This is a genomic window from Rhizobium sp. IY2 (assembly GCF_047532935.1).
Classification (GTDB): Bacteria; Pseudomonadota; Alphaproteobacteria; order Rhizobiales; family Rhizobiaceae; genus Rhizobium; species Rhizobium anhuiense.
In genome coordinates this window covers 280403-336774 of the sequence record NZ_JBLKNU010000003.1, presented here as the reverse complement: position 1 = coordinate 336774, position 56372 = coordinate 280403, and the positions used below count along the sequence as shown (strand labels likewise).

Sequence of the window (56372 nt, the reverse complement as noted above, 5' to 3'; positions counted from 1 at the left end):
GGCGGATCCGCTCCTCGTCGCCCTTCATCGCGAAAGCCGTGACGGCGATGACGGGAATCACATGCAGCTCGTCGTCTTCCTTCAGCCATTTGGTGACTTCGAGGCCGGAGACCTCGGGAAGCTGAATGTCCATGAGGATGAGATCGGGGCGATGCTTGCGCGCCAGATCCAGCGCCTCCATGCCGTTTCGGGTCTGGATCGTGGTATAACCGGACGCCTCGATGAGGTCGCGAAAGAGCTTCATGTTGAGCTCGTTATCTTCTACAATCATCACCTGTTTGGGCATGACAAGCTGTCCCTACGTCCGTTCGCGCAGCGGTTCGTCCCATGAGAAAGGCACATGCGGACAAAAGCTGCGTGAAACCGATAGCGCACGCTACCGGTATTTGGTTGAAGAAAAGGTAACTTACCCCGCGAAATGCAAAGCAACTTCAAGACATCGAAACAACTGGCAGCCGACCCGCACGAGACGGCGATTGCCGTGCTCGGCTGGCTTGCCGGCGATCCCGACATGTTCGGCCGCTTTCTCGCCCTGACGGGTGTGGCGCCCGGCCAGGTGCGCAACGCCGTCAACGATCCGGGATTTCTCGCCGGCATGATGGATTTCCTGATGAACCACGAACCGACGGCCTTGGCCTTCTGCGCGGCAAGCGGCATAAGCCCGGAGACGGTGACCGCCGCCTGGCGGCATTTCTCTTCGCCGGGCCTCGATTCCGGAGAATACTGACCGTGACCTCCGGGGAATTCGACATCTCGCATATTCGCCTCGGCGAACGGCCGCTGATCGTCTGCGACGTCGACGACGTCGTGCTGCAGTTCATCGGTCCCTTCCGGCTTTTCCTCGAGAGCCAGGGGCATGCGTTTCTGCCGCGATCGTTCCGGCTTCACGGCAACATCGTCTCGCAGGCGGATGGCACGGAGATCGAGGATCAGCAGGTCAGTCGGCTGATCGAGGAGTTCTTCGAAGCGCAGGAGCAGTGGCAGACGCCGCTCGATCGCGTCGTCGAAACGCTCGACCGGCTTTCCGAAGAGGCCGATGTGCTTTTCCTGACGGCCATGCAGCCGCGGTTCCAGGACCAGCGCCGTCGCCTGCTCGACAGGATGGGCCTGCTTTTTCCGCTGCTTGCCACCGAACAGCCCAAGGGGCCGATCGTTCACGCCTTGCATGCCAGCCGCTCCCTTCCCGTCGTCTTCATCGATGATATGGCGCGCAATCTGCATTCCGTCAGGGATCACGTCGCCGATTGCCTGCTCATTCATCTGATGCCGAACTCACCTGTCCATCGTTTCGCACCGGCGGCCGCCGATGACATTACCCGCGCTACGGACTGGACGCATGTGGCCGAACTCATCGAGGCGCATTTTCTGTCCGGCGCGGTCACTCGCGCAGTTCCAGCCGCATGAGCGGACGGCCGTCCTTGCGCCGCGCCACCGTTTCGAAACCGGCGGCATCAAAGATCGCCGTCGAACCGATGCAGAGCGTCACGGATTTCGACTGCTTCACATGATCGATCGGGCAGGCTTCGAGCAGCCGCGCTCCCTGGCGCCGGGCATGATCAATCGCGGCGGCGAGCAGGCGATGGCTCATTCCCTTGCCGCGCAGTTTGGCCAGCAGGAAAAAGCAACTGACGGCCCAGATGGACGGATCATGCGCATCGTCTTCCTCCAGCGGCCGCGAGACGGTGCGCGGCGAATTGAACTGTGGCACGTCATGACGCGGCCCGACCTGCACCCAGGCGACCGGCGTGCCGTCGGCATAACAGAGGATGCCCGGCGGCGGGCCTGCCTTGATCCGCTCCCGGATATGCGCCTTGCACTCGTCGGGCGCCATCTCGGTCCTGATCGCATGCGGCAGGCGCAGCGCAACGCACCAGCAGTTATAGAAGGCACCCTGCGGCCCGAACAGGATTTCGAAGTCGTCCCAGCGCTCTGAGGTGACCGGCTCGAAACGAAGGTCGTTATCCAAAGGCAAAGCTCCCGCGTCTCTTGTGACTCGGAAGCTTAAGGCGTAATGTCCCGGCGTTCAATCTTTGTTCTCATCATGACGCCTGCGCCTGACAAGACACCCGGCTTTTGTCGCGACTGCCTTGCCGAGCAGAAGGGCGAGGCGCGCCGCTGCGTTTCCTGCGGCAGCCCCCGTCTCGTACGCCATCGTGAACTCTACGCATTGACGCTTGCGCATATCGATTGCGACGCTTTCTACGCAGCGGTGGAGAAACGCGACAATCCGGAACTTGCCGACAAGCCCGTCATCATCGGCGGCGGCAAACGCGGCGTGGTGTCCACCGCTTGTTATATCGCCCGCATCCACGGCGTGCGGTCGGCCATGCCGATGTTCAAGGCGCTGGAGGCGTGCCCGCAGGCGATCGTCATCCGCCCCGACATGGAAAAATATGTCCGGGTCGGGCGGCAGGTGCGGACCATGATGCAGGATCTGACGCCGCTGGTGCAGCCGCTGTCGATCGACGAGGCCTTTCTGGAGCTTGGCGGCACCGAGAGGCTGCATCACGATCCGCCGGCGCGCACGCTCGCCAAATTCGCCCGCCGCGTCGAAAAGGAAATCGGCATCACCGTTTCGGTCGGGCTTTCCTACTGCAAATTTCTCGCCAAGGTCGCCTCCGACCTGCAGAAGCCGCGCGGCTTTTCCGTCATCGGCCGTGAGGAAGCGGTCGAATTCCTGGCGCCGCGTCCGGTCACCACGATCTGGGGCGTCGGCAAGGCTTTTGCGGCGACGCTGGAAGCGGACGGCATCCGCACCATCGGCCAGTTGCAGCAGATGGAGGAGAACGACCTGATGCGCCGCTATGGCAGCATCGGCCAGCGGCTCGCACGGCTATCGCGCGGCATCGACGACCGCGAGGTGCATCTCAACGATGCGGCCAAAAGCGTTTCGTCCGAGACTACCTTTTTCGACGACATCTCGCGTTATGAGGAGCTGGTGCCGATTCTGCGCAACCTCTCCGAAAAGGTCTCCTGGCGGCTGAAGAAAAGCGGCATTGCCGGCCAGACCGTGGTGCTGAAGATGAAGAGCGCCGATTTCAAATCGCGCACCCGCAACCGCAAGCTCGAAGACCCGACCCAGCTTGCCGACAAGATCTTCCGCACTGGGCTCGAGCTTCTCGAAAAAGAGACCGACGGCACGAAGTTCCGACTGCTCGGCATCGGCGTCACCGATCTCGGCGACGCCGCCCGCGCAGATCCGCCCGACCTCATCGACCAGCAATCGGGCCGGCGAGCGGCCGCCGAAGCGGCGATGGACAAGCTGCGCGACAAGTTCGGCACGAAGACGGTCGAGACCGGCTACACCTTCGGCAGCGGCAAGCGCGATCACTAGCGCGTGAGGGCAACATCAAGCCCGGCCTATAAAATCTTCCTTAAACTTCGTCCCATAATCTGCCGGGCAGTATTGCGTATGGTTGGGTATCATGTTCTCGCGTCTCGTCTTCGGCCTCGGCTTGCTGTCGGCCACCGCACTCGTGCACCCTGCTCTCGCTGCGGATGCGCGCACGCTGCAGATCATCGTCTCGAAGGACAAGCAGTCGCTTGCGGTATATGATGGCACCGAGGTCGTCGCGACCTCGAAGGTCTCGACCGGCAAGGACGGCCACACGACGCCGAGCGGCATCTTCTCGGTGCTCGAAAAGCAAAAATACCACGAATCCAATCTCTATTCCAACGCCCCGATGCCGTTCATGCAAAGGCTGACCTGGTCCGGCATCGCGCTGCATGAATCGAATTCCGTGCCGCGTTATCCAGCCTCGCATGGCTGCGTGCGCATGCCCGGCGCCTTCGCCAAAATGCTCTATGGGATGACCGACCCTGGTGTTCCGGTCATCATCAGCGACGGCGAAGTCGTGCCGCAGCCGATCGACCATCCCACCCTTTTCCATCCGGATACACCGGCGCCGATGCCGCTGCTTTCGGATGTCGAACTGCGGCCTTCCATGCCCGACAGCCCCGAAAAACCGGTGCAGGTGGCAATGAACGACACGGCTGCGATGCCGATGCCGGCAATACAGCCGGCCGCAACACCCGAACCCGAGCCGCCGTCCGAGCCGATCAGCATGCTCGTCACGCGCCGGACGCTGCGCGAGACGGTGATCGACATCCAGACCCTGCTCAACCAGCTCGGCTTTTCCGCCGGCGATCCGGACGGCTTGCTCGGTCCGTCGACCGTGCAGGCGATCAGGGATTTCAGGGCCCTGCGGCCGGCGGAATTTGCCGGCGACAGGAGCCTGGTCTCCGACACGCTCCTCAAGGAAGTTTATGCCGCAACCGGCAAGGGTCAGCCGCCGAACGGCGTCATCATGGTGCGGCAGGCCTTCAAGCCGATCTTCGAAGCGCCGGTGACGATCGCCGATCCGGGCTTGGCGCTCGGCACACATTTCTTCACGCTGCATGCTGTCGATGAAAAGGCCGGTACGGCGAACTGGCTCGGCATTACGCTAGAGAACAATCTCTCCCGCGAGACGATGAAGCGGCTCGGCATCACCAATCAGGAAAGCTCGATCGTCACAGGCAGGCCGATCGCCCGTTCGCTCAGCCGCATCACGATCCCCGACGAGACCCGCCGCAGGATCGATGCGCTGATCGCGCCCGGCTCGACGCTGACGATCTCCGATACCGGCCTCGGCCGGGAGACCGGCGAAGGCACGGATTTCATCACGATCACCCGCGGGTGACGCGGGGCTGATCAAACCAGTTCGACGTCGACGACGCCGGGGGCGGCGCGAAGGGCGGCGGCGATCTCAGGGGTGATGCGGTATTTCTCCGGCAGCGCCACCTCCACCTCGCGTTTGCCCTCCTCCTTGATGACGATGAAGGAAACGAGGCCGTCGCCCTTGGCGTTCAAGTGGCCGGCGACCATCCTGAGCGGCCCGGAATCCCTGACATAGACGCGCAGCGCCTTCTGCATCTGCAGCGACTTTTCCTCCAGCGACTGGATCGTCTGGATGCGCAGGCCGATGCCCTCCGGCCGCTCCTCGCCGGTGGCCGTCAGCACGAAGGATTTTCCGGATTCGAGCACGTCGCGATACTGGTTCAGCATTTCCGAAAACAGCACCGCTTCGAACTGACCGGAAGAATCCGAAAAGACGATGATGCCCATCTTGTTGCCGGTGCGGGTCTTGCGCTCCTGCTTGGAGATGACGGTGCCGGCAAGCCGGGCATTGGCCGCGCCCTGTTTGATCGCTTGGGAAAATTCGGCAAAGGTCTGCACCCGCATCTTCTGCAGGATGTTGTTGTAGGAATCGAGCGGGTGGGCCGTGAGATAGAAGCCCAACACCTGGAATTCCTTCAGCAGCCGCTCCGAGGGGAGCCAGGGCGAGAACGGCGGCAGCGAGATTTTCTCCGGTCCCGTGGTCAGCGTGCTGCCGAAAATGTCCGACTGGCCGCTCAGCTTGTTCTCTTGGGCGCGCTGGGCATAACCGAGGATGCGGTCGAGGCCGGCGGCTAGCTGGGCGCGGTCCATATCGAAACAATCGAAGGCGCCGGCATAGATCAGGCTTTCGAGCACGCGGCGATTGACCTGGCGCGGATCGATGCGCAGGCAGAAATCCTCGATGCTGGCGAAGGGCTTATCGCCACGCACCGCGACGATATGGTCGACGGCGGATTCGCCGACGCCTTTGAGGGCGGCGAGCGCGTAGTAGATGCGGTTGTCGCCGGTTTCGAAATGGCGGAAGGAGGTCTGCACCGAGGGTGCGATCACCTCGATGCCAAGGCGCTTGGCATCCTGGCGGAAATCATTGACCTTTTCCGTATTGGACATGTCGAGCGTCATCGAGGCGGCGAGGAATTCGACCGGATAATGCGCCTTCATGTAGGCCGTCTGGTAGGAGACGATGGCGTAGGCGGCGGCATGCGACTTGTTGAAGCCGTAATTGGCGAACTTCGCCAGCAGTTCGAAGATATTGTCGGCCTGCGGCTTCGACACACCGTTCTTGACGGCGCCGACGACGAAGCGCTCGCGCTGCTGGTCCATCTCGGCCTTGATCTTCTTGCCCATGGCGCGGCGCAGAAGGTCGGCTTCACCCAGCGAATAACCGGACAGGACCTGGGCGATCTGCATCACCTGCTCCTGGTAGACGATGACGCCTTGCGTTTCCTTGAGCAGGTGGTCGATCATCGGATGGATCGATTCCAGCTCTTCGTCACCGTGCTTGCGGGCATTGTAGGTCGGGATGTTCTCCATCGGGCCCGGACGATAGAGCGCCACCAGCGCGATGATGTCCTCGATGCAGTCCGGCTTCATGCCGATCAGCGCCTTGCGCATGCCGGCACTTTCCACCTGGAACACGCCGACCGTTTCACCGCGCGACAGCATCTCGTAGGTCTTCTTGTCGTCGAGAGGAATGGCCGCGAGATCGACCTTGATGCCGAGCTTGGCGACGAAATCGACAGCGACCTTCAGCACCGTCAGCGTCTTCAGACCGAGGAAGTCGAACTTGACCAGGCCGGCCTGCTCGACCCATTTCATGTTGAACTGGGTGACCGGCATATCGGAGCGCGGATCGCGATACATCGGCACCAGCTTGGAAAGCGGGCGGTCGCCGATGACGATGCCGGCGGCATGGGTCGAGGCGTGGCGGTAAAGTCCCTCGATCTTCTGGGCGATATCGAGCAGGCGCGCGACAACCGGTTCCTTAGCCGCCTCCTCCTGCAGCTTCGGCTCCTCTTCGATCGCTTTGGACAGCGGGGTCGGATTGGCCGGGTTGTTCGGCACCAGTTTGCAGATCTTGTCGACCTGGCCGTAAGGCATTTCCAGCACGCGGCCGACGTCGCGAAGGGCGGCGCGCGCCTGCAGCGAACCGAAGGTGATGATCTGCGCCACCTGCTCGCGGCCATACTTGGCCTGGACGTAGCGGATCACCTCTTCGCGGCGGTCCTGGCAGAAGTCGATGTCGAAGTCCGGCATCGAGACGCGTTCGGGATTGAGGAAGCGCTCGAAGAGCAGCGAAAAACGCAAGGGATCGACGTCGGTGATCGTCAAGGCATAGGCGACCAGCGAACCGGCGCCCGAGCCGCGGCCGGGACCGACGGGAATGTCATGCTGCTTGGCCCATTTGATGAAGTCGGCAACGATCAGGAAGTAGCCGGGAAACCGCATGCGTTCGATAACGCTGAGCTCGAAATCCAGCCGCTCGCGATAATCCTTCTCCTCGTAACCCGGCGACATGCCGAGCGTGGCCAGCCGCATGTCCAGCCCTTCGACCGCCTGGCGGCGCAGCTCGCTCGCCTCGGCGCGTTCGGCCTCCTCGGCATCGTCGGTCGCACCGGTGAAGCGCGGCAGGATCGGCTTTCTGGTCTTCAGCACGAAGGAGCAGCGCCTGGCGATCTCGATGGTATTTTCCAGCGCTTCCGGCAGGTCTGCGAAGAGCTTGGCCATCTCGGCCCGGCTCTTCAGATAGTGATCGGGCGTCAGGCGAAAGCGGCTGTCGTCGGAGACGATGGCGTTGTGCGCGACCGCCATCAGCGCATCATGGGCGTCGTAATCGTCGCGCGTCGGAAAGAAGGCCTCGTTGGTCGCAACCAGCGGCAGGTCGTGGGCATAGGCAAGCCCGACAATCTTCTGCTCGTGCCGCTTGTCGTAGGTGCCGTGGCGCTGCAGCTCGACATAGAGCCTGTCGCCGAAGAGACGCTTCAGCAAGAGCAGTCGGGCCTCCGCCTGGGCGGGATGTCCTTCCCTGATCGCCATGTCGACCGGGCCGGTCGGGGCGCCGGTCAATGCGATCAGCCCTTCCGTGCCGGCCTCTTCCAACCAGGAGGCTTTGATATGAACGGCCTGGTTGCTTTCGCCGCCGAGATAGGCCCGGCTGACGAGATCGACGAGCCGTTCGTAGCCGGCATCGGTCGCGGCGAGAAGAACGATCGACGGCAGCTTGACCAGGGCTTGCTGGCCGCCGCGCTTTTCCGTTTCCAACCCATCTCCCATGTCGATCGAGACCTGACAGCCGATGATCGGCTGCAGGCCCTCGTCCATCGCCTTCTGGGAGAATTCGAGGGCGACGAACAGATTGTTGGTGTCGGTGATCGCAATCGCCGGCTGGCTGTCGCCGGTCGCCTTGTAGAGGATCTTCTTCAGCGGCAGAGCGCCCTCGAGAAGCGAATAGGCGGAATGGACCCTCAGGTGGATGAAACCCGGCGTGCCGCCGGTCGCCTCACCCGTTGAACCCTTTGCCGTATCCGCCATGACATGCCTTCCCAATCACCCGAATGAATCGGACGCATTGTCGGCATAGAGGGCGATGATGTCCAGAAGAAGTCCCGCCTCCGGACCGCATGATTGCCATGCGGTCCCCTGAAAACTTTAGATCGCCATCACGATGAGCGAGAAGCTGGCAACGAACATTGCGATGGAGGTAAATGCTGCGATATCACGGATCATGTCAGTCATCGGGCTCTCCTTTACTCGTTATGTTTTCAATTTGTTCCATGTATGTTCCGTTGTCAACAGGAATCTTTTCCTTCTTTCTTGCGTGTGGAAAATCCCGGATGCGCGCGGCGAATCGCACGAACTGGCACTTGTTGTGATCTGGGGCCGCCATGCCCTTGCCCCGCCCCCACAGACCAGACATCGTGTTCGGGCGGCCGCCTTCCCCTCAAAGTGATGCGCTTACTCCACCAGAAGTTCTCTTTTTGTTCTTTACATGTCGCGACCTATTTGCCAGCATCGGGCCGAAGGGAGAACGACATGCTCGACATTGCGATGCTGAATGAATTCATCGTGGAGGCGAAGGCTGCGACCTATGTCGGGGGCGGCGTGCCGCGCGCGCCGTGCCGGCCGGGTTCCCACGATATCGGTTACGAACGCGGTGACTGGCGCTATCTCGACAGCTATTTCGGCGGCACCGATTTCGCCGGGCAGGAAGTGGTGTGGTTTGCCGGAGAGCCCGCCTGGGCGATGAATTATTTCGGCTGCGTCATTGCGCCTGAGCTCATCGACGGCACAGCAGCCGGAGCGGTGATCAAGGCTGCACTTTCGGCGATGTATCGAGAGGGCCGGTTTCTGGACGGCATGGAATTCGATCATCCGTTCGGCCGCTATATCGATAGCAGCGAAGGCGGCTGCGCGCGGTTCACCGGCCATGAATGCATCATGGTCGACGGCCGGAAGGCCTATGCGCTCGATTATCGCGGCGGGCTGGTCATCCCCTGAGCACAGCCTCAGAAATCAACGATCTTGCCGTCGGAGATCGTGACGCGCCGATCCATGCGGCGGGCAAGCTCGTGATTGTGGGTGGCGATCAGGGCGGCAAGGCCGGACTGGCGCACCAGCGCTTCCAGCGCGTCGAAGACGTAGCTTGCCGTTTCCGGGTCGAGATTGCCGGTCGGCTCATCGGCAAGAAGCAGGGTCGGCGCATTGGCGACGGCGCGGGCGATCGCAACGCGCTGCTGCTCGCCGCCGGAAAGCTCGCCCGGGCGGTGCGAACCACGATGCCCGATGCGCATATAATCGAGAAGCTGGCCGGCCCGCTCTCCGGCTTCCTTCCAGGAAAGCCCGGCGATCAGCTGCGGCATCATGATGTTTTCGAGCGCCGAGAATTCCGGCAGCAGGTGGTGGAACTGGTAGACGAAGCCGATTTCGCTGCGGCGGATCGCGGTACGTTTATCGTCGCTCAGGCCGTCACAGGCATGGCCATTGATGTTGACTTCACCGCCGTCCGGATGCTCCAGGAGGCCGGCGACATGCAGCAGCGTCGATTTGCCGGTGCCGGAAGGGGCGACGAGAGCGACGATTTCGCCTTTCGATATCGAAAAATCTGCGCCCTTCAGGATCGGGAGCAGCGTATCGCCCTGCCCGTAATGGCGCTCGACGCCGGTAAGCTTGAGAACGACGTTGCGTTTCATGAAGGCGGCATTCCTTATTCGTAGCGCAGGGCCTGCACCGGATCGAGCTTTGAGGCACGCCAGGCGGGGAAAATGGTCGCAATGAAGGACAGCGTCAGCGCCATGACGACGATCGAGATCGTTTCGCTGAGATCCATTTCGGCCGGCAGCTGGCTGAGGAAATAGACCTGCGGATTGAAGAGTACGGTGCCTGATATCCAGGAGAAGAACTGGCGGACAGATTCGATGTTGACGCAGACGAGAACGCCGAGCAGAACGCCGGCAATAGTGCCGACGATGCCGATCGCTGCCCCGGTCATGAAGAAGATGCGCATGATCGCACCGGCGGTGGCGCCCATGGTGCGCAGAATGGCGATATCGCTGCCCTTGTCCTTCACCAGCATGATGAGGCCGGAAATGATATTCAGCGCCGCGACAAGCACGATCAGCGTCAAGATCATGAACATGACGTTGCGCTCGACCTGGAGTGCGGAGAAGAAGGTCTGGTTGCGCTGGCGCCAGTCGGTAATGGCGATCTGGCGGCCGGCCGCCTCCTCCACCTTGGGCCTGAGATCGTCGATATCGTCCGGATTGTCGACGAAGAGCTCGATCGACTGCACCAGCCCCTCGGCGTTGAAATAGAGCTGCGCTTCCTCGAGCGGCATGAAGATGATCGAGGAGTCATATTCCGACATGCCGATCTCGAAGAGGCCTGAGATCTTGTAGGATTTGATGCGCGGGCTAACGCCCATCGGCGTGATGTCACCATCTGGCGACGTCAGCGTAATGAGATCGCCGACGCGCAGACCGAGCTGGTCGGCCATGCGGGTGCCGATCAGCACACCGTCGCCGGAGGCATAGCCTACCATATCGCCGGATTTGATGTTGTCGGAGATCGTCTTGAGCTTGGTCAGGTCGTCGGCGCGGGCGCCGCGCACCAGCGCGCCGGTGCTGCCGCCGGCCTGGGCGGAAGCGAGCACCTGGCCCTCCACCAAGGGCAGCGCCATCTTGACGCCGGGTACGGCGGCGAGCTTGCCGCTGAGCGCGGGATAATCGGTGAAGGGGCCGTCGACCGGCTGGACGATCATGTGGCCGTTAATGCCGAGAATGCGCGAAACGAGCTCGGTGCGGAAGCCGTTCATAACGGCCATGACGATGATCAACGTCGCAACGCCCAGCATGATGCCGACGAAGGAGAAGCCGGCGATCACCGAGATGAAGGCCTCCTTGCGGCGGGCGCGCAGATAACGCCACGCCACGAGGCGTTCGAAGGTGGAAAATGGCTTGCCAGCCGGACCCAAGCCGGATTTTGAACTCCGGTCCACTGCTGCCTCTGCCATTTCGCCTCCGTTTCCTTAAGCCACGAACCGGTTGATCGCCGCTTCGATGGTCATCGTTTCGCGGGCGCCGGTCTTGCGGTCCTTCACTTCAACTTCGCCGTTGGCGACCGCGCGCGGGCCGGCGATGATCTGGACGGGCACGCCGATCAGGTCGGCGGTCGCGAATTTCGTGCCGGCCCGATCGTCGGTATCGTCGTAGAGCACATCCTTGCCGGCCTTGCTCAGCGCGGCATAGATCAGCTCGCAGGTATCGTCGCAGGCCTGATCACCCGCCTTCATGTTGATCACCACAACATCGAAGGGCGCGACCGATGCCGGCCAGATGATTCCATTGTCGTCATGCGATGCTTCGATGATGGCGGGAACAAGGCGTGTCGGCCCGATACCGTAGGAACCCATGTGGACGAAGTGCTCCTTGCCGTCCGGTCCCTGCACTTTTGCGCCCATCGGCTCGGAATATCTGGTGCCGAAATAGAAGATGTGGCCGACCTCGATACCACGCGCCGAAAGCCGGTCGCCTTCGGGAACGGCGTTGAAAGCCGCCTCATCGTGCATTTCCGAGGTCGCCGCATAGAGCGAGGTCCACTTGTCGAAGATCGCCTGCAGGCCCTCGACGCTGTCGAAATCGATGTGTTCGCCGGGAATATCGAAGCCGACGAAGTCCTTGTGGCAAAAGACTTCGGATTCGCCGGTATCGGCGAGGATGATGAACTCATGGCTGAGATTGCCGCCGATCGGGCCGGTGTCGGCGCGCATCGGAATGGCGCGCAGGCCCAACCGATCGAAGGTTCTGAGATAGGCGGCGAACATCTTGTTGTAGGAATGCTCCGCCCCTTCGCGCGTCAGATCGAAGGAATAGGCGTCCTTCATCATGAATTCGCGCGAGCGCATGGTGCCGAAGCGCGGACGGATCTCGTCGCGGAATTTCAGCTGGATGTGATAGAGATTGAGCGGCAGGTCCTTGTAGGATTTGACGGAAGAGCGGAAAATATCCGTTACCATCTCCTCGTTGGTGGGGCCGTAAAGCATCGGCCGATCCTGGCGGTCCTTGATGCGCAGCATCTCCTTGCCGTAGGCGTCATAGCGGCCGCTTTCCTGCCAGAGTTCGGCCGATTGCAGCGTCGGCATCGACAGCTCGATGGCGCCCGCGCGGTTCTGCTCGTCGCGGATAATGGCGTTGACCTTGTCGAGCACGCGCTTGCCGAGCGGCAGCCAGGAATAGATGCCCTGCGACTGCTGACGGATCATGCCGGCGCGCAGCATCAGCCGGTGGGAGACGATTTCCGCCTCCTTGGGATTTTCCTTGAGGATGGGCATGAAAAAGCGGGACAGACGCATGGCGGATTCCGGAGCAGTTGAGATCCCGCAGCAAGCGGAATCGAAGGCAATTGTTGACGTGGGAGCGTTCATAGCCGCTTCGCGGCAGGAAGGAAACCCGCAACGGATGTTGGCAACCTCCCGGAAGCGCATGTTCGCACCCGCAAAATGAACGGGCCAGAAAAAGCGCGTGTTTATAAGGACTTGAACGAAAATCTTGTCAACAGAAAAATTTTGCTAGAGTGTAGCAAAAATGCAAAAAAAGCTGATGACAAAGCCCAATGTTTGAGCTAGCTTTAGCTCACAAAACAGGCAGGAAGGATAAATTCTTGCCGAATTCGCGGTCAAGTCTTGGGAGGATCAGATCTTAGGCGCGCTCGTCGCAGCCCCGGCAACGGTTACAGATCACGCGATACTTAAAACAAGGCTTCTAGCCTTGTTTTTTTTTGGCTTTTCGGCTTTTCACCTCATCCACGAAACCCGCAGCTTCCGTAGGGGATGACCCTCATTCCGTTACGTCAGCTCTGTGCCGCAACAGCATGACGCCGGTATGACGAAATTCGCTTTTCCATAGATTTGCATATGCTCAAAGTTTGAGCAAAAGCCACGCTTCAATAGAAGCTGGGACCGAGTTGCGGCAGGGCGTCGAAGCCCCAACCGAAATAGGTGTCGCAAACGTACCAGAGGCCGTAGATCACAGCCGAAATCAGCGTCGTCAGCGAAAAGACGAAAGCGGCGCGAAACCGGGCGGGCGCACTCGGAACGGTGCCGAGCACGACATCATTGTCTTCCGCCTGGGTGCGCAGGCCGATCGGCAGAACGGCGAAAAGCGTCATCCACCAGATGATGAAGTAGACGGCAAATCCCTGAAGAAAGATCTCGAGCATTATCGGTCCCGTTGATGTCGCGCTGATATCGCGTCCTTATACGGCGGAATGGCGACCAACTCAAAGCGAGCGAAGCGTTTAGTCGCCTTCGGGTCACTCTGCCGCAGCAGGGGTCAGGCCTGTTCAAGTTCGATCAGCGTGCCAAAGAAATCCTTGGGATGCAGAAAGAGCACCGGCTTGCCATGCGCGCCGGTCTTCGGCTTGATATCGCCGAGCACTCTGGCACCCGCCTCGACCAGCCGGTCACGGGCGAGAAGAATATCGTCCACTTCGTAGCAGATGTGGTGCATGCCGCCGGACGGGTTCTTTTCGAGGAAGGCTGCGATCGGCGAAGCGTCACCCAGCGGCTGCAACAATTCGACCTTGGTGTTCGGCAGTTCGACGAAGACGACGGTGACGCCGTGCTCCGGCAGAGCCTGCGGCTGCGATACCGCAGCCCCCAGCGTGTCGCGATAGGCGGCCGTCGCCACTGCCAGATCGGGAACGGCGATGGCGATATGGTTGACCCGGCCGAGCATGATCAGACCTTGGTGACGAAGGCGGTGACGACGGGCTTCTTACCCCAGGCGTGATTGGCGGCCGAGCGGATGGCGCGGCGCACGGCCTCCTGCAGCATGTCGATATCCTTGCGGCGGGCGCGCGGAATGCTTTCAATGGCGCTGACCGCCGCGTCGAACAGCGTATCTTCCATCTCCTCGCCCTCGTCGTCATAGACCGGCAGGCCGATCGACACGAGATCGGGATCGCCGACGATGTCATAGCGGGCGTCGAGCACGACGTTGACGGCGACATGGCCGACATAGGAGAGCTTCTTGCGCTCGCCGATGCCCATCTCGTCGAAATCGCCGATCAGCGTGCCGTCCTTATAAATGCGGCCATGTGGCGCTTCGCCAATCACCTCGACGGGACCGGGCGCCAGTCGCAGGATATCGCCGTTGCGCACGCGCGGCACGATCGCGATCCCGGATTGCTCGGCCAATTCCTTGTGCGCCGTCAGATGCGTCGCCTCGCCATGCACCGGCACGACGATCTTCGGCCGCGTCCACTCATACATCCGCTGCAACTCGTTGCGGCGGGGATGGCCGGACACGTGGACCAGCGCCTCGGTATCGGTGATGATGTGCACGCCCTGCTCGACGAGGCCGTTCTTGATATCCTGGATCGCCTTCTCGTTGCCGGGAATGGCGCGCGAGGAAAAGACGACGATATCGCCTGCCGCAAAGGCCACATTGCGCATTTCGTCGCGGGAGAGCTTGGCAAGGGCTGCCCGTGCCTCGCCCTGGCTGCCGGTCAGGATGACGACGACCTTGTCGCGCGGGATATAGCCGTATTCCTCCTCGGAGATGAAGGGCTTCACGCCTTCCATCAGGCCGATATCCTGGGCGACATCGACGACGCGCTTCAGCGAGCTGCCGAGCAGCAGCACTTCGCGGCCGGCCGCCTCGGCGGCCTCGGCAACGGTACGGATGCGCCCGACATTCGACGAGAAGGTGGTGATCGCCACCCTGCCCTCGGCATTCTCGATGATCTTGCGCAGGCTTTCGGACACATCCTTCTCGGAGGGCGAAACACCGTCGCGCAGCGCATTGGTGGAATCGCACATCAGCGCCAGCACGCCCTCGTCGCCGAGCTGGCGGAAACGTGTCTCGTCGGTCAGCGGCCCGAGCGAAGGCTCGTGGTCGATCTTCCAGTCGCCGGTATGGATGACATTGCCGACCGGCGTGCGGATCATGAGCGACATCGGTTCGGGGATCGAATGGTTGACGGCCACGCCTTCGATGCTGAAGGGGCCGACATTGATCGTATCGCCCGCCTTGAACGGCGTCACCGGCACTTCGCCGATCGTCGCCTTCTCGAAATTGCGCTTGGCTTCGAGCAGACCTGCAGTAAAGCCCGACGCATAGACCGGCACATTGAGGCCGGGCCAGAGATCGGCCAGCGCGCCGTAATGGTCTTCATGCGCGTGGGTGATGATGATCGCCTTGAGGTTCTTCCGCTCGCTGGCGAGGAAGCGGATATCGGGCAGCACGAGGTCGACGCCCGGCAGGTCGGGGCCGGGAAAGGTGACGCCGCAATCGACCATGATCCACTGGCGGTGCTCGGGCGGGCCGTAGCCATAAAGAGCGAGATTCATGCCAATCTCGCCAACGCCGCCCAGAGGCAGGAATACCAGTTCGTCCTGTTTCGCCATAATTTTCGTTTGTTCCGCTATCCAAAAAACACATCACCGGCGGCAATGGGCACTATCCTGCCAGCGCCGGTATCGAGCATCAACAAGCCATTATCATCAATTCCGGCGAATTGTCCGGAAATCGATCGGTCCGGCAAATTCACCGTAATCTTTTCGCCGATGCCGCAGGCGATGGCGCGCCAGAGCGCCGTGATCTCGCCGATGCCGCGGCCCTCGTCCCATAGATCAAGCACTTCAGCCATTGCGGCGAAGAGATGGGCGAAGAGTTCCTCCGGAGAGGCCGCACTTCCCTGCTGACGCAGGCAGGTGACGGGGTAGAGCGGATTATCCGGCATCACCGAGACATTGATGCCGATGCCGACAATCAGCGCGTAACGGCCGTCCGGCAGCCTCTCGCCTTCGACGAGGATGCCGCAGGTCTTCTTTCGGCCGATAAGAATATCGTTCGGCCATTTGACCTCGAGCGGCTCGGCGCCCGGAGGCAGCACCATGCGGATCGCCTGGTGTACGGCAACGGCAACGGCCAGCGGCAGGGAGCTCAGGCGCTCCATCGGCGCCGGGTCGATCAGCAGAAGCGAAGCGTAGAGATTGCCGCGTTCGGAAACCCAGAGCCTGCCGCGGCGGCCGCGGCCGCCGGTCTGCCTTTCGGCGGTCACCCAGAGATTACCGCCGTCGCCCGCCCGGGCCCGGGCAAGGCATTCGCTGTTGGTGGACGATGTCTCCGACAGAGCCTCGTGCCTGAAATCGCCGAGCGATATCCGGCGCCGCCCGTCGGGAGCCATCAAAAGAGCGTCGCGGCGGCAAGCTCTGCCGCACCGCCGATCGGACCGCCGATGAGGACATAGACGGTGACGAACAGGCCGGAGAGACCGAAGACCAGACGCAGCGCACCGGAGACGCGGGCGAATTCGCCGGTCGCTTCATCGAACCACATCAGCTTGATGACCCGCAGATAATAGTACGCGCCGACGACCGAGGCGAGAACGCCGATGATGGCGAGCGCATAGAGCTTGGCTTCGATGGCGGCGACAAAGACGAAGTACTTGGCGAAGAAGCCGGCGAGCGGCGGGATACCGGCGAGCGAGAACATCAGCGCCGTCAGCACCACGGCCATGAACGGGTTCGTTGTGGAAAGGCCGGCGAGATCGTCGACATTCTCGACGACGGTGCCGTCCTTGCGGCGCATCGACATGATGATCGCGAAGGTGCCGAGCGTCATGACCATGTAGATGACCATGTAAAGCATGACACCGGTGACGCCGGTCTGGTTACCGGCGGCAAGGCCGACCAGCGCATAACCCATGTGACCGATCGAGGAATAGGCCATCAGTCGCTTGATGTTCTTCTGGCCGATGGCGGCAAACGAGCCGAGCAGCATCGAGGCGATCGAGATGAAGACGACGACCTGCTGCCAGTCCGCCAGAACCGGCTGGAAGGCGGTGATGACGATGCGGGTCATCATCGCCATGGCGGCAACCTTGGGGGCTGCGGCAAGGAAGGCGGTCACCGGCGTCGGCGCGCCTTCATACACGTCGGGCGTCCACATGTGGAAGGGAACGGCCGAAATCTTGAAGGCGATGCCGGCGAGGATGAAGACCAGGCCGAAGATGAGGCCGAGCGAACGCGCACCCTCGACCGACAACGCCTGGGCGATCTCGGAGAAGTGGGTGTGGCCGGTGAAGCCATAGACCAGCGACATGCCGTAGAGCAGCATGCCGGAGGACAGCGCGCCGAGGACGAAATATTTCAGCCCTGCTTCGGTCGACTTCAGGCTGTCACGGTTGATCGCGGCGACGACATAGAGCGCCAGCGACTGCAGTTCCAGCGCCAGATAGAGCGAGATCAGGTCGTTGGCCGAGATCATCAGCAGGATGCCGAGGGTCGCAAGCACCAGCAGGACCGGGAACTCGAATTTGTCGAGCTGGTTTTCGCGGGCGTGACCGATCGTCATGAACAGAGCCACCAGCGAACCGATCAGCGCCACCAGCTTCATGAAGCGGGAGAAGCCGTCGGCCATGTAGACGCCGCCATAAGCAAGGCCTTCTGCGGGCACGAAGAGCAGCCACAGGCCCGAGGCCAGGAGCAGGACGATGGCGAGGCCGGTGACGACAAGGCCCGACCGCTCGCCTGTGAAGACGCCGACCATCAACAGGACAAGGGCGCCGACCGCGAGGATGAGCTCCGGCGCGGAAAGATGCAGACTGAGGAGAATTGTTTCAGCGGTCATGTCCAATAAGTCCCGTCATCATTTCATAGACAGCGCAACATTCTGCGCTGCGTGCACGGCGGCCGTGTAGTTGTTGACCAGCAGATCCACCGAGGCGGCCGTCGCATCGAAGACCGGAGCCGGGTAAACGCCGAAGAAGATGGTCAGCGCGACCAGCGGGTAGAGGATCAGCTGCTCGCGCGGCGACAGATCGAGCAGCGCCCTCAGCTTTTCCTTCTCCAGCGCGCCGAAGATCACCCGGCGATATAGCCAGAGCGCGTAAGCGGCCGAGAGGATGACGCCGGTGGCGGCGAAGAGCGCGACCCAGGTGTTGACCCGGAAGACGCCCATCAGCGTCAGGAATTCGCCGATGAAGCCCGACGTGCCGGGAAGCCCGACATTGGCCATGGTGAAGACCATCATCGCGACGGCATATTTCGGCATGTTGTTGACGAGGCCGCCATAGGCGTTGATCTCGCGGGTGTGCGTGCGGTCGTAGACGACGCCGACGCAGAGGAAGAGCGCGCCGGAGACGATGCCGTGCGACAGCATCTGGAAGATCGAGCCCTGAACGCCCTGCATGTTGGCCGCAAAGATGCCCATGGTCACGTAGCCCATATGGGCCACGGAGGAATAGGCGATCAGCTTCTTGATGTCGTCCTGCATCATCGCCACCAGCGAGGTATAGATGATGGCAATCACCGACATGGCGAAGACGAGCGGCGCGAAATAATCGGAGGCGACCGGGAACATGCCGAGCGAGAAGCGGATAAGACCGTAGCCGCCGAGCTTCAGGAGCACGCCGGCCAGAATCACCGAGCCTGCCGTCGGCGCCTGAACGTGGGCATCGGGAAGCCAGGTATGGACCGGCCACATCGGCATCTTCACCGCGAAGGAGGCGAAGAAGGCAAGCCATAACCAGGTCTGCAGCGCCGGCGGGAATTTGTAGGCGAGCAGCGCGGTGATGTCGGTCGTGCCGGCCTGCCAATACATCGCCATGATGGCGAGCAGCATCAGCACCGAGCCGAGCAGCGTATAGAGGAAGAACTTGTAGCTCGCATAGACGCGGTCCTTGCCGCCCCACACGCCGATGATCAGGAACATCGGAATGAGGCCCGCTTCGAAGAAGACGTAGAACAGCACGATATCGAGTGAGACGAAGACGCCGACCATCATCGTTTCCAGGATGAGGAAGGCGATCATATATTCCTTCAGTCGCTTCTCGATCGAGAGCCAGCTCGCCAGCACGCAGAAGGGCATGAGGAAGGTCGACAGGATGACGAACAGCATCGAGATGCCGTCGACGCCGACGTGGTAGCCGATGCCGGTGCCGAGCCAGTTATGCTTCTCGACCATCTGGAAGCCCGGATTCGCGTTGTCGAAGCCGGTCCAGATCAGGAGCGAGACGACGAAGGTGAAGACGGTGGTGATCAGCGAGATCCACAGCACGTTCTTCCGGCCGGTTTCGCTCTCGCCGTTCATCAATAGCAGGAGCACCACGCCGACGAGCGGCAGGAAGGTGACCGTTGAAAGAATAGGCCAATCGGTCATCAGAAGGAACTCCCGAGCATCATCCAGGTAACGAGCGCCGCAATGCCGATCAGCATGGCAAAGGCGTAGTGATAGAGGTAACCGGTCTGCAGGCGGACGACGCGGTCGGTGACGGCGACGACGCGGGCGGCGACGCCGTTCGGGCCGTAGGTGTCGATGACGCCGACATCACCCTTCTTCCACAGGAAGCGGCCGAGCGCCTTGGCGGTGCGGACGAAGAGGAAGTCGTAGAGCTCGTCGAAATACCACTTGTTCAACAGGAACTGGTAGAGCACGCGATGCTGCTGCGCCAGGATGCGCGGCGTCTGCGGCGAGCGGATATACATGTACCAAGCCGTGACGAAGCCGAGCACCATGGCGATGAACGGGCTCAAAGCCACGAGCGCCGGCACATGGTGGAACTCTTCGACCAGTTCGTTCTCAGCGCCAGTAAAGAGCGCGCCCTTCCAGAACTCGGCATATTCCTCGCCATAGAACCGGCCTTCGAAGATTACGCCCGCAAGCACCGCGCCGAGCGCGAGGATATAGAGCGGCACCAGCATGACCTGCGGCGATTCGTGAACGTGGTGCATGACCTCGTGCGAAGCGCGCGGCTTGCCGAAGAAGGTCATGAAGATCAGGCGCCAGGAATAGAAGCTGGTGAACAGAGCCGCGATGACCAGCAGCGAGAAGGCAAAGCCCGCGACCGGCGAATGCGATGCATAGGTCGCCTCGATGATCACGTCCTTGGAAAAGAAGCCGGCAAGACCGAACGGCGTGAAGGGAATGCCGACACCGGTGATCGCCAGCGTGCCGATGATCATGAGGCCGGCTGTAACTTTGATGTGCGGCCACAGGCCACCCATGTAGCGCATGTCCTGCTCGCCATCGACGGCGTGGATGACCGAGCCGGCGCAGAGGAAGAGCAGCGCCTTGAAGAAGGCATGGGTGAAGAGATGGAAGATCGCCGCGCCATAGGCCCCTACCCCGAGCGCCACGAACATGTAGCCGAGCTGCGAGCAGGTGGAATAGGCGATGACGCGCTTGATGTCGTTCTGCACCAGGCCGACGGTGGCCGCGAAGAAGGCGGTGATCGCGCCGATCACGGTGACGACGACGAGCGCATCCGGCGACAGTTCGAACAGCGGCGACATGCGGGCGACGAGGAAGACGCCGGCGGTGACCATGGTGGCGGCATGGATGAGGGCCGAGACCGGAGTCGGGCCTTCCATGGCATCAGGCAGCCAGGTGTGCAGCAGGAACTGCGCCGACTTGCCCATCGCGCCCATGAACAGCAGCAGGCAGATGCCGGTCAGCGCATGCGCCTTGTCGAGCTGCATGCCGAAGAGGTTGAGGATCACCTCGCCCGCCTCGCCGCCGCCTTCATGCGGGGCGAAGTTCGAGGCATTGGCGAAGATTGTGTCGAAATTGATCGAGCCGAACAGCACGAAGACGCCGGCAATGCCAAGCACGAAGCCGAAGTCGCCGACGCGGTTGACGATGAAGGCCTTCATCGCCGCAGCGGTTGCCGACGGCTTCTTGAACCAGAAGCCGATCAGCAGATAGGAGGCGAGACCGACGCCTTCCCAGCCGAAGAACATCTGGGCAAGGTTGTCGGCGGTCACCAGCATCAGCATGGCGAAGGTGAAGAGCGAGAGATAGGCAAAGAAGCGCGGGCGATGGGGATCGGTGTGCATGTAACCGATCGAATAGACATGCACCAGCGTCGAGACCGTGTTGACGACGATCAGCATGACCGAGGTCAGCGTATCCACGCGCAGCGACCAGGAGACGTCGATGCCGCCGGACTGGATCCAGCGCAGCACCTCGACCTTGATCGGGCCGCCTTCGGCGTGGCCCATGCCGACCGTGAAGAAGACGATCCAGGACAGGATGGCGGCGATGATCATCAGGCCGCTGGTGACATATTCCGAAGCCTTGGCGCCGATGGCGCGGCCGAAGAGGCCGGCGACGATCGCACCGATCAAGGGAAGAAAGACGATAGCCTTATAGAGGAACATGAGCCACTCAGCCCTTCATCATATTGACGTCTTCGACCGCGATCGAGCCGCGGTTGCGGTAGAAGACAACGAGAATTGCAAGACCGATCGCCGCTTCGGCTGCCGCGACCGTCAGGATGAACAGCGCGAAGACCTGGCCGACGATGTCGTTCAGGAAGGAGGAGAAGGCGACCATGTTGATGTTGACGGCAAGCAGGATCAGTTCGATCGACATCAGGATGACGATGACGTTCTTCCGGTTGAGGAAGATGCCGAAGACGCCGAGCGTGAAGAGGATGGCGCTGACCGTCAGGTAGTGGGAAAGTCCGATGACCATGTTCTTTGTTCCTTGACCTGCCTTTAGACGCCCTGCCCGGGCTTGACCGACACCACCTCGACGGCGGTGGCGGGCGTGCGGGCAACCTGCCGGGGGATATTCTGCCGCTTGATGTTGGTGCGGTGCCTGAGCGTCAGCACGATCGCGCCGATCATGGCCACCAGCAGCACCAGACCGGCGATCTGGAAGAAATAGACGTAGTTGGTGTAGAGCACGTCGCCGAGGGCGGCCGTATTGGTGCGCTCCGTCAATGCCGGTATCGGCATGGCGACCGACTTGGCGATCTCAGGCGAAATCACGCTGCCGCCGATGACGACGATCAGCTCGGCCGCCAGGATCACCCCGATCAGCCCGCCGATCGGCGCATATTCGAGAACGCCGGCCCTCAGTTCGGTGAAGTCGATATCGAGCATCATCACCACGAAGAGGAAGAGCACGGCGACGGCGCCGACATAGACGACCAGCAGGATCATCGCCAGGAATTCGGCACCGAGCAGCAGGAAGAGGCCGGCTGCGTTGAAGAACACCAGGATCAGGAACAGAACCGAGTGAACCGGGTTCTTCGCCCAGATGACCATGAACGCCGACGCCACCGCGACAAAGGCGAAAAGATAGAAAAATAGAGCCTGCAGACCCATGTTGGTGCCTTTTTCATCTTCCCCCGGGCAGCCGGGAGTTTCCCTGCCCGATAGAGCTTTGCGCGGCGAGAACCGGCAAGGCTCCTGTGCATATTGACCGCGCTCGGAGCAACTGCTCCATCGCGGCATTTCAAATCTCAATCAGCGGTACGGCGAGTCGATCGCGATGTTGCGGGCGATTTCGCGCTCCCACCGGTCTCCGTTGTCCAGAAGCCGCGCCTTGTCGAAATAGAGTTCTTCGCGGGTTTCCGTCGCAAATTCGAAATTCGGGCCTTCGACGATCGCGTCGACCGGGCAGGCTTCCTGGCAGAAGCCGCAATAGATGCACTTCACCATGTCGATGTCGTAACGCACCGTGCGGCGCGTGCCGTCATTGCGGCGGGGACCCGCCTCGATGGTGATCGCCTGGGCAGGACAGATCGCCTCGCAGAGCTTGCAGGCGATGCAGCGTTCCTCGCCGTTCGGATAACGGCGCAGCGCATGCTCGCCGCGGAAGCGCGGGGAGACCGGACCCTTCTCGAAGGGATAGTTGATCGTCGCCTTCTGGCGGAAGAAATAGCGCATCGACAAGAAGAACGCGCCGACGAATTCCTTGAGAAACAGCGAGCTGATGGAGCCGGACAAGCTTGCCATCTTCAACCTCCAATTTTGCCGGAAACGAGAGCGGACATGATCATGCCCAACCCGTCAGTTTCAGCACGAATGCAACGATGACGACCATGGCGAGCGACAGGGGCAGGAAGACTTTCCAGCCGAGGCGCATGAGCTGGTCGTAGCGGTAACGCGGAACGAAAGCCTTGACCATCGCGAACATGAAGAACACGAAGCAGGCCTTCAGCATAAACCAGATGATGCCCGGCACCCAATTGATGAGCCAGAAATCGACCGGCGGCAGCCAGCCACCGAGGAAAAGGATGGTCGTCAGCGAGCACATCAGGACGACGGCCGCATATTCGCCGAGCATGAACATCATGTATGGCGAGGAGCCGTATTCGACCATGAAGCCGGCGACAAGTTCCGATTCGGCTTCCGGAAGGTCGAAGGGCGGACGGTTCGTCTCGGCGAGCGCCGAAATGAAGAAGATGATGAACATCGGGAAGAGCGACAGCCAGTGCCAGTCGAGGAACGACGACGGCAGGCCGAGCATGGTGCCGAGGCCGGTATGCTGGGCATTGACGATATCGGTCAGGTTCAGCGAGCCGACGCAGAGAAGCACGGTGACGATGACGAAGCCGATCGAGACTTCATAGGACACCATCTGTGCCGCCGAGCGCAGCGCGCCGAGGAAGGGATACTTCGAGTTCGAAGCCCAGCCGCCCATGATGATGCCGTAAACCTCGAGCGAGGAGATGGCGAAAATATAGAGGATGCCGACATTGATGTTGGCGATCACCCATCCTTCGGCGAGCGGCACCACCGCCCAGGTGGACAGCGCCAGAAGCACCGTCACCAGCGGGGCCAGCAGGAACACCGCCTTGTTGGCGCCGGCCGGAATGATCGGCTCCTTGAAGACGAACTTCAGAAGGTCGGCGAAGGACTGGAACAGGCCGAAGGGACCGACGACGTTCGGGCCGCGGCGCAGCTGCACGGCCGCCCAGATCTTGCGGTCGGCGAGCAGCACATAGGCGATGAAGACGAGCAGGCAGACCAGAAGCAGCAGCGATTGACCGATCATGATGATCGCCGGCCAGACATAGGTCGAAAAGAAAGAATCCATAGTCCCCTGCCCTTACTCTGCCGCGACTTTGAAGTTGTTGCGGGCCAATGCCGAGCACTCCGCCATGACAGCCGAGGCGCGCGCTATCGGGTTCGTCAAATAGAAGTCTTTGACCGGCGACGCAAACCCGGATTTGTTCATCTTGCCGGCTTTTTTCGCAACTGCGGCAATTTGGGCGCTATCGCTTTCGGCGATCTCGTCGATGGCGGCGAAATGCGGGAAAGCGGCATAGAGCCGGACGCGCAGTTCACTCAGCGAATCGAAGGGAAGCTTCTTGCCGAGCACGTCAGACAGGGCGCGGATGATCGCCCAGTCTTCGCGGGCATCCCCCGGCGCAAAGCCGGCGCGGTTGCCCATCTGGACGCGGCCCTCGGTGTTGACCCAGGTGCCGGACTTTTCGGTATAGGCTGCAGCCGGCAGGATGACGTCGGCATGATGCGCGCCGTTGTCGCCATGCGAGCCGATATAGACGGTGAGCCTGGCCTTCTTGGCGGCGAAATCGAGTTCGTCGGCGCCAAGCAGGAAGAGCACGTCCATCGCGCTCAGCATTTCGGCGGCATTGACGCCGGCAGCACCCGGCACGAAGCCGAGGTCGAGGCCGCCGACACGGGAGGCTGCGGTATGGAGGACGGCAAAGCCGTTCCAGCCTTCGACGACTGCGCCGACCGAACCGGCGAGCTTGGCGGCACTGGCGAGAACGCCGGCGCCGTCGGTGCGCGACAGCGCGCCCTGGCCGATGATGATCATCGGCTTGGCGGCGTTCTTCAGCACGTCAGCGAAAGCGTGGTTGCCGTCGATCAGATCCTTCAGCGTGTCGGGACCGCCGCCGAGGTAATCATAGCTGTAGCGCAGCTCGCCCGGCTCGCCGATCACGCCGATCGGGAACTTGCCGCGGCGCCAGCGCTTGCGGATGCGGGCATTGAGGATCGCCGCCTCGAAGCGCGGATTGGCGCCGATGATCAACAGCGCATCGGCCTGGTCGATGCCCGAAATGGTCGGGTTGAACAGGTAGCTTGCGCGGCCGAGCGACGGATCGAGTGCCGCCCCATCCTGGCGACAGTCGAGATTGGTCGAGCCCAGCGACTTCACCAGTTCGGAGAGCGCATACATTTCCTCGACGGAAGCGAGATCGCCCGCGATCGCGCCGATCTTGTCGCCCGAAGTGGCGCTGACGGCGGCCTTGATGGCGCCGAAGGCTTCGGCCCAGGTGGCGGGCTGCAGGCGGCCGTCGCGGCGCACATAGGGCCGATCGAGGCGCTGGGTCTTCAGTCCGTCCCAGATGAAGCGGCTCTTGTCTGAGATCCACTCTTCGTTGATCGCCTCGTTGACGCGCGGCAGGATTCGCATGACTTCGCGGCCACGGGTGTCGACGCGGATCGCCGAACCGACGGCATCCATGACGTCGATCGATTCGGTCTTGTTCAATTCCCACGGGCGCGCGGTGAAGGCGAAGGGCTTGGAGGTGAGCGCGCCGACCGGGCAAAGGTCAACGACGTTGCCCTGCAGCTCGGAGGTCATCGCCTGTTCGAGATAGGTGGTGATCTCGGCATCCTCGCCACGGCCGATCAGGCCGAGTTCGGAAATGCCGGCAACCTCCGTCGTGAAGCGAACGCAGCGCGTGCAGTGGATGCAGCGGTTCATCACCGTCTTGACGAGCGGGCCGATATACTTGTCTTCGACGGCGCGCTTGTCTTCTTGATAGCGCGAGGTGTCGATGCCGAAGGCCATCGCCTGGTCCTGCAGGTCGCATTCGCCGCCCTGGTCGCAGATCGGGCAATCCAGCGGATGGTTGATCAGCAGGAATTCCATCACGCCTTCGCGGGCCTTCTTGACCATCGGGGTGTTGGTGAAGACCTCGGGCAGTTCGCCGTTCGGGCCGCCGCGAATGTCGCGCACGCTCATGGCGCAGGAAGCCTGCGGCTTCGGCGGGCCACCCTTCACCTCGACGAGGCACATGCGGCAATTGCCGGCAACCGACAGGCGCTCGTGGAAGCAGAAGCGCGGAACCTCGGCGCCGGCATCCTCACACGCCTGCAATAGCGTGAAATGATCCGGAACTTCGATCTCGTTGCCGTCAATCTTCAGTTTTGCCATCGTCGCTCAGTCCTGTTTCCCGTTTGCCTGATGACGGCAAACAAACCCATTTTTGCAACATTCTCATTGCCAAGCCGGATCTTTCGTCCTGCCGACACCGGATGTCGCCGAAATTCTCTGTCACGCGTTCCAGACCCGGAACCCGCACCGGCATCGAAAGGCCCCCGCCCGTCCGCCGATCTGCCCATTCTTCCGGCCGATTGACACGGCCGGACAGTTCATTTCTTCCTGCGGCCCCGCCCTGCCAGAACTTTTGCCTGACCGGTCCAGTCGTCACGGCCGATGCGGCCGTTGAAGCCGAGTTCGGCGTCGAGCCGGGCGATTTCCGCGTCGGTCCAGGCGGCAATCTCGGCGAAGCTGCGAATGCCCTTGGCGTTCAGCACCTGCTCCAGCTTCGGGCCGATGCCGGCGATCAGCTTGAGATCGTCGGCCTTGACAGCCCGCGCAGCCGGTTTTGCCTTCACGGCCGGCTTCAGCTGGCCCGGCTTCGTATCGCTGACCGACTTCGTTTGGCCGACAGACTTCGCTTCAGTGACCGGCTTCGCTTCAGTGACCGGCTTCGTCTGGCTGGCCGGGATCGGTTCGCTGACCGGCCTGACGACAGTCAGTGTCGGCCCTGCCTTCTTCCCGGCCGCCGGCTTGGTGAAAGCCTTGACGGCAGGGCGAATATTCTCCGGCTGGATATCGACATCGAGCGCCGGCTCGTCCGGCGGCGTGTCATCGAGAGCGGCCGCGACCTTGCTCGTGGTTTCCAGGGCGCTCTGCCAGGCCCCGAAGAAGGCGCCGGCCATCTGCGTCGAGAAACCGAAGCCGATCGCCGTTGCCGCGGCAAAGGCTGCAGCCGGATGCGCCATCAGCGGATGCACCGGCATCGTCTGTGCATTTTCAAGCATCTCGGCGGCAAGGCGGCCGAAACCGGCCGCGAAATCGGCGACTTCTTCCTTCTTCCCAGCCTTGGATGCATTGTTCGCCATGATTATTCAGCCGCCTCCAGAACCGCGCCGTGATCGAGCGCGCTCGCCGTGTACTGGTCGATGCGCTTTTCGATCTCGGGACGGAAGTTACGGATCAGACCCTGCACCGGCCATGCGGCGGCGTCGCCCAGCGCACAGATGGTGTGGCCTTCGATCTGCTTGGTCACCTGGAACAGCATGTCGATTTCGCGCTTCTGGGCATTGCCCTTGGCCATGCGTTCCATCACCCGCCACATCCAGCCCGTGCCTTCGCGGCACGGCGTGCACTGACCGCAGCTCTCGTGCTTGAAGAAGGCGGAGATGCGGGCGATCGCCTTGATGACGTCGGTAGACTTGTCCATGACGATCGCCGCCGCCGTGCCGAAGGAGGAGCCGACGCCGCGCAAGCCGTCGAAATCCATCGGGCAGTCGATGATGTCCTTGGCAGGAACGATCGGGCAGGATGCGCCGCCCGGAATGACGGCGAGCAGATTGTCCCAGCCGCCGCGAATGCCGCCGGCGTGGCGATCGACCAGCTCGCGGAAGGTGATGCCCATTTCCTCTTCGACCGTGCACGGCTTGTTGACGTGGCCGGAGAGCATGAACAGCTTGGTGCCGACATTGTTCGGGCGGCCGATGGCGGAGAACCAGCCGGCGCCGCGGCGCAGGATCGTCGGCGCGACAGCGATCGATTCGACGTTGTTGACGGTCGTCGGGCAGCCGTAGAGGCCCATATTGGCCGGGAATGGCGGCTTCAGGCGCGGCTGGCCCTTCTTGCCTTCGAGGCTTTCGAGCAGCGCGGTTTCCTCGCCGCAGATATAGGCGCCGGCGCCGTGATGGACGAAGATGTCCATGTCCCAGCCGAGCTTGTTGTTCTTGCCGAGCAGGCCGTAATCATAGCATTCGTCGATCGCCGCCTGCAGCGCCTCGCGCTCTCTTATATATTCGCCGCGCACATAGATGTAGGCCGCATTGGCGCCCATGGCGAAGCTCGCGATGACGCAGCCTTCGATCAGCGTATGCGGATCGTGGCGCATGATGTCGCGGTCCTTGCAGGTACCGGGCTCGGATTCGTCGGCGTTGACGACGAGGTAATGCGGGCGTCCGTCGCTTTCCTTCGGCATGAAGGACCATTTGAGACCCGTGGGGAAGCCGGCGCCGCCGCGACCGCGGAGGCCGGATGCCTTCATCTCGTTGATGATCCAGTCACGGCCCTTTTCGAGGATCTGCTTGGTGCCGTCCCAGTGGCCGCGGCTCATCGCGCCCTTCAGGGACTTGTCCTTGAGGCCGTAGATGTTGGTAAAGATGCGGTCTTTATCTTGTAACATGCTTCACCTCTTACCGCGGCTTCTTGCCGAAGACCTTGATATATTCCGCTTCCCCGCCCTTGGCGAGCGCCTTGGCCTGCTTGACCCAGTCATCGCGCTCGATGCGGCCGCGGAAGTTCAGGTAGCCGTCGACCCATTCGCGTTCGGCCTTCTTCCAGCCCGCGACCTGCGCGAAGCTGAAGATGCCGATTTCGTTCAGCGTCGCCTCGATCTTCGGACCGACGCCCGAGATCATCTTCAGATCATCCGGGGCTGCGGGCTTTTCGATGCCGGACGGACGGTTCTTGTCGGTCAGGGAAGGCTTGGCCGACGGGGCGGCTTCGGCCTTGACGGTAGCTTTCGGCGCCGGTTCGGCAGCCGCCGTGCCCGATATCGGCTGCTCTTCGGCGGCCTTGGCGTTCTTCGCAGCTGCCTTCGGTGCGGTTGCCGGCGTCTTCAGCGCTGCATTGGTCTCGGCATCGGTGCTCTTCGGGCGGGCGGCCTCGGAAGGCGGAACCGGCGCGGCATCGACCGGAGCCGACACGGTTTCGGCATCGGCCTTCTTGGCGCGCGTCCTGGCCTTCGGCTCTTCCGTGGTCAGCGAGGTCGGGCCGCCTTCGGGTGCTGAAAATATCCGGTTGATCTGGGTGCCGGGCTTGATGCTGGCGCCGTTGCCGGCGGCAAAGACGTCGATGATCTCTTCGAGACGTTCGGGCGTCAGGTCCTCATAGGTGTCCTTGCCGATCATCACCATCGGCGCGTTGACGCAAGCCCCGAGACATTCGACCTCTTCCCAGGACAGCGTGCCTTCGGCATTGCGCTCGAAGGCATGGGCATGGATCTTGCTCTTGCAGACCGACATCAGCGCTTCCGAGCCGCGCAGCATGCAGGGCGTCGTGCCGCAGACCTGGACATGGGCGCGCGTGCCGACAGGATGCAGCTGGAACTGCGTATAGAAGGTCGCGACCTCGAGCACTCTGATATAGGCCATGTCGAGCATGTCGGCGATCTTTTCGATCGCCGCGCGCGTGACCCAACCGTCCTGCTCCTGCGCCCGCATCAATAGCGGAATGACCGCCGATTGCTGGCGGCCGGCGGGGTATTTCTGGATCGTCTTGTCCGCCCAGACCGCATTCTCATCGCTGAAGGCGAATGCGGCAGGCTGAAATTGATCTTCGGCTAATCGACGAACGGACATTCTTCCTCACGCCTTGTCAGTTTAGGGTTCCACACCGCGAAGCGGTCAAAGACTGCATTTCGCAGGCATAGGCCGACTGGTCTTTCTGCATAAACACTACGAATTTGCCGCCGTTCGGAACGGCAGCCTTGATCTGATAGCCCTTGGACAAAAGCTCGCCCATGGACGATTGCTGCGCCGGCGGCGTCTCTTCCTTATGGCCCAGCGGCGTGCCGAGGCTATCGGCCTCCTGAGCCGAAACTCCGGACGCCGAAAGAAGGAGTGCGACGGCCAGCGGCAGAAGCTGCATCAGCGGTCCACCTCGCCGAAGACGATGTCGAGCGAGCCGAGCACGGCCGCGACGTCGGCAAGCTGATGGCCGCGGCACATGAAGTCCATCGCCTGCAGATGGGCATAACCCGGCGCGCGGATCTTGCAGCGATAAGGCTTGTTGGAGCCGTCGGAGACGAGATAGACGCCGAACTCGCCCTTCGGCGCCTCGACGGCGGCGTACACTTCGCCGGCCGGCACGTGGTAGCCTTCAGTATAGAGCTTGAAGTGGTGGATCAGCGCTTCCATCGAGCGCTTCATCTCGCCGCGCTTCGGCGGTACGACCTTGCCGTCGATCGACGAGAAGGGGCCGGTCTTGGCATCGGACAGCAGGCGATTGACGCATTGCTTCATGATGCGGACCGATTCGCGCATCTCGATCATGCGGATCAGGTAGCGGTCGTAGTTGTCGCCGTTCTTGCCGATCGGAATGTCGAATTCGAGATCGGAATAACATTCATAAGGCTGGGCGCGGCGCAGATCCCAGGCGGCGCCCGAACCGCGCACCATGACGCCGGAAAAGCCCCAGGCCCAGCAGTCTTCCAGCGAGACGACGCCGATATCGACGTTGCGCTGCTTGAAGATGCGGTTGCCGGTGAGCAGGTCGTCGATGTCGTCGAGCGCCTTCAGGAAGGGGTCGCACCAGTCGCCGATATCCTGCACGAGCTGTTCCGGCAGGTCCTGATGGACGCCGCCCGGACGGACATAGGCGGCGTGCATGCGCGAACCGCTGGCGCGCTCGTAAAACACCATCAGCTTTTCACGCTCTTCGAAGCCCCAGAGCGGCGGCGTCAGCGCCCCGACGTCCATGGCCTGCGTGGTGACGTTCAGAAGATGCGAGAGGATGCGGCCGATTTCCGAATAGAGCACGCGGATCAGCTGGCCGCGGATCGGGATCTCGATGCCGAGCAGCTTTTCGACGGCCAGCGCATAGGCATGCTCCTGGTTCATCGGCGCGACATAGTCGAGGCGATCGAAATAGGGCACGGCCTGAAGATAGGTCTTGGTCTCGATCAGCTTCTCGGTGCCGCGATGCAACAGGCCGATATGCGGATCAACCCGCTCCACAATTTCGCCGTCAAGCTCCAGGACAAGACGAAGAACGCCATGCGCCGCCGGATGCTGCGGTCCGAAGTTGATGTTGAAGTTGCGGACGTTATGTTCTGTCATGGCGATGGCTCGCGTTCTCAGATAACCGATGAGTGGCGGCGAAAGCCGCCAGCCGCCTTTAATTTATTGCTTCGCTTTTTCATCACCGGGCAGCACATAGTCGGTGCCTTCCCATGGCGACATGAAGTCGAAGTTGCGGAATTCCTGCTTCAACTCGACCGGCTCGTACACGACGCGTTTCGCGGCGTCGTCGTAACGGACCTCGACGAAACCTGTCGTCGGGAAGTCCTTGCGCAGCGGGTGGCCTTCGAAACCGTAGTCGGTGAGGATGCGGCGCAGGTCCGGGTGACCGGTGAAGAGCACGCCGTACATATCCCAGGTCTCGCGCTCGAACCAGTCGGCGCCGGGATAGACGGCGCAGGCCGAGGGAACTGGCGTATCTTCGTCGGTCGCGACCTTCACGCGGATGCGCAGGTTCTTCTTCGGCGACAGCAGATGATAGACGACATCGAAACGCAGCTCGCGCTGCGGCCAGTCGACGCCGCAAATATCGATCAGGTTGACAAAACCGCATTTGGCGTCGTCGCGCAAAAAGGTCAGCAGCGCGACCAGGTTTTCACCCGTCGTCGTCACCGTCAGCTCGCCATACTTCGTCTGCGATGCGGCGATCAGGTTGCCGCGCGCTTCACCAAGGTAGGACGCAAGCTCAGTCAGGGCTTCACTCATATTGCCTTGTCCTTAACCCTTAGCGTTCGATCGTGCCGGTACGCCGGATCTTCTTCTGCAGCAGAAGCACGCCGTAAAGCAGCGCCTCCGCCGTGGGGGGACAGCCCGGCACGTAGATGTCGATCGGCACGATGCGGTCGCAACCGCGCACTACCGAATAGGAATAGTGATAATAGCCGCCGCCATTGGCGCAGGAGCCCATCGAGATGACGTAGCGCGGCTCGGGCATCTGGTCATAGACCTTGCGCAGCGCCGGCGCCATCTTGTTGGTCAGCGTGCCGGCGACGATCATCACGTCGGACTGGCGCGGCGAGGCGCGTGGCGCAAAGCCGAAGCGCTCGACGTCGTAGCGCGGCATCGACAGCTGCATCATTTCGACGGCGCAGCAGGCAAGACCGAAGGTCATCCACATCAGCGAGCCGGTGCGGGCCCAGTTGATCAGCTCGTCGGTCGAGGTGACGAGGAAGCCCTTGTCGGCGAGCTCATTGTTGATCTCGCCGAAGAAGGCGTCATTGCTGCCGATCGGCTTGCCGGTCGAGGGATCGATGATCCCCTTCGGCTGCTGGGCGACGAGGGGCTGATTGCTCACAGGGGCTACTCCCATTCCAGGGCTCCCTTCTTCCATTCATAGATAAAGCCGATGGTCAGCACGAGAAGGAAGACCATCATGGACCAGAAGCCGAACCAGCCGATGGCGCCGAAGGAAACGGCCCAGGGGAAGAGGAAGGCGACTTCGAGGTCGAAGATGATGAAGAGGATCGACACGAGGTAGAAGCGGATGTCGAACTTCATGCGGGCGTCGTCGAACGCGTTGAAGCCGCATTCGTAAGCCGAGAGCTTTTCCGAATCAGGCGCTTTGAAAGCCACGGCGAACGGCGCAATGAGCAGCGCCAGGCCGATAACGAGCGCGATAGCGATGAAGATAGCGATCGGAATATAAGAACTGAGCAGTTCAGTCATCATGTTCATCCCTGCTTGCCGGAGGCGCCAGGCGCGCATTTGGGCAAATGCCCGGCAAGCGAACGTGCGTTGCAACAAGCCGTGGTTAGCGCAGCCGACGCCCCGGCGCAAGAGATTTACAGAGGCAATTCGACGCGTCGCGCGCGGACATTATCAAGCAGATGCAACGATGTCGCGACAAATCCACGCAAGCCGCCTGAAGCTGCATGTCTGACCATTGGAAACTGCATGGCTTTCGGAAGAAAATGGCGCGAGTGACGGGGCTCGAACCCGCGACCTCCGGCGTGACAGGCCGGCACTCTAACCGACTGAGCTACACCCGCGCATATGATCGGCCATTGGCGGCCGCGAGGATGAAGAAAACCGGACAAACGACAAATCGCATTTGCGTTTTACAAAGACTTGAAATGGCGCGAGTGACGGGGCTCGAACCCGCGACCTCCGGCGTGACAGGCCGGCACTCTAACCAACTGAGCTACACCCGCAATTCATTTCAAGCAGTCCGGATGCCTTCGCACCCTCACCAAAACGGCTGTCCGTTTCGATGAGCGGCTAACTACGGGGTTCGTCTTTTAGTGTCAAGCAGGTTTGGAGACAAAACCATGACAGTCTGTGAAATGTTTCGACGGGTTGGGTGCCAGATGAACAAAAGCCGGCACTTCCGTGTTCCGCAGCGATGCTCAGGCGCAGACGCAGCGCCTTCGAAACGGAGATGCGCGCCACCCTCCTCTCACTTTTCCACAGCCGAGCCGAACCTAAGCGGCATTGCCAGACACGGGGCAAGACACGGGAGCACCACCAAAAAAATCAAAAAATCTTCACAAACACTCTTGCGGTTTTGCCGCGTTCCGCATAGATCACGGCCACCAACGCGGCAGGCCGATCCGGCTTCGTTTGCGATGGGCGATTAGCTCAGTTGGTAGAGCGCCTCGTTTACACCGAGGATGTCGGGAGTTCGAGTCTCTCATCGCCCACCATTTCCAAACTTTCCCGCTGCTTGTCCATCCGATTCGGGCTTTCGAATTAGCTCGCTAATCCGGTCACGATCTGCGCAAGGTGTTTCGTCAGGAGACACCTCATGAAAATCGTTGCCATCATCTCTGCGCTGCTTCTCGCCGGCGTGGCTGTGCCGCCGTGCATTGCCAAGGAGCCCGCGCAAGAGGTGTTCCTGTCTGCCGGGGACCAGACGATGACGACCTCGGGAGAAACTCCGGGCCGCGAAGCCAGAACATATCTCCTGAGAATGCAGTCGGATCTGCCGATTGTTTTTTCGGTCGATGCCGACAATTCAGCCTGCAGCCTGGAAATCATGAAAGCCAGCCAGCGCGGCGTCTTCAGCAAAATCAGCCGATTCCCCGCATCTTTTAGAGACAGCGGTCAAAGTGGCGATGAATATAGGTTTTCGTTTTTCCAGAACCGCGTTTCATTTATGAGCGGCGCCCGATGCGCCTTCTCATTTTCTCTGACGCAGAAGTGATTGCGTGATTGGGGTGATGGGTACGCCTTCCGTCTGGCGGGCACTCATCGTTACGCTTCGCCAGTTGTTGATCCACCGCCGAAACCAGCTGCGAATCGTCTTCCGGTGGATCGTCGCAAAGCGAAACGGTGATCCTTCCTAAACCCCATACGCCGCCTGTCGGTTGTCACGATTCTCCGTGCCCGGTGCAATCGGCTGGCCGATGCCCGGCTCGCCGCATGATCCGAATTGTGGGCGGGTCTACATTCTCGAGGCGGCATTCGGCGAGACGTTCCGGCGCAATAAGGCGTTACGCCCGGCAGCTTCAGATGCGCGCCATCGCGACAGCACTCCACCAAAACGGACTACTCCCGGCCGCCGCGCCACCTCCTATTGGGCGAATGGATGGGGCTCGGCAAAAGTGGGAATATTTGCCGCCCGGAAAGTTTCCGCGCTTAAAGGCTTACGACGCCTGGAGGTGTGCCATGAAGGCCCTGTGCTCCGCCTTGACGCTGTGCATCGCTATTGCCCTTTGTACGCCAAGTGCCATCTATGTCAGCCTGCCCGGATACGCCTTCAAGACGAATCCGAAATGCCAGCGCCACGAACCAAAAACGCGATTCGACAGAAGGTGTGACTGGCCGAGACTGGGCTACAAGGACTTTACGCCCCCGCTTGTGACCGTGCTTGGAATCTGAAGACTATCTGAGAGTCCAGACGCCACTGGTGTCGCCCGAGGGCCTTCATCTCTTCGCCAATTCCTTATCCACCGCCGAAACCAGCCGCGAATCATCTGCGGTCACGTCAGGCGCGAAACGTGCGGCGACTCTGCCGTCGCGGCCGATCAGGAATTTTTCGAAGTTCCAGAGGATGTCGTCCTCGTCGCCGCCTGTCATGCCGTGGGATTTCAGGCGCTCGCGCATCGGTCCGTCGCCCGTGGTCTTCACGCCCGACTTGGTCAGTTGCCGGTAAAGCGGGTGCTGCGCCTCGCCCTTGACCGAGATCTTCGAGAAGATCGGGAAGGTGACGTCATAGGTGCTGGTGCAGAAGTCGAGGATCTCGGCGTCGGTGCCGGGTTCCTGGCCCTTGAAGTCGTTGGCGGGGAAGGCGGCGATGACGAAGCCGCGCTCGCGCTTTTCCCCATAGAGCTTTTCCAGCCTCTCATATTGGGGCGTGAGCCCGCATTTCGAGGCGACATTGACGACCAGGAGCACCCTGCCCTTGTATTCGTTGAGCGTGGTCTCGCGACCATCCACAGTCTTGACCGGGATATCCAGCACGTTGCCTGTCACGGGAACCTCCAATTCGTAAGGATATGGTTCGCCCAAGTTAGCGATATCGCCGCCGTTGTCATCAGCGTCGGGATCAACTTGGCTTCCACAGGACGCCGGTGCGGCTTCCGGCCGCACCGGGCCTCAGCCTCAGGCGGGAGACGTTTCCTTCACATCGTCGAGCAGGAAGTGCACGACGAGATAATCCGTCTTGTAATGGCGGCCGCTGTCCGACACGGAATCGACGGTGCCGCCGTCCTTCGGGTGCCAGGCGTGGTAATGGGGATTGGTGGTGATCAGGGTGATGGCCTTGCCATCCCTTTCGCCAAGCCGGAAGCGCATCTCGGCGAGCGGCCAGATCCGCTCATAATCCTGCATGGTGATTCGCGCCTTCAGCGCCTTGCGCTGCAGCGGCGCTTCGCCGGCCTCGGCTGGTGTTTCCAACATCACCTCCTCAGCTCCGCTGATGATGGCGTTGAATTCTTCAGGCCACATGCGTCTCATGAAATCGCTCCTCCCGAGGCTTTTTCGTCAGTTCACAGATGGAACTTAGCGGTTTGTCCGAAAGAAGCAAATTCCCGTCATGCGGTTGTCATCGGCACCAGTCGCTCCTACCTTCCCGTCAAACCGCATCAGGGCCGTCAGTCGCCCGCAATCCCGAGATCAGAGATGAAGACACGTGAAGAAAGGCAGGCGCTCCGGGCGAGCATGCCGCGCACGCCGCTCAGCGCCCATCACATGGAAAACGCCCGGCTGCTGCCGGACCGCGGCGAATTGCTCTATCGCATCCCGAACGGCGGCATCGGCGTCGAAGTGGGCGCAGCCTTCGGCGAATATACGGCAGAGATCCTGGAAAAGAACCGGCCGGCGCAGCTCTACCTCATCGATCCCTGGTCGATGGATCGCTACAGCTCCGGGTTAGACGCGATCCACACGAACTTCGCGGCCGAGATCGCGGCCGGCCGGCTGCACCTGATGCAAGGCACATCGCTGGAGAAGCTTGCCGAATTCGAGGACGATTTCCTCGACTGGGCCTATGTCGATACCGACCATTCCTTCGATCTCACCTGGCAGGAACTGCTGCTCTGCGACAAGAAGGTGAAGCGGACGGGGCGCATTGCCGGGCATGATTTCTGCACCGGCAATACGGTCAAACCGATCGTCTATGGCGTCGTCGAGGCGGTCACCAAGTTCTGCAAGGATTACGGCTGGCAATTCGAGTTCCTGACGGTCGAATCGCACGCGCATTTTTCCTATTGCCTGAAACGGCTCTGATCCGCTCACACTTTGCCGGAATATTGCTCGTCGCTGACCTTTTCCATCCAGTCGACATGGCTGCCGTCCAGCGCCTCGTGCACGGCAATATGCGTCATCGCCGTATCCGGGGCAGCACCGTGCCAATGTTTTTCATCAGGTGCGAACCAGACGGTATCGCCGGGGCGGATTTCGCGGATGTCCCCGCCCCAGCTCTGGGCGAGGCCCTTGCCTGATGTGACGATCAGTGTCTGGCCGAGCGGATGCGTATGCCAGGCCGTGCGGGCGCCGGGTTCGAAGGTGACGGAGACCGCCCTCGCCCGGGCCGGCGCCGGCGCTTCCATCAGCGGATCCTGGCGGACGGCGCCGGTGAAATAGTCGGCCGGTGGCTTCGTCGAGGGGCGAGAGCCGGCGGGTTTGATCTCCATGATCTTTCCTTTTCCATTCATTGCGGTTGAAGCCTTGTGGCGGAACGATATTTCATCGAGGCGGCCAATCAAAGCCGGATCGACAATTGCCGCAAAGTCGCCCGACTGATAATTCCAATGTCTTTCATCACCAAAGCGCATCGCATCGCGCTTGCTTCATGCGACGCGCCTTGGCTCTTTGTTTTTATGCATGTCGTTATCCCTACACAGTTTCAGGCGACATGCAGTAGGGAGGATTTTTCATGAAACACCATGCTTTTGGCCGCATGCCCTTCACCGTCACCAATGTCGGCTTCGGCGCCTGGCAGATCGGCGGCTCCTGGGGCGATATCAGCGAGGCGGACGGACGCGCCGCCCTGAATGCCGCACTCGATGCCGGCATGACATTCATCGATACGGCTGATGTCTACGGCGACGGCCGCTCGGAAAAAATCATCGCCGACGTGCTGAAGACGCGCGGCGGCGCCCGCCCGATGGTCGCCACCAAGGCCGGCCGCCGCCTCAACCCGCATGTCGCCGAAGGCTACACCACGGCCAATCTCGAAGGCTTCATCGATCGCAGCCTCAAGAACCTCGTGGTCGACAGCCTCGACCTCGTGCAACTGCACTGCCCGCCGCGCGAGGTGCTTTACCAACCGGAGGTCTTCGAGAGCCTGGACGCTCTGCAGAAGGCCGGCAAGATCAAGGGTTACGGCGTCAGCGTCGAAAAGGTCGAGGACGGGTTGAAGGCGATCGAATATCCCGGCGTCGTCAGCATCCAGATCATCTACAACATCTTCCGCCAGCGCCCCGACCACCTGTTCTTCCAAGAGGCGCGCCGCAAGAACGTGGCGATCATCGCCCGCGTGCCGCTCGCAAGCGGTCTCCTCTCCGGCAAGATCACCCGAGACACGCACTTTGCCAGCGACGACCACCGTAATTTCAATCGTCACGGCGAGGCCTTCGATGTCGGCGAGACCTTTGCCGGCGTGCCCTTCGAGGTCGGCCTGCAGGCAGTGGAAGAGGTGCGCAAGCTGGTGCCCGCAGGCGCCACCATGGCCGCCTTCGCCCTCCGCTGGATCCTGATGGCTGAAGCCGTCACCGTCGTCATCCCCGGCGCCCGCAATGCCGAGCAGGCCAAGGCCAACGCAGCCGCCGCCGACCTTGCACCGCTTTCGGCCGACGTCATGGCCGCAACCCGCGAAATCTACGAGCGGCTGATCGCGCCGCATGTGCATCAGCGCTGGTAGAGTCGGAGTGCTGATTCTTTGCTGGGGAGGCCAGATGGCCCCTCATCCGGCTTCCGCCACCTTCTCCCCACTCGCGGGGTGAAGGGACCATGCCGCAACGCCTCCGTTCCCCGTACACCTCTCGCAGGGCACGTCCCCTCTCCCCGTTTTACGGCGAGAGGGCTAGGGCGAGGGGCAGCTTTCAGTTTGTCGCATTCAGCTCGACCGGGAAGAACAGTGTCTCGCCGGAGGAGTCGCTGACGCCGTCATTGTCGGTGACCGCGTAGGGTTTGCCCGAGGCGTCGAAGGTGAAGCCTTCGAGCTTGTCGAGCACATAGCCGTTGGTCGCGGTCTTGAGTTCACCGAGGAAGTCGTGTGCTTCGGTCTTCTTGACGACCGGCAGTGCACCGCCAAGCTTGGCGGGCTTCAGCTCCGATATCGCGACCTTGTAGAGCTTCTTCAGCCTGGCGGCATCGCCGACCAGGTTGTCGCGCTCGATGATGTAGACGCTGTCGCCCTGGGCCGAGATTTCCGACAGGCCGACCCAGCCGCTTTCCGTCTTGTCGAGCGGATAGCGCACGGCGCCCCATTCCTTCCTCTTCGGATTGTAGGAGACGAGCTTGACGAAGCCCTTCTCGTCGTCACCCCACTCGCGCTGCACCGCCATCCAGAGTGTCGTATCGTCACCGGTGCCGACAATGGTCACGCCTTCGAAGCCGTAGCGGATTTCGTTGGCGGCAAGCTCCTTCGGCAGGGCGATCTCGGCCTTGATGTCGCCCTTGGCATTGACGTTATAGAGGGCGTGCGGAACGAGACGTTCACTGTAGCCTTCCGAGGCGAGCCAGAAGGAGCCGTCGGCGGCAGCCGCGATGCCTTCGATGTCGAGCTTCTGGGCCGGAGCGCCGTCACGCCTGACGACAAGGGCCTCGGTGATGACGGCCGGCTTCTTGCTGGCATCGATCGTGTAGATCGTCGGCTGCGAGCCGAGAACGCTGTCGGTGACGGCATAGAGCATGCCCGGCTTGCCCGGAACGGCAGCAAGACCCGAAAGAGCTGCAAAGCCGATCGGATTGCCGTCCTTGTCGGCGGAGACGATCTGCGGATAGGCCTTTTCGCCTTCCGAGCGCTCATAGATCATCACATGCGAGCGCGCACCGCCGTCCTTGCCGAGGTCGAGTTCGTTGGCGGTTGCAAGCAGATTGCGCGCAGGAATGGCGATCGCGCCTTCCGGCGAAATGCCGGACGGCAGCAACTGGACGAGTTCGGGATCGGCGCCGGTATCCTTATAGACGCCGACGACCGAGGCGCGTTCGGCGAGCAGGAAGAAATATTGCTCGTCGCCGAATTTGGCGGCTTCGAGACCTTCGGGCTCGACGCCCTTCGATCCCGACCGGCTTTCCGGATAGTGGCCGATATGGGCGACAGCGCGTTCGAAGGATGCGCCCGATTCGTAGAGAATCTTGCCCGTCTTGTCGAAGATGGTGAAACCACGCGAGCCGCCCTGGTAGTCGCCTTCATTGGCGACGAGGAGGCGGTTGTCGTCGAGCCACTTCACGGCGTCGGGCTCGCGCAGCACGCCCTTGGATTCGCCTGAAAATTTCAGGGCGCCGTCACGCTTGGTGTCGATGCCGGTCAGATCGACGCTGCCGGCGGAGAAATGCGTCTTCACCGCGGCCGTATTGGCGTCGATGATGACAATCTCGTTGTTTTCCTGCAGCGTCAGCGCAATCTCGTTCAACCCGTTGAAGGCGACGAATTCCGGCTCCGGATCCTCCGGGGCGACGCCGGCAAGGCCGGTCAGCGCCACATGCTTGATGGTGCCGCAATCGACGGTGCCGTTCCTGACCTGGAAGACGACGAGGTCGCCGGCCGGCATCTGCGGGATCTTGCCGTCATTGACCTCTTCGTCACGCTCGTTTTCGATGGCGATGGCGCCGAGCGTCTTGTCCTTGTTGAGGGCGATCGAATCCGGCTGGCCGCCGAGATCGCAAGTGCTCTCGATCTTCCTGGTCGCGACATCGACGATCGCGAGACGCCCCGAGGGCTTTGCCTTGCTTTCGGAGGTGTTGACGGCGACGAGCGCCTTGCCGGCGCTCGAGGTAACCGAGGTCGGCTCACCGTCCATCATGACAGCGCCGCCGGCTTTCGGAGCCTTGGCGTCGGTGATGTCGATGAAGCCGATCGCGCCGAGCGGGCTGTCGCTATAGATCAGCGTGTTGCCGTCGTCGGTCGCAGTGATGATTTCGGCGGAGCTGACCGACAGCTTGTCCTTGTCATCAGGCAGGTTCTGGGCGACCGGGAAGGAAGCGATGCGGTTGAAAACTGGTTCGGCCGCGGCCGGAAAGGCGACGGATGCGAGAAGCACGGCAGCAAGCGCTGCCTTGCGCGATGAAATGGTCATGAAATCCCCCATGTGTCGAATATTCGAAACATGAGTTTTCTGCGGGAGCGGCATGACAGAGGCATGACAGAGGCGGCATTTTTCGCCGGATCACCTCAGGCGGGTTTGCGCTCCCTGCGCATCTCGTTTCGCATGATGAAAAGCGACGCGGAGAGGATCAGAGCCGCTCCCAGCCAGAGATAACCCGCCGGCGCATAACCGAAGAACAGCCAACCGGCCAGCACGTTCAACGGCAGCTTCAGATCGTCGAAAGGCTGGACATAGGCGGCATCGGCCGCGGCATAGGCAAGTGTGAGGAAATACTGGGCTGCCGCGGTCAAAAGCCCCGCCAGCAGGAACAGGGCAAGCGTTGCACCGGTCGGCACGGCAAAGCCCGCCGCAAGCGCCAGCCCGCCATTGATCGGCGTCAGCAGCACGAGCAGCCAGACGGTGATCGTCTCCGGTCGTTCGATGCCCGTCAGGCTCTTGGTGATCAGCGACGAGGCGCCCCACAGCAGCGCCGAGAGCACGGGCAGGAGAGCCGCCCAGCCAAAACCGTCCGACCAGGGCTGCAGAATGATCATCGCTCCGGTGAAACCGGCCGCGGTCGCCGCCCAGCGGGCCGGGCCGACGCGCTCGCCAAGGAAAAGCCGGGCGCCCAGAATGATGAAGAAGGGCGAGGTCATCACCAGTGCGATCGCCTGCCAGATCGGCACCGAAGCAAGGCCGGCGACCCAGGCCTCGACGCCGAGCGCGGCAAGTGCCACGCGCGCCAGGTGACGCCAGGGATAGCGCGTGCGCATCGTCGCAAGGCCGAGCCTGCGAAGGAAGGGCAGCGAAAACAGGAAGGCGAAGCCATATTGCCAGAAGGCGGCCGAGGCCGAGGGGAAGGCAAGCGTCATCGTCAGCCATTGGGTGACGACGTTGAGAAGCGAAAAAGCAATGCCGGCAAGGACCATCCAGAGGGCGCCGACAACGGCGCGAGACGGCTCTGCGGCTAGGGAAGTCTGATTCATGTCTTTCATCCGAAACCAGGGACCAACATAAATCAGGACGCATGAGCCACGACCAAGCGACACGGGGCAGATCCCTGCCCTTCGCACAGCCGACACTCATTCTCTTCCATCCGGACTTTAACCGTCGGCTCCGGAATCGCACCGGATCTGCTGACCCCTCCCCGCTTCGACGCGAGAGAAGGCGCTCGCGGGCTTGAGTCGAGACCCTTACCGCCGGTGGGGAGTTTCACCCCGCCCTGAGAACAGAAATGTCGTAAATTAAAGCCCGCGCGACAGCAAGGTCAGCCAAAGCAAAAAGGCAAGAGGGCCTGCCAAAAGCAAAAAGGGTCCGGCAAAGCCGAACCCCTCTCAAATCCTGCACAACCGGTCTCGTTTCCGGTTGGCGGATAATCTCAGATCAGCCGTTGACGGCGTCCTTCAGGCCCTTGCCGGGCGTGAATTTCGGCACGTTGCGAGCCGGAATGTCGACTTCAGCGCCCGTGGACGGGTTACGGCCCTTCGTTGCAGCGCGATGAGAAACGGTGAAGCTGCCGAAACCCGCGAGGCGGATGTCGCCCTTGTTCTTGAGTTCAGCCTGGACAACGTCGAAAACCGCGTCAACAGCGGAAGCCGCGTCAGACTTCGTCAGTCCTGCCTTTTCGGCTACTGCGGACACGAGTTCATTCTTGTTCATGTTTCCACCCCTTTCTAAATGGTATGAAACGACTCAAATGTAAGCTAGGCGCAGAATAGGTTTCATCAGGCCCGCCGGAAACCCAAAAGCCCTGCAAATCAAGGAAAAGCAAGCGTCTACATGACGTTTTCACAAAAAAGGCTGGCGTTTCCGCCAGCCTTTTTGTCTGTTTTGTCCCAATGGGGCATAAATGTGGCACAGGCCACTCAATGCGCTATGGTTGCGCCCGTCTCATCGAGGCCTTCGACCGTTGCGATGACGGGCGTTTCCACCGTGCCGTCCCATTCGATCGGCTCCGGCCGCCGGATCAGCGCATGCTTGATCACCTCGCCCATGCGGGATACCGGGATGATCTCCATGTTGTTCTTCACGTTATCCGGAATCTCCGCCAGGTCCTTGGCGTTTTCCTCCGGAATCAGCACCTTCTTGATGCCGCCGCGAAGCGCTGCGAGCAGCTTTTCCTTGAGACCGCCGATCGGCAGCACACGGCCGCGAAGGGTGATTTCACCGGTCATGGCCACATGCCTGCTCACCGGGATACCGGTCATGATCGAGACGATCGCGGTTGCCATGGCGACGCCGGCCGAGGGGCCGTCCTTCGGTGTCGCGCCTTCCGGCACGTGCACGTGGATGTCGCTCTTGTCGAAGCGCGGCGGCTCGATGCCGAAATCGACGGCGCGCGAGCGGACATAGGAGGCCGCTGCCGAGATCGATTCCTTCATGACGTCCTTCAGATTGCCGGTGACCGTCATGCGGCCCTTGCCCGGCATCATCACACCTTCGATGGTCAGCAGCTCGCCGCCGACCTCCGTCCAGGCAAGACCGGTCACGACGCCGACCTGATCCTCGCCCTCGGCTTCGCCATGGCGGAAGCGCGGGACGCCCAGATAGTCGGAGATGTTGGCGGCCGTCACGTGAACGGACTTCGTCTTGCCCTTGATGATCTCGGTGACCGCCTTGCGGGCGAGCTTCATCAATTCGCGTTCGAAGCTGCGGACACCGGCTTCGCGGGTGTACTGCTGGCTGATCGCCATGAGGGCGTCGTCGCTGACCGAGAATTCTTCCGGCTGCAACGCATGTTCCTTGATGGCCTTCGGCAGCAGGTGCCGCTTGGCGATCTCGCGCTTTTCATCCTCGGTGTAGCCGGCGATACGGATGATTTCCATGCGGTCCATCAGGGGTGCTGGAATGTTCAGCGTATTCGCCGTCGTGATGAACATCACGTCCGACAGGTCGTATTCGACTTCCAGGTAGTGGTCCATGAAGGTCGAGTTCTGCGCCGGATCGAGCACTTCGAGCAGAGCCGAGGACGGATCACCGCGGAAGTCCATGCCCATCTTGTCGATCTCGTCGAGCAGGAAGAGCGGGTTGGACTTCTTCGCCTTCTTCATCGACTGAATGACCTTGCCGGGCATCGAGCCGATATAGGTGCGGCGGTGACCGCGGATTTCGGCTTCGTCGCGAACGCCGCCGAGTGCCATGCGGACATACTCACGGCCGGTCGCCTTGGCGATCGACTGGGCGAGCGAGGTCTTGCCGACGCCCGGAGGGCCGACGAGGCACAGGATCGGGCCCTTGATCTTGGTGGCGCGGGCCTGCACGGCCAGATATTCGACGATGCGCTCCTTGACCTTGTCGAGACCGAAGTGATCGGCTTCGAGGATCTTCTCGGCATTGTTGAGATCGGCCTTGATCTTCGACTTCTTGCCCCACGGAATGCCGAGCAGCCAGTCCAGATAATTGCGCACGACGGTGGCTTCCGCCGACATCGGGCTCATCTGGCGCAGCTTCTTCAGTTCCGCATCGGCCTTTTCACGGGCTTCCTTGGACAGCTTGGTCTTGGAGATGCGCTCTTCCAGCTCGCTCATCTCGTCGCGGCCTTCCTCGCCGTCGCCGAGTTCCTTCTGGATCGCCTTCATCTGCTCGTTAAGATAATATTCGCGCTGGGTCTTCTCCATCTGGCGCTTGACGCGCGAGCGGATACGCTTTTCGACCTGCAGGACCGAGATCTCGCCTTCCATGAAGCCGAGAGCTTTTTCGAGGCGCTGTTTGACGCTGGTCGTCTCCAGCATCTCCTGCTTCTCGGTGATCTTGATCGACAGATGCGAGGCGACCGTATCGGCGAGCTTGGAATAGTCGTCGATCTGGCTGGCGGCGCCGACCACTTCGGGCGAAATCTTCTTGTTGAGCTTCACATAGCTCTCGAATTCGGAGACGACCGAACGCGACAAGGCTTCCAGTTCGACCGGATCGTCATGCGGCTCCTCGAGCACATGGCCGAGCGCCTCATAGAAATCCTCGCGGCTGGTATAGGTATCGATCTCGGCGCGGGCGCGGCCTTCGACCAGAACCTTGACGGTGCCGTCGGGCAGCTTCAGGAGCTGCAACACGTTCGCCACGGTGCCGACATTGTGGATCGCGGACGGATCCGGATCGTCGTCACTGGCGTTGATCTGCGTCACCAGCATGATCTGCTTGTCGGAACCCATGACCTCTTCGAGCGCACGGATCGACTTTTCCCGTCCGACGAACAGCGGCACGATCATATGCGGGAAAACCACGATGTCGCGCAGGGGCAGAACAGGGTAGGCAGTGCTGCTCGCTACAGACGTTTTCTTCGTCATTTTATGTCCTTTCCATCGTCCCGTTACCGGGCTCTCTGCACGGCCGCTTGGGACCGGCCGGCACTCTCACTTGTTGCTACAAGTGGAGGTTCTGACTACGCTTTTCAAGCCACGCTAACGCCCGCGTTCCCCGGATGTGACGGCTTTGTTACAACGGAACGCCAACACTATGAAGCGCGTGGCTGGACCGGCGCTTACCACTTCCGACCCGGCTAAAATACAAACGCCAACAATAGGCTTACGGAATCACCGCATCATTGCCAAGCACTCCCCTTTGCGCAAAATCGGCAAAGGCAATTCCGGTTCCCACCGGCAAAATACTAACAGCGCCTCGCATGGTTTTTCAAATAGAAAGGGGCCTGCCGATGGCAAGCCCCCAAAATAATCATAGGAAAGCAGCAAGATCACGCCGAAGCGTTGGCCTTTTCTTCCTGACGATCGGCATAGATGTAAAGCGGACGGGCCGAACCGCGCACCACTTCCTCCGAGATGACGACCTCGCGCACGCCTTCCAGCGTCGGCAGTTCGAACATCGTGTCGAGCAGGATCTTCTCCATGATCGAGCGAAGGCCGCGGGCACCGGTCTTGCGCACGATCGCCTTGCGGGCGATTTCGCGCAGGGCATCCTCGTGGAAGGTCAGTTCCACGTCTTCCATCTCGAACAGGCGCTGATACTGCTTGATCAGCGCGTTCTTCGGCTCGGACAGGATCTGGATCAGCGCATCTTCATCGAGATCCTCGAGCGTCGCCAGAACCGGCAGACGGCCGATGAACTCGGGGATGAGGCCAAACTTGACCAGGTCTTCCGGCTCCAGTTCGCGCAGGACTTCGCCGACGCGGCGGTCGTCCTGGGCCTTGACGGTAGCGCCGAAGCCGATCGAGGTCTTCTCGCCACGGGCGGAGATGATCTTGTCGAGGCCGGCGAAGGCGCCGCCGCAGATGAACAGGATGTTCGTCGTGTCGACCTGCAGGAATTCCTGCTGCGGGTGCTTGCGGCCGCCCTGCGGCGGTACGGAAGCGACCGTGCCTTCCATGATCTTCAGCAGCGCCTGCTGCACGCCCTCGCCCGAGACGTCGCGGGTGATCGACGGGTTGTCGGACTTGCGCGAAATCTTGTCGACTTCGTCGATGTAGACGATGCCGCGCTGCGCACGCTCGACATTGTAGTCGGCAGACTGCAGGAGCTTCAGGATGATGTTTTCGACGTCCTCGCCGACATAACCGGCCTCGGTCAGCGTCGTCGCATCGGCCATGGTGAAGGGAACGTCGATGATCCGGGCGAGAGTCTGGGCAAGATAGGTCTTGCCGCAGCCCGTCGGGCCGACGAGCATGATGTTCGACTTCGCCAGCTCGACTTCGCCGTTCTTGGAGGCGTGCGCCAGGCGCTTGTAATGATTGTGTACGGCGACCGACAGGATCTTCTTCGCCTGCCGCTGGCCGATGACATATTCGTCGAGGACCTTGATGATGTCCTGGGGCGTCGGAACGCCGTCGCGGGACTTGACCATCGAGGACTTGTTCTCCTCGCGGATGATGTCCATGCACAATTCGACGCATTCATCGCAGATGAAGACGGTCGGTCCGGCAATCAGTTTCCGGACTTCGTGCTGGCTCTTTCCGCAGAACGAACAATAGAGAGTGTTCTTGGAGTCGCCGCCGTTGCTGCCGCTGACCTTGCTCATATCATTTTCCTTCCAGCACGCCGCATTTCAAGGCGAAATCGCGGTCCACTCTATCAGCTCCTGGCGGCACTCCGTTTCCGGAGCCTTTGCCGAGAAGGGCTTCAGGGGGTACGAACCGGTCCCAACCAATCATGTCCGGGTTCCGGCGGCAACGAATTCCCCTTCGAATGCCGAATGCTATGTCATAAAAATTCAACATAGCATTAATAGTTACTATTAGCGTCTTCGTCGCCGGATGAAAGCCCTTGTTCAATCACAAATGGGATAGAACTGTGGCGACAAAAACACCATCCCAATTAATTACTAGGCCTGTTCGCCTTCCATTTCGAGGCGCGACGTCAGAACCTTGTCGATGACGCCCCAGCCCTGGGCTTCGTCCGCATCCATGAAATGGTCACGATCGAGCGTCTTTTCAACTTCTTCATAGGTGCGGCCGGTGTGCTTCACATAGACCTCGTTCAGGCGGCGCTTCATCTTGAGGATGTCGCGGGCGTGGCGCTCGATGTCCGAAGCCTGTCCCTGGAAGCCGCCCGAGGGTTGATGCACCATGATGCGGGAATTCGGCGTGGCGAAGCGCATGTCCTTGTGGCCGGCGGCCAGCAGCAGCGAGCCCATGGACGCGGCCTGGCCGATGCAGAGCGTCGAAACCGCGGGCTTGATGAACTGCATCGTATCGTAGATCGCCATGCCGGCGGTGACGACGCCACCGGGCGAATTGATGTAGAGGGCGATTTCCTTCTTCGGGTTTTCGGCCTCGAGGAAGAGAAGCTGGGCGCAGACGAGCGTCGCCATGTGGTCTTCGACGGCGCCCGTAAGGAAGATGATGCGTTCCTTCAACAGGCGGGAATAGATGTCGTAGGAGCGTTCACCGCGGTTGGTCTGTTCCACGACCATCGGCACGAGGGCCATAGCGGTATCGACTGGGTTTCTCATGTGCGTCCTTTGTCAACGTCTCGCCGGCCGGCGCCGGGGAATCAAAGAAAATGTCTTATCCCTACATAGAGTGTCCCTGCCCTCCTCTTCAAGACACGCCTGAGGATAACGTTAAGAAGGCGGGGCCAAGCGGTTCCTGGTAGCCTCTTTCCCCCAAACGCCTGTTAACGGCGAGCCCTCGGCATTGTCTCCCCCGGTTTTTCTCCATGACAGGATGAAGGAAGGCTTACTCCATTCGACCGTGCTTATACACGTTTACCCAACGGAAAGCCTACCGGCAGATATCGGCCCGAAACCATGCCGCAGCGCAGCGACATTAAGGAAGTGGCGAGCTTCCTCGGCAAGGATGCAAGCCAACTGAAAAGGGCCGACAGACGAGGGGTTTGCTGCCGTGTTCAATATTGCTACAGGTCTCGCCATCTGGTGTTCCGAGGCCATGACGCTTGCTTTGGTGCTGTTCGTCGCCTGGCGCCACAACGTCAGGAACGAGGCCTATCTCTATTGGGGTCTCGGCTTCCTTCTGACCGGCATCGGCTTTGCGATGATTGCCTTGCGCAGCGAAATCCCAAGCGTGCTTTCCATCGAGGCGGGCAATGCCATTGCGCTGCTCGGCCAGAGCGCCTGGGTGGCGGGTTTTCTCGCACTCGACCGCAAGAGGATCGAATGGTGGGCGCTGCTGCCGCCGGTCATCTGGCTGGCCGGGGTTTTCCTGCCCTGGGTCAACAGCGATTATTCGAACCGCGTGGTGCTCTACAATCTCGCTTCGGCGACAGGTGCGACGGCACTCGCCATGGCGGTTGCCGCCGGCGACATGCGCCGCGAGCGCACCCGCGTCAAACTGATGGGCGTCTTCGTCATCCAGGGCTGCCTGTGCTTCGGCTCGGCGCTGACGACGGCGCTGACGCTGCCGAGCGACATCGAGGCGACCAATCTCGGCGGCGTCTCCGCCATGGCCAGCGCCTTCCTGCTGACCATCGCCTTCGCGTTCACGTGCCGGCTGATCATGGAGCGCTCCGAACGGCACCTGCGTGCGCTGACCCTGACCGATTCGCTGACCGGCGTGCTCAACCGCCGCGGCCTGCTCGGCTATTTCGACGCCACCCAGGAAAAAGCCCATAACGAGCAGCGCCAGGTCGCAGTGATGCTCTTCGATCTCGACCATTTCAAGCGCGTCAACGATCGTTTCGGCCACCAATCCGGCGATGCCGTGCTAACCGCGTTTGCCCGCATGGCCCGCCAGTATATTCCGAACAGCATCTTCGGCCGCATGGGCGGCGAGGAATTCGCAGCCTTCGCCGCGGTTACGGACCAGACGGAAGCCGAGGCGATCGCCGAAGCCATCCGCACCGAATTCTGCCGCCTGCCCGTCAGCACCGGCGAAGCGATCGTCCCGGTCACGGTCAGCATCGGCATCGCGCTCGCCTCCTCGATCGAAGCCAATCTCGACAAGCTGATCTCGGCTGCCGACCGGGCGCTCTATGCCGCCAAGGCCGCCGGCCGCAACTGCACGGTCACCTTCGGCGAAGCGGAGGCCGCAGCCCCTGCACCGGCCACACCGAGCAGCACCGCCGGCGAACTCGTGCCGACGGTCGACGATCAGGTCGAGGCCCTGCGGCGCATGGGCACGCTGTCGCGGGCCGGCTAGCCCGCTTCTTCACCCGCATCTTTCCGAGGCACGGCAAATCCGCTAAGCCTCGGGACATGATGATACCGTCCTTTCTCTCGATCGATCCGGCTCGCCGCCACGTCTCGCTGGACGGCCGCAACCCGGCCTTCTACGGCAACCCGAATGCCGTTTATGCAGCACTTCACGCCCATTGCCCGACCTTCTACTGGAGCGAGCAGAAGCAGTGGTTCTTCACAGGCTACGACCATGTGAACGCGCTGCTGCGCGATCGCCGCTTCGGCCGGCAGATCCTGCATATCGCCAGCCGCGAGGAGCTCGGCCTTGCCGAGCCGATGCCGCATCTTGCCAGTTTCGATCTCTCGGAACGGTATTCCCTGCTCGAACTCGAACCGCCCGAGCACACGCGGCTGCGCACGCTCGTCAACCGCGCCTTCGTCTCCCGCCATGTCGAGAAGATGAAACCGGAGCTTGCCGAACTCGCCAACCGGCTGATCGACGGCTTCGCGAAAAAGGGCGAGGTCGAGCTGCTCTCGGCCTTTGCCGACATCATCCCGGTGACGATGATCGCCCGGATGATCGGCATTCCCGAGGAGATGGGGCCGCAGCTGCTTGCCTGGTCGCACGCCTATGTCCGCATGTACATGTTCGGCCGCACGCGCGAGCAGGAGGAAGAGGCCGAACGGGCGGCCAAGGAATTTTCCGACTACGTCAAGACGGTGATCGCAGAACGCCGCGCCGAGCCGCGCGACGACCTGCTCACCCACATGATCCATACCGAGCACAAGGGCCAATATCTGACAGAGGAGGAGCTCGTCTCGACGACAATCGTGCTGCTCAATGCCGGGCATGAGGCGACCGTGCACCAGATCGGCAATTCCGTGCGCACCATCCTCGACAGCGGCTGCGATCCCTCGGAACTCTTCCGGGACGAGGCGACGACGGAACGCACGGTCGAGGAAACCTTGCGCATCGGCGCGCCGGTGCACATCTTCCAGCGCTGGGCGCTGGAGCCTGCCGAAATCGACGGCGTCTCCTTCAAGCGCGGCGACAAGGTGAGCCTCATCCTCGCAGCCGCCAATCTCGACCCGGCGAAATTCAGCGATCCCCTCACCTTCCGGCCTGACCGCAACGAGGCGGCGAACCTCTCCTTCGGCGCCGGTATCCATTTCTGCATCGGCGCGCCGCTGGCCCGGCTTGAGCTCAATGTCGTGCTGCCGATCCTGTTCGAACGGCTTCCCGGTCTCAAACTGTCAAAGACGCCGGTGGTCAAGGACGTCTACCATTTCCACGGGCTGGACCGGCTGGATCTGCAATGGTGATCACCGCCGCGCCTGGAAAGTCATGCGGCTGACTCTTCTTCCAGCTTGCTGGATATGTCGTGTGCCGACATAGGTCTTCCAAGCAGATATCCCTGCAGCTGATCACAGCCGGCGTCGCGCAAGATCGCCGCCTGGCGGGTATTCTCGATCCCTTCGGCGGTCACCGGAATCTGCAGGGCGGTCGCCAGGGAAATGGTCGCCCGAAGAACATCGGCGCCATTTGCGCCTTCGTCGAGAGCCGACACGAGCGAGCGGTCGATCTTCATGCGATCAAACCCGAACTGCCGCAATGCGCCAATGCTGGCGTAGCCGCAGCCGAAGTCATCGAGCGCAAACTTGATGCCGACGCGCTTCAGCTGATCTATCGATCGTCGCGCCTGGTCCGGATTTGTCATCAGGACACCTTCGGTGATCTCCAGCGTCAGCCGGCTTGGATTGAAATCGAGTTCCTGCAGCACCGAGATCACTTCGGCGGCAAATTCCGGATTGCAGAGCTGGATCGGCGAAACATTCACCGACAATGCCAGATCGGGCCAGTTCTTGGCATGCTCGATCGATGTTCTGAGCATATGAACGCCAAGCGCATCGATGAGGCCGCATCTCTCGGCAAGCGGGATGAAAATCTCCGGACTGATGTTGCCCGTCGCCGTTCGCCAGCGTGCCAACGCCTCAAGACCAGTGACGGCGCCTGTTGTGGCGGAGACGAGAGGCTGGAAAACGGCTTCGATCGCGCCACTGCTGATGGCGTGCTTCAACAGGCCTTCCAGCTCGGCGACGCGTTGGCGTTCCTGGTCCAGTTCAGGATCGTATTCGATCGCCTGACCCCTGCCATTTGTCTTGGCGCGATAGAGGGCCATATCCGCTCTGCGGAGCAGCTCCAAAGGCGGAATGTCTCCGTTGAGCGCAGCCGCTCCGATGCTTGCGCCGACTTCGATCGTTCGTCCGTCGATTTTGAAGGGCTCGGTAAACAGCGCCAGAATGGTCTTTTCCATGTCTTCGCACGTAGCGGATCCGACGTGCACCAATGCAAATTCGTCGCCCCCCAGCCGGGCCGCGGCAACGACTTCGGGGTGGCAGGCGGTCAGCGCGTTCGAGACCAGCCGGATCAAATCGTCCCCCACCGCATGCCCCCAGGCATCGTTGACGGCCTTGAAGCCATCAAGGTCGACCAGATAGAGCCGGAGTGGCGTAGAGCCCACATCCTCCAGGTCTTCCAGCAGGCTGAGAAGCCCATGCCTGTTCAACAGGCCACTCAGGCTATCATGGCCCGCCTCGAAAAGTGCTGCTTGCGCCAACTGGCGCAGACGTCGCGCCTCGGACGCGCCAACCATCAGAACGCCGATCAGGAACAGCGCAAGGATGGCGATAGCGGCCGCGACGTAAGGAGCAACCTGATGAAACACGGTGCTTCCGGGCGCCTTGCTCGGCCAGACGAGATAGCCGATGACGGCCCCCTTCATGTCGGTGATCGGCGCGTTCAGGAACGCCGGCTTGGGCGTCGTCTCGAGGTGCAGGCCTTCGAGTTCATGTTCGTTCGAGAGCGTGTCGAGAACCTCAGGCGTGATGTCCTTGTAGAAGCTCAACGTGCTGAGCTTCGGAAGCTCGCCGCTCGCCTCGAACGGCTGGATTGCCTGCGAGGCGATCAGCGCGACGCCGCTCTCGGTCTTGATGAAATTGACCACCGGCGCCCGCCCAGGATCGGCGGCCGCATTGATCTGCTGATCAAAGGTTTCGCCAAAAAACGCGCTCGGCTGGAAGGGCTTGCCTTTGGCATAGGCCGAGACAACCGAAGACCGGTCGGGGCCGATGACGATCGCGCCGTCATAGAGCGCGTAATCCTCGCTGGTTTTTCCCCAATTCTCATAGGCCCAATCGGCGGCGGTCGGCGATGAGGTCGCACGATAGGCATCGTCCCATACGGCATTGTCAGTCGTTGTCGAACCCAGGCGAGCCACAAATGCGCCGATTGCGGCGCGGGCAGCGCGATTGGCCCTGGCATCGTCGATCTCGTTTGCCGACCGGGTCATCTTGACGACGACATGAGCCATAAGGCCGGTCAGGACGAGAGCGACGACGAGGAAGCAGACGGTTGTCGCAATGATGGAAGACGTCTGAGTCCGAACGTGCCTACCTGCAAGATTCGACGACATGCAAATTCCGCAAAGATTAATTGCAAGGCCATGTCTGTGAGACGGCAGGAGACATCATGTCCGCAATGCGCTGCAGATCAGATCTAGCATTTGACGATGTAGGCCCGATTAATGGGATTGGTTAAAAGCGTTCTATCCGGCAAAGAAGCGCTGTCATTGGCGGAAAAACAGGCCATTATCGCCGCAAACCGGGACAGGCCCGGGGTCGCCGGCGTCGGTCTGCTCAAACCTTGATCACATAATCCTTGCGAGTCGTTTCAACGACTTCCCACGTTCCCCTAAAGCCGGGCCTGAGGATCATCCGATCACCCGCCTTCAGATGCACCGGCTCGCCGCCCTCCTCCGTCACGATCGAATGGCCGGAGAGCAGGCTGAAATATTCCCACTCTTCGTAGACAATCCGCCACTTGCCCGGCGTCGCCTCCCAGATACCGGAATAGAGGCCACCTTCGGCCTCCTCCAGGTTCCAGCTACGGAATTGCGGATCGCCCGAGATGATCCGGCCGGGCTCCGGGGCGCCGAACTCCGGTTGGACGCCGTCGATGCTGAAGGTGATGAAATTTGCCGTGGTCATTATGGACCCCTTTGATCTCAGATCTTCGAGAGCGCCTGTTCGAGATCGGCGATGATGTCCTTGACGTCCTCGATGCCGACGGAAAGGCGCACGACGTCAGACCCGGCGCCGGCGGCGATCCTCTGCTCGTCGGTCAATTGCCGGTGCGTCGTCGAGGCCGGATGGATGACGAGCGAACGGGTGTCGCCGATATTGGCGAGGTGGGAGAAGAGCTCCAGTCCCTCGACCAGCGTCTTGCCCGCCTCATAGCCGCCTTTGACGCCGAAGGTGAAGATGGAGCCGGCGCCCTTCGGCGAATAGCGCTGCTGCAGGGCATGGTTCGGGTCGTCGTCGAGGCCGGCATAATTCACCCAGGCGATCTTGCTGTGCGCCTTCAGCCACTTGGCGACGGCGATCGCATTGTCGCTGTGGCGCTGCATGCGAAGCGGCAGCGTCTCGATGCCGGTCAGGATCAGGAAGGCGTTGAAGGGCGAAATCGCCGGCCCGAGATCGCGCAGGCCGAGCACGCGGGCAGCGATCGCAAAGGCGAAATTACCGAACGTCGCGTGCAGGACCATGCCGTTATATTCCGGCCGCGGGCTCGACAGCATCGGGTAATTGCCGGATTTCGACCAGTCGAAGGTGCCGCCGTCGACGATGAGGCCGCCCATGGAATTGCCGTGGCCGCCGAGAAATTTCGTCAGCGAATGTACGACGATGTCGGCGCCATGCTCGATCGGACGGATGAAATAGGGGGTCGCCAACGTGTTGTCGACGATCAGCGGCAGGCCGTTGCGGTGTGCGACGTCGGCGATAGCGGCAATTTCGACGAAGGTGCCGCCGGGATTGGCCAGGCTTTCGATGAAGATACCGCGCGTCTTGTCGTCGATCTGGCTTTCGAAGCTTGCCGGATCGTCGGAATCGGCCCAGCGCACCTGCCAGCCGAAATTCTCGAAGGCATGGCCGAACTGGTTGATCGAGCCGCCATAGAGCCTGCGCGCAGCGATGAAGTTCTCGCCGGGGCGCATGATGGTGTGGAAGACGATCATCTGCGCTGCATGGCCGGAGGCGACGGCAAGTGCTGCCGTGCCGCCCTCGAGCGCTGCGACACGCTCCTCGAGCACGGCCTGGGTCGGGTTCATGATGCGGGTGTAGATGTTGCCGAAGGCCTGCAGGCCGAAGAGGGCGGCGGCATGATCGGAATCATTGAAGACGAAAGCGGTCGTCTGGTAGATCGGCGTTACCCGCGCGCCGGTCGCCGGGTCGGGCTGTGCGCCGGCATGGATCGCCAACGTGTTGAATCCCGGATCGTTCTTGGCCATGTCGTCCTCCCGTTATTGCTGACGAGCGGGATCATAACCACTCAAGAACGAAAGTTAATCGCGATCCGTTTCAACCCGCGGGCGTTCCGTGGAAAATCCGTCTCCGCCAACAGCAACTCAGGCAATGAGACGAGGATATTCGATCGCCGGGCAACGGTTCATCACCACCTTGACACCGACGGCCTCCGCCTTTGCCGCCGCCGCATCGTCGCGGACACCAAGTTGAGACCAGATGATCTTCGGCAGCGGGCTCAGCGCCAGCGCCTCCTCGATGACCCCGTCCAGATATTCGGAGGCGCGAAATACGTCGACCATGTCGATCGGCACGGGAATGTCGGCGAGCCGGGCATACACGGTACGGCCCTGAATCTGCTTACCCGCCTGCCCCGGATTGACAGGAATGACCTCATAGCCGCACGACAGCAGATAACCCATGACGCCGTTGCTCGGCCGGGCCGGATTGGGCGAAGCGCCGGTCAGAGCGATGGTCTTTACCGAATGCAGGATTCCGGCGAGGTAGTCATCCGTGTAAGTGTCGTGATTCATGTCCGTGTCTCCACTCCCGAAAGCCCTTCAGCACGGCCCCGCATGTTTTTTTGCATTTCCGTGAAACCGGCTGGGCGTCTTTTCCGTATATATGAATTGGATACTCCCTGAGGATGATTCGATGAAAAAAATCGCTCTTGCCCTCATGCTCGTGCTTGCCGCATCGCCGGCGCTGGCGATCTCGCGCTACAATCCGCTCGCCATGAGCTGTGCCAGCGTGCGCGCCGCCATCCACAATCAGGGCGCCGTCATCTTCCGCTACCAGTCTCCCCGCGGCTTGCCGCTCTACGATCGCTATGTCCGCAACAGCAATTATTGCGACGCGACCGATTATGCGGAATGGACGCATATTCCCTCGAAGGACGATCCCCGCTGCCCGGTCCTGAACTGCCAGAACATCGACAACCTTGACGGGATGCTTTTCGTTCCTCATCATCAACTTTGATGGTTTTAACGGTTGTAACGGCCGCGGGAAACTATACGTCTTTCGCGCTTGCGAAAGGTTTGGGGCTCAATCCCGCGCTGCGATTTTTTGAAGATTGCACAATCAAAAGCTTTAATTTTCCCCTATGTCAAAGTTATAGAATAATATCTATATTTCAGCAGCATAGGATAATCTGCTTCCGAGTTCCGACAGCTTGTTTCTCCTTTTGTTCATGATAATGCCGCGCTATGTTCTTATGTCCATTAGAAACATCTCATAGTTGAAAGGAGCGCCTGGATTGAACGCATGTCGCGCGCACGTAAAAATTGCTCCAATGAGCCACCATTGTTCACCTACTGAAAGAATGCTATTCGACACATGACCGCATAAGCGGCCGCCGCCGTGCATTTTCGTGCAAATCTCAGTTGTCTTTTCAGGAATTCGAAACGCTGAAGCGAGGCGTGTTCCGCTTCTTCTCATCCTTTCCGGATTTACTCCCTTGCCTCTCGACGTCATCCTGCTCGTTCTCTTCGGCGCACTGCTGCACGCGACATGGAACGCCATCGTCAAGGCGGGGAGCGACAAATCCCTCGATGCGGCACTGATCTCGGCCGGCGGTGCGGTTTCGGCGCTGCCGTTCCTGGCATTCCTGCCGCTGCCGCAAGCCTCAGCCTGGCCGTTCATCGGCGCCTCGGCCATCCTGCAATTCGCCTATTTTCAATTGGTCGCCGCCGCCTACCGCGCCGGCGATATCGGCCTCGTCTATCCATTGATGCGTGGCAGCGCACCGCTGCTGATTGCCGCGACAAGCGGTTTCATCCTCAAGGAAGATCTTTCCTGGGGCGCTCTTGCCGGCAC

General features: G+C 61.3%; 52 protein-coding genes, 3 tRNA genes and 1 riboswitch (2 of these 56 running past the window's edge). Of the genes, 14 read left to right on the top strand and 41 right to left on the bottom strand.

Translation table 11 applies throughout. The features are described 5' to 3' along the window. Positions 1 to 286, bottom strand: partial view of a response regulator gene (locus ACMUVN_RS15270; protein WP_003547430.1) — the 5' portion only. 86 nt of this gene lie to the left of the window's left edge; only the first 286 of its 372 coding nucleotides appear in the window; the start codon lies at positions 284 to 286; the stop codon falls past the left edge of the window. A 132-nt stretch (positions 287 to 418) separates the two neighbouring features. Between ACMUVN_RS15270 and ACMUVN_RS15265 the strand changes: the two genes are divergently transcribed. Next, positions 419 to 727 carry a DUF3572 domain-containing protein gene (locus tag ACMUVN_RS15265; RefSeq protein ID WP_047616556.1) on the top strand — a complete coding sequence of 103 codons (309 nt, stop codon included), beginning with the start codon at positions 419 to 421 and terminating at the stop codon, positions 725 to 727. A gap of 2 nt (positions 728 to 729) precedes the next feature. Next, positions 730 to 1404, top strand: coding sequence for a hypothetical protein (locus ACMUVN_RS15260; RefSeq protein ID WP_414815239.1), 675 nt, complete (start codon positions 730 to 732; stop codon positions 1402 to 1404). Here ACMUVN_RS15260 and ACMUVN_RS15255 read toward each other — a convergent pair. Next, positions 1379 to 1966 carry an N-acetyltransferase family protein gene (locus ACMUVN_RS15255; protein WP_414815238.1) on the bottom strand — a complete coding sequence of 196 codons (588 nt, stop codon included), beginning with the start codon at positions 1964 to 1966 and terminating at the stop codon, positions 1379 to 1381. The genes ACMUVN_RS15260 and ACMUVN_RS15255 overlap by 26 nt on opposite strands. A 75-nt stretch (positions 1967 to 2041) precedes the next feature. On the opposite strand from ACMUVN_RS15255, the gene ACMUVN_RS15250 reads away from it, so the two are divergent. Both ACMUVN_RS15250 and ACMUVN_RS15245 read left to right on the top strand, forming a co-directional pair. After that, entirely contained in the window at positions 2042 to 3334 is a 1293-nt protein-coding gene (locus ACMUVN_RS15250; RefSeq protein ID WP_414815271.1) for a DNA polymerase IV, read from the top strand. Between the two features lie 91 nt (positions 3335 to 3425). Continuing rightward, complete coding sequence (locus ACMUVN_RS15245) at positions 3426 to 4682, top strand: L,D-transpeptidase family protein (RefSeq protein WP_183905279.1); 1257 nt, start codon at positions 3426 to 3428, stop codon at positions 4680 to 4682. Between the two features lie 11 nt (positions 4683 to 4693). On the opposite strand, the gene dnaE is transcribed toward ACMUVN_RS15245, so the two are convergent. Beyond that, a complete protein-coding gene (dnaE, locus tag ACMUVN_RS15240) occupies positions 4694 to 8191 on the bottom strand; it encodes a DNA polymerase III subunit alpha (RefSeq protein ID WP_168332303.1) in 3498 nt (1165 codons plus the stop codon). Between the two features lie 501 nt (positions 8192 to 8692). On the opposite strand from dnaE, the gene ACMUVN_RS15235 reads away from it, so the two are divergent. Further along, positions 8693 to 9157, top strand: coding sequence for a DUF5680 domain-containing protein (locus ACMUVN_RS15235; RefSeq protein ID WP_183904024.1), 465 nt, complete (start codon positions 8693 to 8695; stop codon positions 9155 to 9157). Between the two features lie 8 nt (positions 9158 to 9165). Here ACMUVN_RS15235 and ACMUVN_RS15230 read toward each other — a convergent pair whose 3' ends face one another. From ACMUVN_RS15230 to ACMUVN_RS15110, 25 genes are all read right to left on the bottom strand, one after another. Next, positions 9166 to 9849, bottom strand: a complete 684-nt coding sequence (locus ACMUVN_RS15230) for an ABC transporter ATP-binding protein (protein WP_047616540.1) — start codon at positions 9847 to 9849, stop codon at positions 9166 to 9168. A 14-nt stretch (positions 9850 to 9863) separates the two neighbouring features. After that, on the bottom strand, positions 9864 to 11168 hold the full coding sequence (locus ACMUVN_RS15225; protein ID WP_047616538.1) for a lipoprotein-releasing ABC transporter permease subunit: 1305 nt from the start codon (positions 11166 to 11168) through the stop codon (positions 9864 to 9866). 15 nt (positions 11169 to 11183) lie between these two features. Continuing rightward, positions 11184 to 12506 carry a proline--tRNA ligase gene (proS, locus tag ACMUVN_RS15220; protein WP_097623007.1) on the bottom strand — a complete coding sequence of 441 codons (1323 nt, stop codon included), beginning with the start codon at positions 12504 to 12506 and terminating at the stop codon, positions 11184 to 11186. 590 nt (positions 12507 to 13096) lie between these two features. Next, positions 13097 to 13372, bottom strand: coding sequence for a DUF1467 family protein (locus ACMUVN_RS15215; RefSeq protein ID WP_047616533.1), 276 nt, complete (start codon positions 13370 to 13372; stop codon positions 13097 to 13099). Between the two features lie 113 nt (positions 13373 to 13485). Then, entirely contained in the window at positions 13486 to 13890 is a 405-nt protein-coding gene (gene mce / locus ACMUVN_RS15210) for a methylmalonyl-CoA epimerase (RefSeq protein ID WP_183904023.1), read from the bottom strand. A 2-nt stretch (positions 13891 to 13892) separates the two neighbouring features. Continuing rightward, positions 13893 to 15563, bottom strand: coding sequence for a ribonuclease J (locus ACMUVN_RS15205; protein WP_047616529.1), 1671 nt, complete (start codon positions 15561 to 15563; stop codon positions 13893 to 13895). Positions 15564 to 15580: 17 nt separating this feature from the next. Further along, positions 15581 to 16345, bottom strand: a complete 765-nt coding sequence (locus ACMUVN_RS15200; protein ID WP_183904021.1) for a biotin--[acetyl-CoA-carboxylase] ligase — start codon at positions 16343 to 16345, stop codon at positions 15581 to 15583. Beyond that, a complete protein-coding gene (nuoN, locus tag ACMUVN_RS15195) occupies positions 16345 to 17790 on the bottom strand; it encodes an NADH-quinone oxidoreductase subunit NuoN (RefSeq protein ID WP_097623011.1) in 1446 nt (481 codons plus the stop codon). Before nuoN ends, ACMUVN_RS15200 begins: the two co-directional genes overlap by 1 nt. An 18-nt stretch (positions 17791 to 17808) precedes the next feature. Next, positions 17809 to 19320 (bottom strand): NADH-quinone oxidoreductase subunit M, encoded by a 1512-nt coding sequence (locus tag ACMUVN_RS15190; protein WP_414815237.1) that lies wholly within the window; start codon positions 19318 to 19320, stop codon positions 17809 to 17811. Next, the gene (gene nuoL / locus ACMUVN_RS15185) at positions 19320 to 21320 is read right to left on the bottom strand and encodes an NADH-quinone oxidoreductase subunit L (protein ID WP_047616522.1); all 2001 of its coding nucleotides are present in this window, start codon (positions 21318 to 21320) and stop codon (positions 19320 to 19322) included. Before nuoL ends, ACMUVN_RS15190 begins: the two co-directional genes overlap by 1 nt. A gap of 7 nt (positions 21321 to 21327) precedes the next feature. Next, positions 21328 to 21636 (bottom strand): NADH-quinone oxidoreductase subunit NuoK, encoded by a 309-nt coding sequence (gene nuoK, locus ACMUVN_RS15180; RefSeq protein WP_003547388.1) that lies wholly within the window; start codon positions 21634 to 21636, stop codon positions 21328 to 21330. Between the two features lie 23 nt (positions 21637 to 21659). After that, positions 21660 to 22274 (bottom strand): NADH-quinone oxidoreductase subunit J, encoded by a 615-nt coding sequence (locus ACMUVN_RS15175; protein WP_047616520.1) that lies wholly within the window; start codon positions 22272 to 22274, stop codon positions 21660 to 21662. Positions 22275 to 22415: 141 nt separating this feature from the next. Further along, positions 22416 to 22907 carry an NADH-quinone oxidoreductase subunit NuoI gene (gene nuoI / locus ACMUVN_RS15170; RefSeq protein WP_003547385.1) on the bottom strand — a complete coding sequence of 164 codons (492 nt, stop codon included), beginning with the start codon at positions 22905 to 22907 and terminating at the stop codon, positions 22416 to 22418. A 40-nt stretch (positions 22908 to 22947) separates the two neighbouring features. Further along, a complete protein-coding gene (nuoH, locus tag ACMUVN_RS15165) occupies positions 22948 to 23991 on the bottom strand; it encodes an NADH-quinone oxidoreductase subunit NuoH (protein WP_414815236.1) in 1044 nt (347 codons plus the stop codon). 12 nt (positions 23992 to 24003) lie between these two features. Next, positions 24004 to 26085, bottom strand: a complete 2082-nt coding sequence (gene nuoG / locus ACMUVN_RS15160; protein ID WP_048338650.1) for an NADH-quinone oxidoreductase subunit NuoG — start codon at positions 26083 to 26085, stop codon at positions 24004 to 24006. Between the two features lie 218 nt (positions 26086 to 26303). Continuing rightward, positions 26304 to 27059, bottom strand: a complete 756-nt coding sequence (locus ACMUVN_RS15155) for a 5' DNA nuclease (RefSeq protein ID WP_414815235.1) — start codon at positions 27057 to 27059, stop codon at positions 26304 to 26306. A 2-nt stretch (positions 27060 to 27061) separates the two neighbouring features. Then, the gene (nuoF, locus tag ACMUVN_RS15150; RefSeq protein WP_003547378.1) at positions 27062 to 28366 is read right to left on the bottom strand and encodes an NADH-quinone oxidoreductase subunit NuoF; all 1305 of its coding nucleotides are present in this window, start codon (positions 28364 to 28366) and stop codon (positions 27062 to 27064) included. 10 nt (positions 28367 to 28376) lie between these two features. After that, positions 28377 to 29543, bottom strand: coding sequence for an NADH-quinone oxidoreductase subunit E (locus ACMUVN_RS15145; protein ID WP_414815234.1), 1167 nt, complete (start codon positions 29541 to 29543; stop codon positions 28377 to 28379). Between the two features lie 16 nt (positions 29544 to 29559). After that, positions 29560 to 29832, bottom strand: coding sequence for a hypothetical protein (locus tag ACMUVN_RS15140; protein WP_047616508.1), 273 nt, complete (start codon positions 29830 to 29832; stop codon positions 29560 to 29562). Continuing rightward, on the bottom strand, positions 29832 to 31022 hold the full coding sequence (locus ACMUVN_RS15135; RefSeq protein ID WP_047616506.1) for an NADH-quinone oxidoreductase subunit D: 1191 nt from the start codon (positions 31020 to 31022) through the stop codon (positions 29832 to 29834). Before ACMUVN_RS15135 ends, ACMUVN_RS15140 begins: the two co-directional genes overlap by 1 nt. Before the next feature lie 63 nt (positions 31023 to 31085). Then, the gene (locus ACMUVN_RS15130) at positions 31086 to 31688 is read right to left on the bottom strand and encodes an NADH-quinone oxidoreductase subunit C (RefSeq protein WP_097543026.1); all 603 of its coding nucleotides are present in this window, start codon (positions 31686 to 31688) and stop codon (positions 31086 to 31088) included. A 19-nt stretch (positions 31689 to 31707) separates the two neighbouring features. Then, complete coding sequence (locus ACMUVN_RS15125) at positions 31708 to 32292, bottom strand: NuoB/complex I 20 kDa subunit family protein (protein WP_003578567.1); 585 nt, start codon at positions 32290 to 32292, stop codon at positions 31708 to 31710. Next, positions 32283 to 32648: an NADH-quinone oxidoreductase subunit A gene (locus ACMUVN_RS15120; RefSeq protein WP_010055493.1), complete on the bottom strand. Its 366-nt coding sequence runs from the start codon at positions 32646 to 32648 to the stop codon at positions 32283 to 32285. The genes ACMUVN_RS15125 and ACMUVN_RS15120 overlap by 10 nt, the downstream gene beginning before the upstream one ends. A gap of 246 nt (positions 32649 to 32894) precedes the next feature. Further along, positions 32895 to 32971, bottom strand: a tRNA-Asp gene (locus ACMUVN_RS15115). 85 nt (positions 32972 to 33056) lie between these two features. Next, a tRNA-Asp gene (locus tag ACMUVN_RS15110) sits at positions 33057 to 33133 on the bottom strand. A 416-nt stretch (positions 33134 to 33549) separates the two neighbouring features. Here ACMUVN_RS15110 and ACMUVN_RS15105 point away from each other — a divergent pair. The 3 genes from ACMUVN_RS15105 (at position 33550) to ACMUVN_RS15095 (ending at position 34802) form a co-directional block, all read left to right on the top strand. Further along, positions 33550 to 33625 (top strand) — tRNA-Val (locus tag ACMUVN_RS15105). 101 nt (positions 33626 to 33726) lie between these two features. After that, positions 33727 to 34125 (top strand): hypothetical protein, encoded by a 399-nt coding sequence (locus ACMUVN_RS15100; protein ID WP_047616501.1) that lies wholly within the window; start codon positions 33727 to 33729, stop codon positions 34123 to 34125. 464 nt (positions 34126 to 34589) lie between these two features. After that, positions 34590 to 34802, top strand: coding sequence for a hypothetical protein (locus ACMUVN_RS15095; RefSeq protein ID WP_048338652.1), 213 nt, complete (start codon positions 34590 to 34592; stop codon positions 34800 to 34802). A 45-nt stretch (positions 34803 to 34847) separates the two neighbouring features. Here ACMUVN_RS15095 and ACMUVN_RS15090 read toward each other — a convergent pair whose 3' ends face one another. Together ACMUVN_RS15090 and ACMUVN_RS15085 are read right to left on the bottom strand one after the other, a co-directional pair. Then, positions 34848 to 35396: a glutathione peroxidase gene (locus ACMUVN_RS15090; RefSeq protein ID WP_414815233.1), complete on the bottom strand. Its 549-nt coding sequence runs from the start codon at positions 35394 to 35396 to the stop codon at positions 34848 to 34850. Between the two features lie 129 nt (positions 35397 to 35525). After that, on the bottom strand, positions 35526 to 35879 hold the full coding sequence (locus ACMUVN_RS15085) for a hypothetical protein (RefSeq protein WP_097631611.1): 354 nt from the start codon (positions 35877 to 35879) through the stop codon (positions 35526 to 35528). Between the two features lie 165 nt (positions 35880 to 36044). On the opposite strand from ACMUVN_RS15085, the gene ACMUVN_RS15080 reads away from it, so the two are divergent. Then, the gene (locus ACMUVN_RS15080; protein WP_063474302.1) at positions 36045 to 36650 is read left to right on the top strand and encodes a class I SAM-dependent methyltransferase; all 606 of its coding nucleotides are present in this window, start codon (positions 36045 to 36047) and stop codon (positions 36648 to 36650) included. Positions 36651 to 36655: 5 nt separating this feature from the next. On the opposite strand, the gene ACMUVN_RS15075 is transcribed toward ACMUVN_RS15080, so the two are convergent. Continuing rightward, entirely contained in the window at positions 36656 to 37057 is a 402-nt protein-coding gene (locus tag ACMUVN_RS15075; protein WP_245294555.1) for a cupin domain-containing protein, read from the bottom strand. Positions 37058 to 37299: 242 nt separating this feature from the next. Here ACMUVN_RS15075 and ACMUVN_RS15070 point away from each other — a divergent pair, with 242 nt between their 5' ends. Beyond that, positions 37300 to 38286 carry an aldo/keto reductase gene (locus ACMUVN_RS15070; protein WP_063474301.1) on the top strand — a complete coding sequence of 329 codons (987 nt, stop codon included), beginning with the start codon at positions 37300 to 37302 and terminating at the stop codon, positions 38284 to 38286. A 181-nt stretch (positions 38287 to 38467) separates the two neighbouring features. Here ACMUVN_RS15070 and ACMUVN_RS15065 read toward each other — a convergent pair whose 3' ends face one another. From ACMUVN_RS15065 to clpP, 6 genes are all read right to left on the bottom strand, one after another. Then, complete coding sequence (locus ACMUVN_RS15065) at positions 38468 to 40666, bottom strand: esterase-like activity of phytase family protein (protein ID WP_414815232.1); 2199 nt, start codon at positions 40664 to 40666, stop codon at positions 38468 to 38470. 95 nt (positions 40667 to 40761) lie between these two features. Then, positions 40762 to 41661, bottom strand: a complete 900-nt coding sequence (locus tag ACMUVN_RS15060) for a DMT family transporter (protein ID WP_097543021.1) — start codon at positions 41659 to 41661, stop codon at positions 40762 to 40764. Positions 41662 to 41755: 94 nt separating this feature from the next. After that, positions 41756 to 41909, bottom strand: a riboswitch (FMN riboswitch). Between the two features lie 149 nt (positions 41910 to 42058). Further along, entirely contained in the window at positions 42059 to 42334 is a 276-nt protein-coding gene (hupB, locus tag ACMUVN_RS15055; protein WP_003558438.1) for a DNA-binding protein HupB, read from the bottom strand. A gap of 206 nt (positions 42335 to 42540) precedes the next feature. After that, positions 42541 to 44958: an endopeptidase La gene (lon, locus tag ACMUVN_RS15050; protein WP_047616487.1), complete on the bottom strand. Its 2418-nt coding sequence runs from the start codon at positions 44956 to 44958 to the stop codon at positions 42541 to 42543. A gap of 404 nt (positions 44959 to 45362) precedes the next feature. Further along, positions 45363 to 46640, bottom strand: a complete 1278-nt coding sequence (gene clpX / locus ACMUVN_RS15045; RefSeq protein ID WP_003573940.1) for an ATP-dependent Clp protease ATP-binding subunit ClpX — start codon at positions 46638 to 46640, stop codon at positions 45363 to 45365. A gap of 303 nt (positions 46641 to 46943) precedes the next feature. Further along, positions 46944 to 47573, bottom strand: a complete 630-nt coding sequence (clpP, locus tag ACMUVN_RS15040) for an ATP-dependent Clp endopeptidase proteolytic subunit ClpP (RefSeq protein ID WP_003573944.1) — start codon at positions 47571 to 47573, stop codon at positions 46944 to 46946. Positions 47574 to 47964: 391 nt separating this feature from the next. On the opposite strand from clpP, the gene ACMUVN_RS15035 reads away from it, so the two are divergent. Together ACMUVN_RS15035 and ACMUVN_RS15030 are read left to right on the top strand one after the other, a co-directional pair. Then, positions 47965 to 49218 (top strand): GGDEF domain-containing protein, encoded by a 1254-nt coding sequence (locus ACMUVN_RS15035; RefSeq protein WP_414815231.1) that lies wholly within the window; start codon positions 47965 to 47967, stop codon positions 49216 to 49218. Positions 49219 to 49274: 56 nt separating this feature from the next. Then, positions 49275 to 50519 carry a cytochrome P450 gene (locus tag ACMUVN_RS15030; RefSeq protein ID WP_414815230.1) on the top strand — a complete coding sequence of 415 codons (1245 nt, stop codon included), beginning with the start codon at positions 49275 to 49277 and terminating at the stop codon, positions 50517 to 50519. Between the two features lie 20 nt (positions 50520 to 50539). Here ACMUVN_RS15030 and ACMUVN_RS15025 read toward each other — a convergent pair whose 3' ends face one another. The 4 genes from ACMUVN_RS15025 to ACMUVN_RS15010 all read right to left on the bottom strand — a co-directional run bounded on the left by ACMUVN_RS15025 (position 50540) and on the right by ACMUVN_RS15010 (position 55090). Continuing rightward, on the bottom strand, positions 50540 to 52669 hold the full coding sequence (locus ACMUVN_RS15025; RefSeq protein WP_414815229.1) for an EAL domain-containing protein: 2130 nt from the start codon (positions 52667 to 52669) through the stop codon (positions 50540 to 50542). Between the two features lie 223 nt (positions 52670 to 52892). Continuing rightward, entirely contained in the window at positions 52893 to 53243 is a 351-nt protein-coding gene (locus ACMUVN_RS15020) for a cupin domain-containing protein (protein WP_047616480.1), read from the bottom strand. A 17-nt stretch (positions 53244 to 53260) separates the two neighbouring features. Next, positions 53261 to 54544: an O-acetylhomoserine aminocarboxypropyltransferase gene (locus tag ACMUVN_RS15015; RefSeq protein WP_414815228.1), complete on the bottom strand. Its 1284-nt coding sequence runs from the start codon at positions 54542 to 54544 to the stop codon at positions 53261 to 53263. A gap of 117 nt (positions 54545 to 54661) precedes the next feature. After that, entirely contained in the window at positions 54662 to 55090 is a 429-nt protein-coding gene (locus tag ACMUVN_RS15010; protein ID WP_414815227.1) for a CoA-binding protein, read from the bottom strand. A 121-nt stretch (positions 55091 to 55211) separates the two neighbouring features. On the opposite strand from ACMUVN_RS15010, the gene ACMUVN_RS15005 reads away from it, so the two are divergent. After that, entirely contained in the window at positions 55212 to 55535 is a 324-nt protein-coding gene (locus tag ACMUVN_RS15005; RefSeq protein WP_063474297.1) for a hypothetical protein, read from the top strand. A gap of 478 nt (positions 55536 to 56013) precedes the next feature. Beyond that, a protein-coding gene (locus ACMUVN_RS15000) for an EamA family transporter (protein WP_047616474.1) crosses the window boundary here: on the top strand, positions 56014 to 56372 show its beginning. 478 nt of this gene lie beyond the right edge of the window; the window shows 359 of its 837 coding nt (coding positions 1-359); it begins with the start codon at positions 56014 to 56016; the stop codon falls past the right edge of the window.

What these genes read in the sequence shown, in the direction of transcription:
- ACMUVN_RS15265 (WP_047616556.1), top strand. Translation starts at nt 419, where the DNA reads ATGCAAAGCAACTTCAAGACATCGAAACAACTGGCAGCCGACCCGCAC.
- ACMUVN_RS15250 (WP_414815271.1), top strand. Translation starts at nt 2,042, where the DNA reads ATGACGCCTGCGCCTGACAAGACACCCGGCTTTTGTCGCGACTGCCTT.
- ACMUVN_RS15245 (WP_183905279.1), top strand. Translation starts at nt 3,426, where the DNA reads ATGTTCTCGCGTCTCGTCTTCGGCCTCGGCTTGCTGTCGGCCACCGCA.
- dnaE (WP_168332303.1), bottom strand. Translation starts at nt 8,191, where the DNA reads ATGGCGGATACGGCAAAGGGTTCAACGGGTGAGGCGACCGGCGGCACG.
- ACMUVN_RS15235 (WP_183904024.1), top strand. Translation starts at nt 8,693, where the DNA reads ATGCTCGACATTGCGATGCTGAATGAATTCATCGTGGAGGCGAAGGCT.
- ACMUVN_RS15230 (WP_047616540.1), bottom strand. Translation starts at nt 9,849, where the DNA reads ATGAAACGCAACGTCGTTCTCAAGCTTACCGGCGTCGAGCGCCATTAC.
- ACMUVN_RS15225 (WP_047616538.1), bottom strand. Translation starts at nt 11,168, where the DNA reads ATGGCAGAGGCAGCAGTGGACCGGAGTTCAAAATCCGGCTTGGGTCCG.
- proS (WP_097623007.1), bottom strand. Translation starts at nt 12,506, where the DNA reads ATGCGTCTGTCCCGCTTTTTCATGCCCATCCTCAAGGAAAATCCCAAG.
- ACMUVN_RS15215 (WP_047616533.1), bottom strand. Translation starts at nt 13,372, where the DNA reads ATGCTCGAGATCTTTCTTCAGGGATTTGCCGTCTACTTCATCATCTGG.
- mce (WP_183904023.1), bottom strand. Translation starts at nt 13,890, where the DNA reads ATGCTCGGCCGGGTCAACCATATCGCCATCGCCGTTCCCGATCTGGCA.
- ACMUVN_RS15205 (WP_047616529.1), bottom strand. Translation starts at nt 15,563, where the DNA reads ATGGCGAAACAGGACGAACTGGTATTCCTGCCTCTGGGCGGCGTTGGC.
- ACMUVN_RS15200 (WP_183904021.1), bottom strand. Translation starts at nt 16,345, where the DNA reads ATGGCTCCCGACGGGCGGCGCCGGATATCGCTCGGCGATTTCAGGCAC.
- nuoN (WP_097623011.1), bottom strand. Translation starts at nt 17,790, where the DNA reads ATGACCGCTGAAACAATTCTCCTCAGTCTGCATCTTTCCGCGCCGGAG.
- ACMUVN_RS15190 (WP_414815237.1), bottom strand. Translation starts at nt 19,320, where the DNA reads ATGACCGATTGGCCTATTCTTTCAACGGTCACCTTCCTGCCGCTCGTC.
- nuoL (WP_047616522.1), bottom strand. Translation starts at nt 21,320, where the DNA reads ATGTTCCTCTATAAGGCTATCGTCTTTCTTCCCTTGATCGGTGCGATC.
- nuoK (WP_003547388.1), bottom strand. Translation starts at nt 21,636, where the DNA reads ATGGTCATCGGACTTTCCCACTACCTGACGGTCAGCGCCATCCTCTTC.
- ACMUVN_RS15175 (WP_047616520.1), bottom strand. Translation starts at nt 22,274, where the DNA reads ATGGGTCTGCAGGCTCTATTTTTCTATCTTTTCGCCTTTGTCGCGGTG.
- nuoI (WP_003547385.1), bottom strand. Translation starts at nt 22,907, where the DNA reads ATGGCAAGCTTGTCCGGCTCCATCAGCTCGCTGTTTCTCAAGGAATTC.
- nuoH (WP_414815236.1), bottom strand. Translation starts at nt 23,991, where the DNA reads ATGGATTCTTTCTTTTCGACCTATGTCTGGCCGGCGATCATCATGATC.
- nuoG (WP_048338650.1), bottom strand. Translation starts at nt 26,085, where the DNA reads ATGGCAAAACTGAAGATTGACGGCAACGAGATCGAAGTTCCGGATCAT.
- ACMUVN_RS15155 (WP_414815235.1), bottom strand. Translation starts at nt 27,059, where the DNA reads ATGGCGAACAATGCATCCAAGGCTGGGAAGAAGGAAGAAGTCGCCGAT.
- nuoF (WP_003547378.1), bottom strand. Translation starts at nt 28,366, where the DNA reads ATGTTACAAGATAAAGACCGCATCTTTACCAACATCTACGGCCTCAAG.
- ACMUVN_RS15145 (WP_414815234.1), bottom strand. Translation starts at nt 29,543, where the DNA reads ATGTCCGTTCGTCGATTAGCCGAAGATCAATTTCAGCCTGCCGCATTC.
- ACMUVN_RS15140 (WP_047616508.1), bottom strand. Translation starts at nt 29,832, where the DNA reads ATGCAGCTTCTGCCGCTGGCCGTCGCACTCCTTCTTTCGGCGTCCGGA.
- ACMUVN_RS15135 (WP_047616506.1), bottom strand. Translation starts at nt 31,022, where the DNA reads ATGACAGAACATAACGTCCGCAACTTCAACATCAACTTCGGACCGCAG.
- ACMUVN_RS15130 (WP_097543026.1), bottom strand. Translation starts at nt 31,688, where the DNA reads ATGAGTGAAGCCCTGACTGAGCTTGCGTCCTACCTTGGTGAAGCGCGC.
- ACMUVN_RS15125 (WP_003578567.1), bottom strand. Translation starts at nt 32,292, where the DNA reads ATGGGAGTAGCCCCTGTGAGCAATCAGCCCCTCGTCGCCCAGCAGCCG.
- ACMUVN_RS15120 (WP_010055493.1), bottom strand. Translation starts at nt 32,648, where the DNA reads ATGACTGAACTGCTCAGTTCTTATATTCCGATCGCTATCTTCATCGCT.
- ACMUVN_RS15100 (WP_047616501.1), top strand. Translation starts at nt 33,727, where the DNA reads ATGAAAATCGTTGCCATCATCTCTGCGCTGCTTCTCGCCGGCGTGGCT.
- ACMUVN_RS15095 (WP_048338652.1), top strand. Translation starts at nt 34,590, where the DNA reads ATGAAGGCCCTGTGCTCCGCCTTGACGCTGTGCATCGCTATTGCCCTT.
- ACMUVN_RS15085 (WP_097631611.1), bottom strand. Translation starts at nt 35,879, where the DNA reads ATGAGACGCATGTGGCCTGAAGAATTCAACGCCATCATCAGCGGAGCT.
- ACMUVN_RS15080 (WP_063474302.1), top strand. Translation starts at nt 36,045, where the DNA reads ATGAAGACACGTGAAGAAAGGCAGGCGCTCCGGGCGAGCATGCCGCGC.
- ACMUVN_RS15075 (WP_245294555.1), bottom strand. Translation starts at nt 37,057, where the DNA reads ATGGAGATCAAACCCGCCGGCTCTCGCCCCTCGACGAAGCCACCGGCC.
- ACMUVN_RS15070 (WP_063474301.1), top strand. Translation starts at nt 37,300, where the DNA reads ATGAAACACCATGCTTTTGGCCGCATGCCCTTCACCGTCACCAATGTC.
- ACMUVN_RS15065 (WP_414815232.1), bottom strand. Translation starts at nt 40,666, where the DNA reads ATGACCATTTCATCGCGCAAGGCAGCGCTTGCTGCCGTGCTTCTCGCA.
- ACMUVN_RS15060 (WP_097543021.1), bottom strand. Translation starts at nt 41,661, where the DNA reads ATGAATCAGACTTCCCTAGCCGCAGAGCCGTCTCGCGCCGTTGTCGGC.
- hupB (WP_003558438.1), bottom strand. Translation starts at nt 42,334, where the DNA reads ATGAACAAGAATGAACTCGTGTCCGCAGTAGCCGAAAAGGCAGGACTG.
- lon (WP_047616487.1), bottom strand. Translation starts at nt 44,958, where the DNA reads ATGACGAAGAAAACGTCTGTAGCGAGCAGCACTGCCTACCCTGTTCTG.
- clpX (WP_003573940.1), bottom strand. Translation starts at nt 46,640, where the DNA reads ATGAGCAAGGTCAGCGGCAGCAACGGCGGCGACTCCAAGAACACTCTC.
- clpP (WP_003573944.1), bottom strand. Translation starts at nt 47,573, where the DNA reads ATGAGAAACCCAGTCGATACCGCTATGGCCCTCGTGCCGATGGTCGTG.
- ACMUVN_RS15030 (WP_414815230.1), top strand. Translation starts at nt 49,275, where the DNA reads ATGATGATACCGTCCTTTCTCTCGATCGATCCGGCTCGCCGCCACGTC.
- ACMUVN_RS15025 (WP_414815229.1), bottom strand. Translation starts at nt 52,669, where the DNA reads ATGTCGTCGAATCTTGCAGGTAGGCACGTTCGGACTCAGACGTCTTCC.
- ACMUVN_RS15020 (WP_047616480.1), bottom strand. Translation starts at nt 53,243, where the DNA reads ATGACCACGGCAAATTTCATCACCTTCAGCATCGACGGCGTCCAACCG.
- ACMUVN_RS15015 (WP_414815228.1), bottom strand. Translation starts at nt 54,544, where the DNA reads ATGGCCAAGAACGATCCGGGATTCAACACGTTGGCGATCCATGCCGGC.
- ACMUVN_RS15010 (WP_414815227.1), bottom strand. Translation starts at nt 55,090, where the DNA reads ATGAATCACGACACTTACACGGATGACTACCTCGCCGGAATCCTGCAT.
- ACMUVN_RS15005 (WP_063474297.1), top strand. Translation starts at nt 55,212, where the DNA reads ATGAAAAAAATCGCTCTTGCCCTCATGCTCGTGCTTGCCGCATCGCCG.